The 57,671-nt window shown below is 41.0% G+C and carries 47 protein-coding genes and 1 tRNA gene (2 of these 48 cut by a window edge); 28 read left to right on the forward strand and 20 right to left on the reverse strand.

All coding sequences use genetic code 11. From position 1 onward, the window contains the following. Positions 1 to 953 carry the 5' portion of an NAD(P)H-dependent flavin oxidoreductase gene (locus G6Q48_RS09010; protein ID WP_102138872.1) on the reverse strand. Its footprint begins 115 nt before the window's first position, so the window shows 953 of its 1,068 coding nt (coding positions 1-953); its start codon is at positions 951 to 953; its stop codon lies off the left edge, out of view. Positions 954 to 1,163: 210 nt separating this feature from the next. Between G6Q48_RS09010 and G6Q48_RS09015 the strand changes: the two genes are divergently transcribed. Continuing rightward, entirely contained in the window at positions 1,164 to 2,180 is a 1,017-nt protein-coding gene (locus tag G6Q48_RS09015) for a serine hydrolase domain-containing protein (RefSeq protein ID WP_207393025.1), read from the forward strand. A 48-nt stretch (positions 2,181 to 2,228) separates the two neighbouring features. On the opposite strand, the gene G6Q48_RS09020 is transcribed toward G6Q48_RS09015, so the two are convergent. The 11 genes from G6Q48_RS09020 to glyQ form a co-directional block, all read right to left on the reverse strand. After that, complete coding sequence (locus tag G6Q48_RS09020; RefSeq protein ID WP_102138870.1) at positions 2,229 to 3,725, reverse strand: insulinase family protein; 1,497 nt, start codon at positions 3,723 to 3,725, stop codon at positions 2,229 to 2,231. A gap of 169 nt (positions 3,726 to 3,894) precedes the next feature. Next, on the reverse strand, positions 3,895 to 4,593 hold the full coding sequence (locus G6Q48_RS09025; RefSeq protein WP_102138869.1) for a HAMP domain-containing protein: 699 nt from the start codon (positions 4,591 to 4,593) through the stop codon (positions 3,895 to 3,897). A gap of 195 nt (positions 4,594 to 4,788) precedes the next feature. Next, positions 4,789 to 5,793 (reverse strand): dipeptide ABC transporter ATP-binding subunit DppF, encoded by a 1,005-nt coding sequence (dppF, locus tag G6Q48_RS09030; protein ID WP_166265931.1) that lies wholly within the window; start codon positions 5,791 to 5,793, stop codon positions 4,789 to 4,791. Next, complete coding sequence (dppD, locus tag G6Q48_RS09035) at positions 5,790 to 6,770, reverse strand: dipeptide ABC transporter ATP-binding protein (protein ID WP_102138867.1); 981 nt, start codon at positions 6,768 to 6,770, stop codon at positions 5,790 to 5,792. Before dppD ends, dppF begins: the two co-directional genes overlap by 4 nt. A gap of 12 nt (positions 6,771 to 6,782) precedes the next feature. After that, positions 6,783 to 7,685 (reverse strand): dipeptide ABC transporter permease DppC, encoded by a 903-nt coding sequence (gene dppC / locus G6Q48_RS09040; RefSeq protein WP_102138866.1) that lies wholly within the window; start codon positions 7,683 to 7,685, stop codon positions 6,783 to 6,785. Positions 7,686 to 7,695: 10 nt separating this feature from the next. Continuing rightward, a complete protein-coding gene (gene dppB / locus G6Q48_RS09045) occupies positions 7,696 to 8,715 on the reverse strand; it encodes a dipeptide ABC transporter permease DppB (protein WP_102138865.1) in 1,020 nt (339 codons plus the stop codon). Between the two features lie 168 nt (positions 8,716 to 8,883). After that, positions 8,884 to 10,491 carry a dipeptide ABC transporter periplasmic-binding protein DppA gene (dppA, locus tag G6Q48_RS09050; protein ID WP_102138864.1) on the reverse strand — a complete coding sequence of 536 codons (1,608 nt, stop codon included), beginning with the start codon at positions 10,489 to 10,491 and terminating at the stop codon, positions 8,884 to 8,886. 618 nt (positions 10,492 to 11,109) lie between these two features. Beyond that, positions 11,110 to 12,702 (reverse strand): ShlB/FhaC/HecB family hemolysin secretion/activation protein, encoded by a 1,593-nt coding sequence (locus tag G6Q48_RS09055; RefSeq protein WP_166265934.1) that lies wholly within the window; start codon positions 12,700 to 12,702, stop codon positions 11,110 to 11,112. A gap of 177 nt (positions 12,703 to 12,879) precedes the next feature. Further along, a tRNA-Pro gene (locus G6Q48_RS09060) sits at positions 12,880 to 12,956 on the reverse strand. Between the two features lie 220 nt (positions 12,957 to 13,176). After that, positions 13,177 to 15,246 carry a glycine--tRNA ligase subunit beta gene (gene glyS / locus G6Q48_RS09065; RefSeq protein WP_102138862.1) on the reverse strand — a complete coding sequence of 690 codons (2,070 nt, stop codon included), beginning with the start codon at positions 15,244 to 15,246 and terminating at the stop codon, positions 13,177 to 13,179. Between the two features lie 9 nt (positions 15,247 to 15,255). Then, positions 15,256 to 16,164 carry a glycine--tRNA ligase subunit alpha gene (gene glyQ / locus G6Q48_RS09070; RefSeq protein ID WP_166265937.1) on the reverse strand — a complete coding sequence of 303 codons (909 nt, stop codon included), beginning with the start codon at positions 16,162 to 16,164 and terminating at the stop codon, positions 15,256 to 15,258. A 202-nt stretch (positions 16,165 to 16,366) separates the two neighbouring features. On the opposite strand from glyQ, the gene G6Q48_RS09075 reads away from it, so the two are divergent. Beyond that, positions 16,367 to 16,930 carry a DNA-3-methyladenine glycosylase I gene (locus G6Q48_RS09075; protein WP_102138860.1) on the forward strand — a complete coding sequence of 188 codons (564 nt, stop codon included), beginning with the start codon at positions 16,367 to 16,369 and terminating at the stop codon, positions 16,928 to 16,930. A 205-nt stretch (positions 16,931 to 17,135) separates the two neighbouring features. Further along, positions 17,136 to 18,392 (forward strand): valine--pyruvate transaminase, encoded by a 1,257-nt coding sequence (locus G6Q48_RS09080; RefSeq protein ID WP_102138859.1) that lies wholly within the window; start codon positions 17,136 to 17,138, stop codon positions 18,390 to 18,392. A gap of 320 nt (positions 18,393 to 18,712) precedes the next feature. On the opposite strand, the gene G6Q48_RS09085 is transcribed toward G6Q48_RS09080, so the two are convergent. Beyond that, positions 18,713 to 20,371 carry a putative transporter gene (locus tag G6Q48_RS09085; RefSeq protein WP_166265940.1) on the reverse strand — a complete coding sequence of 553 codons (1,659 nt, stop codon included), beginning with the start codon at positions 20,369 to 20,371 and terminating at the stop codon, positions 18,713 to 18,715. A 390-nt stretch (positions 20,372 to 20,761) separates the two neighbouring features. On the opposite strand from G6Q48_RS09085, the gene G6Q48_RS09090 reads away from it, so the two are divergent. Continuing rightward, the gene (locus G6Q48_RS09090; protein WP_102138857.1) at positions 20,762 to 21,076 is read left to right on the forward strand and encodes a YceK/YidQ family lipoprotein; all 315 of its coding nucleotides are present in this window, start codon (positions 20,762 to 20,764) and stop codon (positions 21,074 to 21,076) included. A gap of 307 nt (positions 21,077 to 21,383) precedes the next feature. Here the strand turns inward: G6Q48_RS09090 and G6Q48_RS09095 are convergent, their stop codons facing one another. Continuing rightward, entirely contained in the window at positions 21,384 to 22,712 is a 1,329-nt protein-coding gene (locus G6Q48_RS09095; protein WP_207393026.1) for a DUF3748 domain-containing protein, read from the reverse strand. 122 nt (positions 22,713 to 22,834) lie between these two features. Here G6Q48_RS09095 and G6Q48_RS09100 point away from each other — a divergent pair, with 122 nt between their 5' ends. Further along, positions 22,835 to 23,449: a trimeric intracellular cation channel family protein gene (locus G6Q48_RS09100; protein ID WP_102138856.1), complete on the forward strand. Its 615-nt coding sequence runs from the start codon at positions 22,835 to 22,837 to the stop codon at positions 23,447 to 23,449. 27 nt (positions 23,450 to 23,476) lie between these two features. Here the strand turns inward: G6Q48_RS09100 and ligB are convergent, their stop codons facing one another. Further along, positions 23,477 to 25,201 (reverse strand): NAD-dependent DNA ligase LigB, encoded by a 1,725-nt coding sequence (gene ligB / locus G6Q48_RS09105; RefSeq protein WP_166265943.1) that lies wholly within the window; start codon positions 25,199 to 25,201, stop codon positions 23,477 to 23,479. Positions 25,202 to 25,517: 316 nt separating this feature from the next. On the opposite strand from ligB, the gene gmk reads away from it, so the two are divergent. From gmk to recG, 5 genes are read left to right on the forward strand one after another with little or no spacing between them, the layout of a single operon-like run. After that, a complete protein-coding gene (gene gmk, locus G6Q48_RS09110; RefSeq protein ID WP_166265946.1) occupies positions 25,518 to 26,141 on the forward strand; it encodes a guanylate kinase in 624 nt (207 codons plus the stop codon). 56 nt (positions 26,142 to 26,197) lie between these two features. Next, positions 26,198 to 26,473 carry a DNA-directed RNA polymerase subunit omega gene (gene rpoZ / locus G6Q48_RS09115; RefSeq protein ID WP_102138853.1) on the forward strand — a complete coding sequence of 92 codons (276 nt, stop codon included), beginning with the start codon at positions 26,198 to 26,200 and terminating at the stop codon, positions 26,471 to 26,473. A 19-nt stretch (positions 26,474 to 26,492) separates the two neighbouring features. Further along, on the forward strand, positions 26,493 to 28,610 hold the full coding sequence (gene spoT, locus G6Q48_RS09120; RefSeq protein WP_166265949.1) for a bifunctional GTP diphosphokinase/guanosine-3',5'-bis pyrophosphate 3'-pyrophosphohydrolase: 2,118 nt from the start codon (positions 26,493 to 26,495) through the stop codon (positions 28,608 to 28,610). Positions 28,611 to 28,632: 22 nt separating this feature from the next. Next, the gene (trmH, locus tag G6Q48_RS09125; RefSeq protein WP_166265951.1) at positions 28,633 to 29,346 is read left to right on the forward strand and encodes a tRNA (guanosine(18)-2'-O)-methyltransferase TrmH; all 714 of its coding nucleotides are present in this window, start codon (positions 28,633 to 28,635) and stop codon (positions 29,344 to 29,346) included. Between the two features lie 15 nt (positions 29,347 to 29,361). Then, positions 29,362 to 31,443 (forward strand): ATP-dependent DNA helicase RecG, encoded by a 2,082-nt coding sequence (gene recG / locus G6Q48_RS09130; RefSeq protein ID WP_166265954.1) that lies wholly within the window; start codon positions 29,362 to 29,364, stop codon positions 31,441 to 31,443. Positions 31,444 to 31,540: 97 nt separating this feature from the next. On the opposite strand, the gene gltS is transcribed toward recG, so the two are convergent. Then, on the reverse strand, positions 31,541 to 32,755 hold the full coding sequence (gene gltS / locus G6Q48_RS09135) for a sodium/glutamate symporter (RefSeq protein WP_102138849.1): 1,215 nt from the start codon (positions 32,753 to 32,755) through the stop codon (positions 31,541 to 31,543). Between the two features lie 235 nt (positions 32,756 to 32,990). On the opposite strand from gltS, the gene G6Q48_RS09140 reads away from it, so the two are divergent. After that, positions 32,991 to 34,379 carry a uracil-xanthine permease family protein gene (locus G6Q48_RS09140; RefSeq protein ID WP_096863580.1) on the forward strand — a complete coding sequence of 463 codons (1,389 nt, stop codon included), beginning with the start codon at positions 32,991 to 32,993 and terminating at the stop codon, positions 34,377 to 34,379. Between the two features lie 125 nt (positions 34,380 to 34,504). After that, complete coding sequence (locus G6Q48_RS09145; protein WP_166265957.1) at positions 34,505 to 36,262, forward strand: AsmA family protein; 1,758 nt, start codon at positions 34,505 to 34,507, stop codon at positions 36,260 to 36,262. A 110-nt stretch (positions 36,263 to 36,372) separates the two neighbouring features. On the opposite strand, the gene fabY is transcribed toward G6Q48_RS09145, so the two are convergent. The 3 genes from fabY to yihX all read right to left on the reverse strand — a co-directional run bounded on the left by fabY (position 36,373) and on the right by yihX (position 38,424). Beyond that, positions 36,373 to 37,287: a fatty acid biosynthesis protein FabY gene (gene fabY / locus G6Q48_RS09150; RefSeq protein ID WP_166265960.1), complete on the reverse strand. Its 915-nt coding sequence runs from the start codon at positions 37,285 to 37,287 to the stop codon at positions 36,373 to 36,375. 23 nt (positions 37,288 to 37,310) lie between these two features. Continuing rightward, complete coding sequence (dtd, locus tag G6Q48_RS09155; protein ID WP_166265963.1) at positions 37,311 to 37,748, reverse strand: D-aminoacyl-tRNA deacylase; 438 nt, start codon at positions 37,746 to 37,748, stop codon at positions 37,311 to 37,313. A 61-nt stretch (positions 37,749 to 37,809) separates the two neighbouring features. Further along, positions 37,810 to 38,424: a glucose-1-phosphatase gene (gene yihX, locus G6Q48_RS09160; protein ID WP_004266093.1), complete on the reverse strand. Its 615-nt coding sequence runs from the start codon at positions 38,422 to 38,424 to the stop codon at positions 37,810 to 37,812. 351 nt (positions 38,425 to 38,775) lie between these two features. Between yihX and G6Q48_RS09165 the strand changes: the two genes are divergently transcribed. Then, entirely contained in the window at positions 38,776 to 39,378 is a 603-nt protein-coding gene (locus G6Q48_RS09165) for a hypothetical protein (protein WP_166265966.1), read from the forward strand. Between the two features lie 85 nt (positions 39,379 to 39,463). On the opposite strand, the gene typA is transcribed toward G6Q48_RS09165, so the two are convergent. Beyond that, on the reverse strand, positions 39,464 to 41,287 hold the full coding sequence (typA, locus tag G6Q48_RS09170) for a ribosome-dependent GTPase TypA (protein WP_102138844.1): 1,824 nt from the start codon (positions 41,285 to 41,287) through the stop codon (positions 39,464 to 39,466). A gap of 432 nt (positions 41,288 to 41,719) precedes the next feature. On the opposite strand from typA, the gene G6Q48_RS22205 reads away from it, so the two are divergent. The 15 genes from G6Q48_RS22205 to G6Q48_RS09245 all read left to right on the forward strand — a co-directional run. Next, on the forward strand, positions 41,720 to 42,544 hold the full coding sequence (locus G6Q48_RS22205; protein WP_231068102.1) for a PadR family transcriptional regulator: 825 nt from the start codon (positions 41,720 to 41,722) through the stop codon (positions 42,542 to 42,544). 381 nt (positions 42,545 to 42,925) lie between these two features. Beyond that, entirely contained in the window at positions 42,926 to 44,335 is a 1,410-nt protein-coding gene (gene glnA, locus G6Q48_RS09180) for a glutamate--ammonia ligase (protein ID WP_004262716.1), read from the forward strand. A 156-nt stretch (positions 44,336 to 44,491) separates the two neighbouring features. Continuing rightward, entirely contained in the window at positions 44,492 to 45,541 is a 1,050-nt protein-coding gene (gene glnL / locus G6Q48_RS09185; protein ID WP_102138843.1) for a nitrogen regulation protein NR(II), read from the forward strand. 9 nt (positions 45,542 to 45,550) lie between these two features. Further along, entirely contained in the window at positions 45,551 to 47,023 is a 1,473-nt protein-coding gene (glnG, locus tag G6Q48_RS09190) for a nitrogen regulation protein NR(I) (protein ID WP_166265969.1), read from the forward strand. 551 nt (positions 47,024 to 47,574) lie between these two features. Continuing rightward, positions 47,575 to 48,105, forward strand: a complete 531-nt coding sequence (locus G6Q48_RS09195; protein WP_102138841.1) for a fimbrial protein — start codon at positions 47,575 to 47,577, stop codon at positions 48,103 to 48,105. Positions 48,106 to 48,162: 57 nt separating this feature from the next. Then, the gene (locus tag G6Q48_RS09200; RefSeq protein WP_102138840.1) at positions 48,163 to 48,831 is read left to right on the forward strand and encodes a fimbrial biogenesis chaperone; all 669 of its coding nucleotides are present in this window, start codon (positions 48,163 to 48,165) and stop codon (positions 48,829 to 48,831) included. 25 nt (positions 48,832 to 48,856) lie between these two features. Further along, the gene (locus G6Q48_RS09205) at positions 48,857 to 51,379 is read left to right on the forward strand and encodes a fimbria/pilus outer membrane usher protein (protein ID WP_166265972.1); all 2,523 of its coding nucleotides are present in this window, start codon (positions 48,857 to 48,859) and stop codon (positions 51,377 to 51,379) included. 14 nt (positions 51,380 to 51,393) lie between these two features. Continuing rightward, positions 51,394 to 52,434, forward strand: a complete 1,041-nt coding sequence (locus tag G6Q48_RS09210) for a fimbrial protein (RefSeq protein ID WP_229597507.1) — start codon at positions 51,394 to 51,396, stop codon at positions 52,432 to 52,434. An 8-nt stretch (positions 52,435 to 52,442) separates the two neighbouring features. Continuing rightward, positions 52,443 to 52,958, forward strand: coding sequence for a fimbrial protein (locus G6Q48_RS09215; RefSeq protein WP_166265975.1), 516 nt, complete (start codon positions 52,443 to 52,445; stop codon positions 52,956 to 52,958). Between the two features lie 15 nt (positions 52,959 to 52,973). Next, a complete protein-coding gene (locus G6Q48_RS09220; protein WP_166265978.1) occupies positions 52,974 to 53,471 on the forward strand; it encodes a fimbrial protein in 498 nt (165 codons plus the stop codon). Positions 53,472 to 53,633: 162 nt separating this feature from the next. After that, the gene (locus tag G6Q48_RS09225) at positions 53,634 to 53,912 is read left to right on the forward strand and encodes a helix-turn-helix domain-containing protein (RefSeq protein WP_102138836.1); all 279 of its coding nucleotides are present in this window, start codon (positions 53,634 to 53,636) and stop codon (positions 53,910 to 53,912) included. Positions 53,913 to 53,943: 31 nt separating this feature from the next. Then, positions 53,944 to 54,264, forward strand: coding sequence for a helix-turn-helix domain-containing protein (locus G6Q48_RS09230; RefSeq protein WP_166265981.1), 321 nt, complete (start codon positions 53,944 to 53,946; stop codon positions 54,262 to 54,264). Between the two features lie 574 nt (positions 54,265 to 54,838). After that, positions 54,839 to 55,363 carry a fimbrial protein gene (locus G6Q48_RS09235; RefSeq protein WP_166265984.1) on the forward strand — a complete coding sequence of 175 codons (525 nt, stop codon included), beginning with the start codon at positions 54,839 to 54,841 and terminating at the stop codon, positions 55,361 to 55,363. Between the two features lie 59 nt (positions 55,364 to 55,422). Beyond that, entirely contained in the window at positions 55,423 to 56,091 is a 669-nt protein-coding gene (locus G6Q48_RS09240) for a fimbrial biogenesis chaperone (RefSeq protein ID WP_166265987.1), read from the forward strand. A gap of 26 nt (positions 56,092 to 56,117) precedes the next feature. Further along, positions 56,118 to 57,671 carry the 5' portion of a fimbria/pilus outer membrane usher protein gene (locus G6Q48_RS09245; RefSeq protein ID WP_166265992.1) on the forward strand. Its footprint extends 957 nt past the window's final position, so only the first 1,554 of its 2,511 coding nucleotides appear in the window; it begins with the start codon at positions 56,118 to 56,120; its stop codon lies off the right edge, out of view.

The raw sequence follows: 57,671 nt of genomic DNA on the forward strand, positions 1-57,671 counted from the left end.
GATTTTATTGCCGCTGCATTGAGCTGCTTACCAATATCATAAACCAATGGATAATCAGGTAATTGACTTGTCTCATAGCCGTTACCTGCTCGAATAAATTGATTAATAATCCCTCTCGCTGGGCGCCCTGAAATTGCAGACGTTAGTTGAGTGTGATCCGCTGTTTGCTGCTTGACCTTAGCCCGATAGCCTGTATTCGCGGCAGATTCAGGGCAAAGCAAAAATGCAGTGCCCAATTGAGCGGCAGCTGCACCGCAGTCTAAAGCCATATTAATACCTTGCCCATCCATCATGCCACCAGCTGCAATCACTGGTAAATCAATATGTTGAGATATTAATGTCACTAATTCATAAGTGGTCAGTTCTTCATCTAAAGCCTGCAAATCAAATATGCCTCGATGCCCTCCCGCTTCAATACCTTGTGCGACAACAGCATCAATTCCAGCCAATTCAACTTGTTGTGCTTCTTGTAAATTCGTTGCCGTCGCCATGGTATAAATACCATGCTGTTTCAATTGCTGGACTACCTTGATGGATGGAATATTAAAATGAAAACTCACTACTGCAGGTTTTGTTTCAAGTAACATAGATAACATTTCTGAGTTATCTAAAAAAGTGTCATAAATTTCATTGAGATAGGAAGGTGGAGTCTCATTAAATTGAGCAAAATAAGGCGCCAAATACTGGCTCCATGCCAGTTCATTATCAGGATGACGTTTCGCAGGTAAATGGCAGAATAAATTGACATTGAATGCTTTACTTGTCAGTGCTTGCGTTTGAGTAATCAATTGGCGAGCTTGTTCCACTGAATTTGCACCTAGGCCTAGTGAGCCAAGCCCGCCCGCCTCTGAAACTGCAGCGGCTAGCGCTGGGGTGGAAACTCCTGCCATCGGAGCTTGTATAATGGGATAACGCAAGCCTAACCGTTGTAGAAATGTATTCGAGTTGTTCATGCTATTTCCTTTACATCAATATCTGGGTACATTTTATGTTCTTATATTGAGAACAAACATAGCACCAAATTTATATAAAAAGAAAAAACACTTACCATAGTATGGATGCCATATTACTACTTTCAGCGCATGTAAAGCGTACATTGGTTCGTATGAATATGATTAAGATGGCATGTATCCTCATCTTAATCATTTAATAATGAGATTATTATGACCACCTCTATTCAACAACTCGAAAATTTAACTTGTGGTGTCGTCCTTTACTACCATAATCAACCCCAAAATAGCGTGGGAACCTTCTGCGCTAGAGGAGCAGATCTTGAAGGTATACCCCTCTCTGTTGATACACCGCTGCGAATTGCCAGTAATACAAAGACATTTACTGCGGCTGCAATTTTACGTCTTGCTGAAATGGGGAAACTTAGTATTTATGATGCAATATCTGAATATATTGACCCACAATATAATGCGCTACTCAGTACCCAATATAACACTCACACTATCACCATTCGCCATTTACTGGAGCACAGCAGCGGCCTACTAGACCATGCTGATGGTGACTACCTCAAAGCCGTTCTTAAGCAGCCTAATTATGTTTGGAGCCGAACAGAGCAAGTCGAAATGTACATGCGTAAACAATTTCCAACGTTTTCGCCTTCTAAATCCTTTATTTATTCAGATACGGGTTATATTTTGCTCGGTAATATTATTGAACGAATTACGGGACAATCTCTTGGCCTAGCTGTTAGGGAGCTTTTGCATTTCGACTCTATTGGTCTTGAAAGCGCATATTGGGAGTCATTAGAACAACCACCGGAAATCGCGACACCACGGGCTCGTCAATATTTAGGTAAATGGGATGGCACACATATTCATGCCTCCATGGATGCCTATGGCGGTGGTGGTTTAGTTATGTCCTCGAAACAAATGGCGATATTTCTAGAAGCGCTGTTTGAGGGAAATATTTTTTCATCACCAAATACGCTAGAGACTATGCTAAGTATGGGTTCTCACGATGGCGCAGAAAATTATAGATTGGGCATCATGGTAAATGTTGTCAATGGCATCACCCTGTATTCCCATTTAGGTTTTTGGGGCTCTGTAGCCTATTACGCACCAAAAGCAAAAATCAGTGCGGCGGGGTTTGTTGATGACAGAGAGTCACGAGAGACGCTGATCCACGTTATTGAATCGCTATTAAGCCAACAACATGAAATGAAAAGATAACCACTGGATATTCAATGGCTATCTTTTCATATAACTATCTTTTCATATTTATTGTGCAGTAGATTTTTCTTCTACAGGTGAAGCAGGTGCGGCTTCTGTTGATACTGGCGCTGCAATCTGAGGCCATAGCACTTTGGTAAATTTCTGGCGAATTTGTTCCGCATCCATCAATTGCTTATCTTTTGGCTGCGCTAATACAAAAGCAGCTTCTTGAGATAATAACCTGCGGGCTTCCATATTAACGTGTTCAAGGCTCTGTGACGCCAAGAAGGCTTGCCTTAACCGCTGATACTGTTCAGGAGCGATATCAACGACCCCATTTTGTTGGGAAATCAAACGTTGGCTAATCAGAACGTCGGTACTCGTACGCGCATAAGCGGCAAACAACTGCGATAACTGCACCTGTTTCTCTTTGAGCATGTCGTCAAATAACTCAGCCGCAATACCATTTTGGTTAATTGATGCAAGCTCACTCGCGACAATGTCTGTCACCGCTGCCATTTTTTCAGGCGCTGCCGTGACCGTTAATGTACAACTGGCTTTTTGATATTGCACACGACAATCTAACCCCGGAACGACTTCCCCTTGATTAAATTTTTGATTGAACGCTTTTTGCAAGGAGCGATAAACTGCTTCACGCGCTAAGTCACTGGACCAATAACGCAGTAAGACATTTGAGTCTTTAATGGGTAGCCAATCAATATCCCAAATTAATGAAAGCGTGTCCTGTGCAGGTTGTTCCTGCAAGATATCAATAGATTGTGGTTTTACTGACGATAACACGGCAACAGAAACCGGTTCAGAGCGCCGACCTTCTAATGAAGAGAAATTTTGTGAAATTGAATCAGATAACATTCGAGCATCCACATGGCCCGCGACATACAATGTCATGACATCCGGTGTATACCATTTTTGATAAAAAGAATTCACACTTTCAAGCGCCACAGCACCATTCGGTTTTTGGCCTGGGTCGTACCCCATCATTGTTGATCCCTTTAAACGCGCTCGCCAAACGGGATCGTTGGCATTTAAAGGCAGTGTTGCAACTGGGACATTTTGTGCCGTCAAACCATTATGCAATGTCGTTTCTGTATACTCAGCACCTGCAACAGAAGTTGCTAACCAACTTAGCGCTTGCTTGATTAGGTCTGGGCGATTATTGGGTAAACTTAAGCTATAAATAGTGTAGTCATAGGAAACAACAGCGGGTGGAATTGGCATGTCAGGGTCTGCTGCCTGACGCCAGAATTCTTGTAATGTTGCAGTTGGAAACGCTTCTGTTTGATGAAACAACGCCATTTTAGGAATGAGGTAACTGTATCCTTTCTCGCTCGCTTTTTCTGTTAATGAGCCTGTTTTAATTGCTAACCTGAGCTGGATACGGTCATTTGGACGTTGTGGTGTTTGTAATAATTGCCAGCTAAAGCCATTTTCTAGCTTCCCTTGCTGCCATGCTGGATCGGGTTGTAAGGACTCAGCCCCCGCTAAATGCGCGACGGAGAATAATACAACACCAATGATATACCGAACTTTCAAGCCCTGCATGTAAACCCCTATGTGTTTTATATCTTTATATTTAACCGCGAATAACGACAGATAAATTAACGAAAAACGCGAACTTATCGGGTTAAACGATATAGTTTGGCTTTATTCCATTTTTCATTGTCACCACTATAACGATATTAGACCATAAAGCTGAGTTCATGTTCATGGCTTAGTCTGATTTTTGCTGTTTTCTTTGACGATTATACCCTTTTGCAAGTAAACCGAGCTCATCGTCACGATGATATTCAGACACAGTAATTTGATTAACTTCAGAATTTGTCTGTAATTCAATTGCGATTTTACGCAGTGGCCTTATTATCATTCGGCTGACACACCACGTCATTCCAATAGCAATAATGAGCACCAACAGCAAATAAGTGGTTGTCATCAATGCGAGTGTGTTTAGCGCGAACCGATAAACACGGTTAGGGTCAACCTGTAATGTTAAATACCCTTGAGGCTTCGCTTGCAACACAACATTGCCGTATGCATACAGCGGCACGGTCATTTCGACAGGTATCCCCACAAAATGCGTTACCCAATCAGGTATCGGCTTAGGCGTTGCAAAGCTTAGATTCATTACCGTTGTGCCATCAACCGTAATAATCGCATTTCCCATAATGCCTGATGTTTTTAAGCTTATCAGTAGCCGTTTGACTTCGTTAAGGTCAGAACTTAACAATGAATCTGTTAATGGTTCTTGAATTTGCACTACAGCGTTACTAAGTTGGTCTAAATAATCTTGCTTACGTTGGTCAACTAAATAGCTGAATTGAATAGCTAAAAAAAGCGCAAGTGATAGCAACGTAATCATAAAGAATACGACCATACTTTTTAATGTTAGTGAGCGTTGGACTCGGGTATTCATTTGGCCACAACCTTTCTAATCAAGCAGCTTTTTTAAAGAAAACGGAAACGTCAGCCAGTATACTTGATTTTATCTGCAAAAGAGTAGCTTAAAAAGAAAGATTGGGTATTTAGGACAAACAACACGTTAAAATAGCTTAAAGGCACACTTGAATAAAAAACGGTAGAAAATCAGCCTTTTCTACCGTTTCACACATTAACTCATAACAATCGTCTGTTTTTTATCTTCATCAACCGCAAAGCACGCAACCAACTGTTGGTTATATTCCTTCAGTGTTGGCTGGAATTGCGTACACTGACCGAATGCTCTACGACAACGCGCTGCAAATGCGCACCCCGGCGGCGGGTTCAAAGGGCTTGGCAACTCTCCCGTTAACTTAATACGTTCGCGCCGAGCATCTGGGTTCAATCTCGGTGTAGCGGATAATAACGCTTGGGTATAAGGGTGAAGAGGGTTATTAAAAATCTGCTCTTTTGTCCCTTTCTCCACACAGCGGCCTAAATACATCACCATGACTTCATCAGCAATATGCTCTACCACCGATAAATCGTGTGAAATAAAGACATAAGACAAACCTAAATCTTGCTGTAAATCCATCATCAGATTTAATACTTGAGCACGAACAGACACATCCAGTGCGGAAACGGGTTCATCTGCAACCACGATATCAGGGTCAAGCATTAAACCACGAGCTATCGCGATACGTTGACGTTGGCCACCAGAAAACATATGGGGGTATCGGCTATAGTGCTCTGTTTTCAAACCCACTTTAGCCATCATGGATAATACTTTTTCTTTGCGTTGCTCTTTCGATAACGAAGTATTAATCAATAGCGGCTCTTCCAAAATTTGCCCCACCTTTTTACGTGGGTTCAGCGAGCCATAAGGGTTTTGAAACACAATTTGGATTTTTTGGCGACGCAATTTCTCTGCAGACTTATCTTTTACTAACAAGTCTTGGTCTTGATAATACAACTCACCTTCAGAAGGTTGCTCAATCATGGTTAATAAACGACCCAATGTCGATTTACCACAACCGGACTCCCCAACCACTGCTAGTGTTTTACCTCTTTCTAGTTCAAAAGAGACTCCATCCAATGCTTTTAAGGTTTTCTCAGCAGCAAAAACCCCTCTTTTGACAGAATAATATTTTTTCAAATCCACCGCTTTGAGCAATGGAGTGTGTTGTTTGTCACTCATAGTGTTGGCCTCCCCATATCATCCAGCGGCATATGGCATTTGACTTGGCGATCACCAACGGTTTGTAACATTGGCTCTTCTTGACGGCATATCTCCGTTGCATACGGACAACGTGGGTTTAATAAACAGCCCACTGGCCTATCGTATTTTCCCGGTACCACACCAGGAAGCGAGGCTAAACGGGACTTATTCGTCGCAAATTCCGGCAAGGCACGTAATAGTGCTTGTGTATAAGGATGGCGTGGATGTTTAAAAATATCACTTGCTTTGGCGGACTCAACCACCTGCCCCGCATACATCACAATAATATGATGTGCAGCTTCTGCCACTAAAGCGAGGTCATGAGTGATAAGCACTAATGCCATATTTTCTTGTTGCTGCAATTCCAACAACAATTCAATGATTTGGGCCTGAATAGTGACATCTAGCGCTGTTGTCGGCTCATCTGCAATCAATAATTTAGGTCGACATGCGATCGCCATAGCAATCATCACACGCTGGCTCATTCCTCCTGACAACTGGTGAGGATACACATCTAAACGTGATTGTGGGTCAGGGATCCCCACCATATCTAACAGGTCGATAGCCCGCTGTTTGCGTGTACTTTTGCTCCCGCCTTGATGCACTTTCAATGCTTCAATGATCTGATACCCCACGGTAAAACAAGGGTTTAAACTGGTCATCGGATCTTGGAAAATCATCGCAACATCGGCACCAACAATCTGCCTGCGTTCTTTTTCAGGGATCGACAGCAAATCACGTCCATCAAATTTTAATGAATCTGCCATTACTTTCCCGGGGTAATCGATCAACCCCATAATCGCGAGTGAACTCACCGATTTACCTGAACCCGACTCACCAACAATACCAACGACCTGGCCTTTATCAACGCTATAGCTGATGCGGTCAACGGCGCGAAACGGTGCTTTTTCGTCTCCGAAATGTACCGAAAGTTGTTCTACATTTAACAATGCCATTTGGTTACCTCATCACTGCTTGAGTTTTGGATCAAATGCATCACGTAACCCATCACCCATCAGGTTGAACGCAAGCACCGTCAATAAAATTGCTAATCCAGGAAAAGTCACTACCCACCATGCGCTTTGTGCAAATTGCAACACATCAGACAGCATCGTTCCCCATTCAGGAGTCGGTGGCTGTGCGCCCATTCCGAGGAAACCCAAAGCAGCCATATCTAAAATGGCATTCGAAAAACCTAAAGAGGCCTGTACAATCAAAGGTGCCAAACAGTTAGGCAAAATATTGACAAACATTTGACGAGCCGCTCCTGCACCCGCAACTCGGGAGGCAGTGACATAATCACGGTTGACTTCCACCAGTACTGCCGCACGCGTCAGCCTGATATAATGTGGCAAGGCAACAAACGTCAAAGCAATAGAAGCGTTAACAATGGACGGGCCGAAAATGGCCACCAGCACCAATGCTAATAATAGGCTCGGTAATGCCAGCATGATGTCAACAACTCGCATAATTAATGCGTCAACGACACCGCCAAAATAACCAGCGATTACTCCGATGGTAACACCCGCAATTAGTGATAATACGACCACCAAGCAGCCAACTAACAGCGATAAACGAGCGCCATACATTAAGCGAGAGAGTAAATCACGCCCAATATCATCAGTTCCTAAAATAAATTGCCAACTTCCCCCGTCCTGCCAAACAGGTGGAACAAGTAAAAAATCACGAAATTGTTCATCTGGGGCATGCGGAGCTAATACTCCCGCAAAAATCGCAATCAGCACCATCAGGATAATGTAGAACATCCCGACAACGGCCCCTTTGTTACGTTTAAAATAGTGCCAAAACTCTTGTAATGGTGTCATCGGCTGCGGGGCGCTGACAACAGTTGGCTCAGTAGATTGAGACATTTAGCGCTCCTTATTTCTTATGGCGAATACGTGGGTTTACAATGCCATACAGCACGTCGACCACTAAGTTTACGAGGATGATCAGTGTAGCAACCAGCAGGACGCCCCCTTGTACTACAGGGTAGTCACGGCGCTGTAGTCCTTCGATTAACCAGCGTCCTAACCCAGGCCATGAGAAAATAGTTTCTGTTAAAATAGCCCCTGCTAGCATCACCCCAACCTGTAAGCCAATTACCGTGACCACTGGTAATAATGCGTTGCGTAATGCGTGAATTAAAATGACGCGCGCGCGGCCAAGACCTTTGGCACGAGCAGTCCGAATATAGTCTTCTCCCAATACTTCCAACATTGACGAGCGAGTCATGCGCACAATAACGGCTAATGGGATCGTACCTAAAACAATAGAAGGCAATATTAAGTGCTCTACTGCATCAATAAAGTCACCATCCTCCCCCCAAATTAGGGTATCAATTAGCATAAAACCGGTCAGAGGCTGGGAGTCATCAAGAAAAACGGTGTCACTGACTCGGCCGGCTACTGGAGTGAGGTCTAACTGCACCGACACTAGCATGATGAGCATGATCCCCCACCAGAAGATAGGCATTGAGTAACCCGTTAAAGAAAGGCCGATTGCAGTATGGTCAAAAATTGACCCACGTTTTACTGCCGCTAAAACCCCAACAGGGATCCCAACAGAAACCGCAAAAATCATGGCGCAAGTGGCCAGTTCGACGGTCGCTAAAAAACGAGGTAAAAACTCTTCCCACACACCAATACGGCTTTTTAGGGAAATCCCTAAATCACCATGAAATATCCCATTGATGTAATGGAGATATTGCTTCCAAAGTGGCTGATCAAGCCCTAGTTCAGCCATTAAATAAGCATGCCTTTCAGGGGATAATCCCCTTTCACCTGCCATGATCATCACCGGGTCACCCGGGATCATGTGGACAAAAGCAAAGGTTAATAATGTAATACCGATAAACGTGGGGATCACAAGCCCCAATCGTCGGAGGATAAATTGCAACATATCCTGAATCTCTTTAATAATGCCGTTGACGGCTCTTAGTCCGTTTGGCTACTCAGAAAATCGCTTTTCCGGGTGCTCACAAACAACTTAACTTTTCCGCTTCTTCTAGAGAAGAAAACGCCCTCCGCTCTAAACCAGCAACGAAGGGCATAGACAGATTAGATACGATTACTTCTCAATATCGACGTTTTCGAAGTGGTGTTTGCCTAGTGGGTCAACCACATAGCCTTTGACTTCTTTACGTACCGGCTCAAACACCGTGGAGTGTGCAATGATGAGGGCTGGTGCCTGTTCATTCATCACAACTTGCGCTTGCTTGTACAGTTCAACTCGTTTGTCGTGATCTGCTGTTTGGCGTGCTGGTTGGATCAAGTTCTCAAAGCTTTCATTACACCATTTTGAGTAGTTAGAACCTTGCTCTTTTGCTGCACAGCTAAATAAGGTTGCAAAGAAGTTATCAGGGTCCCCATTGTCACCCGTCCAACCCATCATTACCGTTTGTGGCTCGCCATCTTTCGCACGTTTGAGGTATTCGCCCCACTCATAGCTGACAACCTTTGATTTAACGCCAACTTTAGCCCAGTCTGCTTGGATCATTTCAGCCATACGGCGTGCATTTGGGTTATATGGTCGTTGAACAGGCATCGCCCACAAGTCAATTTCAAAGCCATTCGGGAAGCCTGCTTCTGCTAATAGGGCTTTTGCTTTTTCAGGGTTATATTCGTAGTCGTTTACAGCGTCGTTATAGCCCCACATTGTCGGCGGGATCAGGTTTTTCGCTTTTTGGCCTGCACCTTGATAAACCGCTTCAATAATTGCATCTTTGTTCACCGCCATAGACAGCGCTTGGCGAACTTTTTGATTATCTAACGGTTTTTTCTCGACATTATAAGAGAGGTAACCGACGTTTAGGCCTGGTTGCTCCATTAACGTAATGTCTTTATCTTGCTTCATACGCTCTAAATCAGCCGGATTTGGATATGGCATGACTTGGCATTCATTTTTCTGCAGTTTTGCATAACGAACGGAAGCATCTGGCGTGATAGAGAAGACTAAACGGTCAAGTTTAGGTTTTGTGCCCCAATATTGGTCGTTGGCTTTATAAAGAATACGGGAGTCTTTCTGATACTGTTGCAGAACAAATGGGCCTGTTCCAATTGGGTTTAAGTCTACTTTTTCTGGCGTACCCGCTTTCAACATCTGGTCTGCATATTCAGCAGAAAGAATGGATGCGAAATCCATTGCCATATCCGCTAAGAATGGAGATTCAGGACGAGTTAACGTAATTTTTACTGTGTTATCATCGACTTTTTCAACTTTATCGATAATTTTATCCATATCCATTCCCATAAAGTATTCATAGCTGCCACCTGAAACTTTATGGTATGGGTGATTTGCATCTTTTTGACGCATAAATGTATAGATTACATCGTCCGCATTCAAATCACGGCTTGGCTTAAATTCTTTATTCGAGTGCCATTTGACACCTTTACGTAGATGGAAAGTATATTCTTTACCATCATCACTCACTTCCCAGCTTTCCGCTAGGCCCGGTTCGATTTCCGTCGTTCCTAATTTGAATTCCACTAAGCGGTTATACAGTGGAATTGAACTTGCATCATAGGTTGTTCCTGACGTGAACAACTGTGGGTTAAAGCCCTCAGGGGAGCCTTCTGAACAATAAACTAACGTTTTTGCCTGTACTGATGCTGATACTGCTAATGCTGCCAATGTAAGCCCTACAGTCAGTAGACCTGTCTTTTTAATAGAGCGCATCTGTATGCTCCTATGGTGTTCATGTTGTTTTGCTTGATGCCTAAATCCGTCATAAAAGCGACAGATGTAGTATCTGTATTTTTTGTTATTCATTGTGCAATTAATCAACTGTTACTCACTTCGTCAATAGCCACATTTATGACTCACCCACAATCTATGTAACATATTAGAAACAATTAGCACTGCAATTTAGCTTAAAATTTCACAGTAGAGGACAAGATGTAGGCGTTATAACCATATAATCAATAGTGAATAGGGTTTTATGTTGAGGTTATTTATTTTTATATTTGTGATTAAGTGCTGAATTACTGAACGAATATAGTGCTTTTATTGGTGTAGTGCGAAATAAAACACTAAAGAGAATTGATATGGAAATTATTTTAGTATGTAATAATTTAGTTTGTTTTATAAGCAAATAAAAAACATTCAGCTGACTATGCTAAACAAAATTTTAACCAACTGATAACTTAAAGAATAAAATAACACTGATAAGGGTTTGTATTCTATTTGCCCAAATACAGAATATGCTTTAATACCAACGATAAAAGCTACAATTACCTAGTATTAATTCGGTCATTCCTCAATGATGCAATTGTCTATCTTAACCCTATGATTTAACTAATAATGAAACCTTACCTGAAGACCCGTACTCATTGAATTCACCAACAGCTGATCAGTTTGCCAAATTGGAGTCTCCGTAAATAAATGATATGACAAACGCCCTATTTGGCCTTTAGCTCCGACTCTACCACCCAGCAATAGATTTTCTTTCCAAAAGGTCCCCCTATCATTTGATGTTGTTCCTAAACCTAACGAGGTATATAAAGCCATATATGGCCATGGGCTCTGCCAGAGGACCTCACTTTGTAGCTTTAAACTATTATCTCCCATATCAAAGGACTCGGCTCCTCCAATAAAACCGCTAACGCCTCCAAAACCAATAAATGACTCTTGCTCTAATAAAACATCTAACTTATCACGACTTAGTTGCACATCAAGTTGGCTTTCATATTGAAAAGGAGAGGCCACCCTCATTGCAGAAGCCGAAACTTGTAAAACCTGTGGCTTATTTAAACCTGTAACTTGCTGTGCATTTGCACCAAACCAGCTAGTTCCTTGTTTATACTTTAATGCAATTAAAGCGCTACCCTGTAAGAAGTTAACCTGATGAGTCAGCTCACCAATAATGTAATGAGCCAAACGTTGTTGTGTTTGTAAGTGTAGGTTGGACAAAAACGTGTCGCTCCTTTGGCTTTCAGACCCTAGGCTTAATGAAGTCATCGCGTTTTCTGTTCGCTTTAATAAATACTCGGCTTGTAATAATAAGAAACTGTTATGCTGCTTCAGTGGTAGAACAACATCATTGCTGGCAATGACCGTTTTATTTTTCTGGTATCCACTCAATATTGAAAACAACCAGTATTGATAAGGAAGAGAATAAAACAGCATGGCTGATTTGACTTCGGTTTCTTCGGTGTTACTAAATTGACGGCTAATATTTGAATATAAAAAATCATTTAATAACAAAGGATTAGCAACCATAAAAGTATGGCCAACTGTATTTGTATTGCCTACCTGATGGGCCATTGAGTGTGACTCAAAGGAGAGAGTACCTTGAAATTCGCGCCGATGCTGGCCTAGCACTATAATTTGAGTGGCGTTTTCATGCTTATCATCTGCAATTAATTTGACTTGAAAAGGGATTAAAGATGCATTTTGTAAGTTGTACAAACCTTGCTCAACTTGTCGCAGATTAAGCGCATCCCCTAGCTGAAAAGGAAATATATGTTGAAGTGATTTATCTTCTGCCTGCTCATGTTGATAAACCACTGAAGAAACTGTTCCTGCTATTATTTTTGCTTGCAGGATACCAAATAGAAAAGTTTGCTCTGGGTAATACAAGTAAGAGGTTAAATAGCCTGCATGAACTAGCTCTGCCGTAATGTCATCCGCATATTTAAGCAAGCCTTGTTCATCAATGCACTGGCCTTCTATCTTTTGCCGCCATCTATTCACTTGGCTACGAGCGATTTCCTTTACTTGCTCAAGCCCAATGAAATGTACTTGATTCATCATGATACAAGTAGAGGGGACTTGGGTAATACCATTTGGAGGCGCTATAGGCGTGCTATAAGCTTTAAAGCCAATAATGGTACAAAAACTGAATAAGAAGCAGCAAAGATGTATCGATAAAACGTTATCAACTTTCATTAACGAGTCCTTGTAATGAAAAAGCGTTTTTACCTAAAACAACATGAGTGAGTCAGCTTATATATCAACAGAGATAGGTTATTGAGTGCAAGCCAAGTTAGTCTGAAATAGTTGGGGTGAAAAATAGGAAGGAGTAAAAACGAAAAAACCCACCTCAATGAGGTGGGTTTTAGAATTTGGTCGGCGAGAGAGGATTCGAACCTCCGACCCACTGGTCCCAAACCAGTTGCGCTACCAAGCTGCGCTACTCGCCGAAAGCGGTGTGAATAATACTGCCAAGAACGGAGGTCGTCAACCCATTTTTCGCCAATTCTGTTCGTTTGCCGATAAAACCACCAAAATGGTAAGGTTTATATGCAAGTCGCTTTATTTAAAGCAAAAAATAAGCACTAAAATATTTTAGTGCTTATTTATCAAACAGGTTAGAGTTTATAAAAATAGCATTAACAACACGCTAATAACTCAATTTTAAGCCTATTGCAGTAAAGAAATATCCGCTACTCTTAAGAATAACTCACGTAACTGGCTTAATAGTGTCAAACGATTAATACGAACCGCTTGGTCTTCATCCATTACCATCACATTTGCAAAGAATTCATCCACGATATCGCGTAAAGAAGCTAATTCAACTAAAGCCTCTTGATAATTCCTTTCTGCAAACATTGGCGCAAGCTTATCTTGTAATACCACAACGTGAGTCGCCAGTTTGACTTCTTCAGGCATTTTTAGAACAGAGGCTAAAACGTTGTCCGCAAGTTTTTCTTCTGATTTGCTCAGAATATTGGAAACACGTTTATTTGCCGCTGCAAGTGCCTGTGCTTCGTCTAATGAACGGAAGTGAGTAACTGCTTTCACTCGCGCATCAAAGTCAGCAGGTTGTGTTGGGTGACGAGCTAATACCGCTTGAATGGTATCGATACTATAGCCTAATTCTTGATACCAAGAACGGAAACGACCAAGCATGAACTCAACAACGTCACTAACCACATTTTCATTGGTTAATTTATCACCGTATAAGCGAGCCGCTTCTTCTGTCATCTCAACGAGATCAAGCTGATAGCCTTTCTCAACAATAATGCGTAAGACACCTAACGCAGCACGGCGCAGAGCAAATGGGTCTTTATCGCCTTTAGGATGTTGGCCGATACCAAAAATCCCCGCAAGCGTGTCCATTTTTTCAGCCAGTGCTAATGCAGCTGAAACGTCAGTCGATGGAAGTGCATCCCCTGAAAAACGCGGTTGGTACTGCTCTTTTAAAGCTAATGCAACATCTTCTGACTCACCATCATGGCGTGCGTAGTGCATTCCCATAACACCTTGAGTGTCTGTGAACTCAAACACCATGTTAGTCATTAAGTCACATTTTGCTAATAGACCAGCTCGTGTTGCATGATTTACATCCGCACCAATTTTGCTCGCAACCCAGCCAGCTAATGCTTCTAAACGGTCTGTTTTATCACGCAATGTACCTAATTGTTTCTGGAACAATACGGTTTCTAAGCGTGGTAAGTTATCTTCCAAACGTTGTTTACGGTCAGTCTTAAAGAAAAATTCGGCATCCGCTAAACGTGGACGTACGACTTTTTCGTTACCTGAAATGATTTGCTGAGGATCAGAAGACTCAATATTGGCCACAAAGATAAAGTTAGGCATTAGCTTGCCAGCCTTATCATAAACTGGGAAATATTTTTGGTCCCCTTTCATGGTGTAAACGAGCGCTTCTGAAGGAACCTCTAAGAATTTCTCTTCAAATTTAGCTGTTAAAACGACTGGCCATTCAACCAATGACGTCACTTCTTCAAGCAAGCTATCCGTTAAGTCAGCTTGGCCACCAAGAGCCTGAGCTGCTTTTTCTGCATCCGCTTTAATCACCGCTTTACGTTCTTCGTAATCCGCCATGACTTTACCGCGTTCACGTAAAATGGCTGGATATTGTTCAGCGTTATCAATAGTAAATTCAGCTTCACCCATAAAGCGGTGGCCACGAATTGTGCGCCCGCTCTTGATACCTAAGATTTCACCATCAATCACATCACTACCTAGCAGTAATGTGACTGTATGAACAGGGCGAACGAATTGGGTATCTTTATCAGCCCAGCGCATTAATTTAGGAATTGGTAGTTTTGCTAGCGCACGGCTAGTCATATCAACCAATAACTCACTAACGGCCTGCCCTTTCACTTGAGCACGATATAGTAGCCATTCGCCTTTATCTGTGGTCAAACGCTCAGCTTGATCAACAGTAATACCACAACCACGAGCCCAGCCTTCAGCGGCTTTAGTCGGTTGGCCATCTGGACCGAATGCCTGGGAGATAGCAGGGCCTCGTTTTTCAACTTCACGGTCTGGCTGTGAAGCCGCTAAATCAGCGACTTTAAATGCTAACCGACGGGGAGCAGCAAACCACGTTACTGCACCATGAGCGATATCAGCACCATCAAGTTCAGCCGTAAAATTTGCAGCAAATGATTCAGCTAATGAACGAAGAGCCTTCGGCGGTAACTCTTCGGTGCCGATTTCCACAAGGAAAGTCTGTTGAGTCATGACAGCCTCTTAGTTCTTATGACACATAGGGAATCCAAGCGCTTCACGAGAAGCATAGTACGCTTCTGCAACCCCTTTAGTTAGGGTACGAATACGTAAAATATAGCGTTGGCGTTCAGTAACAGAAATGGCTTTACGTGCATCTAGTAGGTTGAAAGTGTGAGCCGCTTTCAAGATACGTTCGTATGCAGGTAGTGGAAGTGGCGTTTCCAAAGCCAGCAAGTGTTGAGCTTCTTTTTCATACTCGTCAAAACATTTGAACAGAAAATCAACATTTGCGTATTCGAAGTTATAGGTTGATTGCTCAACTTCGTTTTGATGATAAATATCACCATAGGTGGTTTTACCCAGTGGGCCATCACACCAGACAAGGTCATACACGCTGTCCACGCCTTGAATATACATGGCTAAGCGTTCTAGGCCGTATGTAATTTCACCCGTTACCGGTTTACACTCAAGACCACCGACCTGCTGGAAGTAAGTAAACTGAGTCACTTCCATCCCGTTAAGCCATACTTCCCAACCTAGTCCCCAAGCACCAAGTGTTGGGTTTTCCCAGTTATCTTCAACAAAACGAATGTCGTGAACGGTTGGGTCAACACCTAATTCTTTTAAAGAACCAAGGTATAATTCTTGGATGTTATCGGGTGATGGTTTGATGATCACCTGAAACTGATAATAGTGTTGTAGACGGTTTGGGTTTTCACCATAGCGACCATCAGTAGGTCGACGAGATGGTTGAACATAAGCCGCAGCAATAGGCTCAGGGCCTAATGCACGCAAACACGTCATTGGGTGAGAAGTTCCGGCGCCGACTTCCATGTCCAATGGTTGAACAATGGTACAGCCTTGACGCGCCCAGTAGCCCTGTAATGTCAGGATTAGACCTTGGAAGGTCTTGGTATCAAACTTTTGCATGTTAGATCCGCACGCGATACGTAAAATTTAATGAAAGTACGCCAGTATACCCTTTGACCGCAAGATATACAGCATTGAATATGTCTGTATTTATTCTAAAAATAAAAAAAAATACTTTCACCCCTTTTAAACTGGTTATTTATACAGTATAAATAATTTGTTTTTTGAAACAAGGTTATTGAAACTGTAAAAAGGATGAAAAATGGATACTTCCCTGACACGCTGCCATTGGGTTAATCAAGATCCTGAATATATCGCTTATCACGACCATGAATGGGGTAAACCCACTTATGGCAACTTAGCATTATTTGAAATGCTTTGCCTTGAAGGCCAACAAGCCGGGCTCTCTTGGTACACTATTTTAAAAAAACGCCAAGGATATCGTGACTTATTTCATCATTTCGATCCTACAAAAATCGCATTAATGAGTGAGAATGATGTTGAACGACTTATGCAAGATACTCGAATTATCCGTAACCGACTAAAAATTAATGCGATTATCGCGAATGCAAAAGCCTATTTAGCGATGAAAGACAATGGTGAAGATTTTTCCACTTTTATTTGGCAATTTGTAAATGGTCAACCCATTGTCAATGGTTGGGAAAAACCATCACAAGTCCCTGCGGAAACTGAAATTTCTAAGCTTCTTTCCAAGGCGCTCAAAAAACGTGGGTTTAAATTTGTCGGTTCGATCACTTGTTATGCCTTTATGCAGGCAACTGGCATGATTAATGACCATTTAGTGAATTGTTGCCAATTTAAATAAATTAGTTTTTATCGGTGTAACTTACCAAGGAAAAAGAAAAATAAACCACCAAGGCATTAACATTGCAATATTTTAACTCGATAAATTAGAAACTTTCGATATTTTACATTAAAAAAAGATGTGAATGGGTGGTTGAACTCTGAGAAGTAGCAGAGTATGTTTTAAATTCCATTAACAATCTAATAAATATATGTGAATAAATGCGATGATATTTTCTAAATTTGGTAATAAATTTGCTCAAAATTCAGGTATTTCATTATTAATGAAAGACTTGAATGAAGGCATAAGAACCCCTGGCTCCATTATGTTAGGGGGTGGAAATCCAGCTCATATCCCTGAAATGGATAAATATTTCCAAGATCTATTAGCTGAAATGTGTGCTAATGGCCAATTGACGGACACTTTATGTAATTATGATGGTCCTCAAGGTAAAGATGCCATGTTGAAAGCGCTTGCAGCAACGCTAAAAGCAAAACTAGGTTGGAACATTAGCGCGAAAAATATTGCCCTATCTAACGGCAGCCAGAGCGCTTTTTTCTATCTATTTAACTTGTTAGCCGGTCGCTTTGAAGATGGTATCACCCGTAAAGTCCTCTTCCCTCTTGCCCCTGAATATGTCGGTTACGCGGACTCAGGGCTTGACGATGACTTATTCGTCGCGAACAAACCACAAATTGAATTTTTACCTAATGGCCAATTTAAGTACCGGGTGGACTTCAACACATTAGAAGTTACTGATGACATTGGTGTTATTTGTGTGTCTCGTCCAACAAACCCAACCGGTAATGTCATTACAGATGAAGAAGTTGAGCATTTAGATCAATTAGCTAAACAACATAATATCCCATTATTAATAGATAATGCTTATGGTGTTCCTTTTCCTGGCATTATCTTCAGCGAAGCTACGCCATTTTGGAACGAAAATGTCATTCTTTGTATGAGTTTATCTAAACTTGGTTTACCTGGAACTCGATGCGGCATTATCATCGCTAATGAAGAAATCATTGAAGCCGTTAGTAATATGAATGGTATCATTAGCCTTGCGCCTGGTGGCATAGGCCCCGCCCTTGCTTTAGAAATGCTCAAAAAAGATGATCTTATCTCATTATCTAAGAATATAATTGGCCCTTTTTATAAGCAACGTGTGGAAGAAGCCATCGAAATTATTCGCCGCTATATTCCAGAAGATAAATGTTTGATTCATAAGCCTGAAGGTGCCATTTTCCTTTGGTTATGGTTTAAAGACTTACCAATTAATTGCTTAGAATTATACCAACGCTTAAAGAAACGCGGTGTATTGATGGTTCCTGGCCACTACTTCTTTCCCGGTATCGAACAAGATTGGCCACATGCACATCAATGTATGCGCATGAACTATGTCCCTGAACCAGAAAAAATTGAACAGGGGATCAAGATATTAGCTGAAGAACTAGAAAAAGCTTATCAAGAAGTAACCTGTTAGGTTGCAAAATAACAAAGGGCTTTTAAGCCCTTTAATTGCAATTTTTAGGTAAAAAAAAGCCCTTTCATGTAGAAAGGGCTAAAAATTAGCGAGAACTCCGTAATTGAAATCAAATTAATTTTTCAATACGAATATCATTCAGAACCATTAGAACATCTTTTCTATTTGGTTATTGCTTGAACAAAAGCACTTTTTGCCCCTATATATCGTGATACTTTTTAATGGCCTTCTTCTATATCCATCATGAATACTCACCTATCCAATTGAAAAACAAGCCTTAAACAGTGTTAGTTCTTCATCAAATGGATTATCACATTTAACTAAACGGCCCAAAATAAAATGGCGAGTAATTGAGGAGAAATAATCCTTAAAAACATCGCTAATGGATAAACTGTTGCATAAGATAATGCGGGAGCACCGCTGGTCGCATGAATATTATTTGCAAATGCTAATGCAGGAGGGTCCGTCATGGAACCTGCTAGCACCCCGCAAAGGCTCAGATAGTTCATTTTGCCAAAAATTCGAGCTACAACACCTGTAATAAATAGCGGCACAAACGTGATCAATAACCCATAGCCAATCCACGTCAGCCCATCGCCTTTAATTAAAGTATCAATGAAGCCACCACCTGAATTGAGCCCAACCACAGCGAGGAACATGACAATCCCCAACTCTCTCAACGCCAAATTTGCACTCGGAGGCATGAACCAATATAAACGCCCGATAGTCCCTATACGACCTAGAATTAATGCAACAACTAGTGGGCCTCCCGCTAATCCAAGTTTTAGCGCTGCAGGAAAACCTGGAATAAAAACAGGTATTGACCCCAGTACAACCCCAAGCCCTATTCCAAGGAACACAGGTAACATTTGAACTTGCTGTAGTTTTTGTTTCGCATTGCCTAACAAAGCGGTGACAGCTTCAATTGACTCAGGACGCCCAACAATATTTAAAATATCGCCAAATTGTAAAACTGAATTGTTATTAGCCACTAAATCAATACCCGTACGGTTTAATCGTGTAACAACAACGTCATATTTTTGTTTTAAATTTAAGTCTTTAAGCCTTTTACTTAATACGGCATCATTCGTTACTACTACACGAACGGAATGCAAAATAGAGCTTGATGTCGAAAGGGATGCATCAACTTCCTCACCTAATATTAAGCGAACTTTATTTAAATCGTCTTTCAAACCAACAACGTGCAATAGATCCCCTAAATGGATCTCTGTTGTGGGCTGAGGGACAACAAGCATATCTCCACGTTTTAATCTTGAACAAACAATCGCTTCACTACCAAGTAGTGGGATGTCTTGCATCATTAAGCCATCAAGATTAGCGTTACGAATGGCAATATTCATGGTCTGCAGAGAATCGCGCTGTTGAAAATTAGAACTATTAAATGCGGAAGCTTCTTTATCTACTGAGATCCTAAAAATAATGCGTACTAACCACATTACTAATAATATGCCACAAATCCCCATAGGATATGCCATGGCATAACCCATTCCCATCTGGTCAACAAGGTTAGGATCAGAGCCTAAATCAGATAAAATTTGCTGACCAGCACCTAAAGATGGGGTATTCGTGACTGCACCTGAAAAAATACCTAAAATAATAGGTAATGGGATATTCGCAACTTTATATATAATTGCCGTTACCACCGCACCTAAGACAACCACCATCAGCGCAAAACCATTTAGTTTCAGGCCAGAAACACGTAAAGAAGAGAAAAAACCAGGCCCGACCTGAATACCAATCGTGTATACAAACAGTATCAAGCCAAACTCTTGAATAAAATGCAGCATGTCTTTATTCAGTTGTAAGCCGTAACTTTGGGCAAAATGCCCAACGATGATCCCCCCAAATAGGACACCACCAATACCCAGCCCAACACTACGGATCTTCCAATTACCAATCCATAATCCTAAAGCAGCAGCTAACGCCAACAAACTTACAGTAAGAGCTAATTCACTCATAGACCGCATCCTTTTGACGACAAGTTACCCATTAAACACACCCAAATAGGCGATAAAACAGACTACTGAATCGATTATGCCAAATAGCCTGAGGGTAATATGTGCCATAGAGCACAGTTCAGAATGAATAAATGACCTGTTTTTTTAGAATTTTCAAACTGATAACAAATATAAAATAGTATGTCTTTATTTCTTAACGTTATTTACCATTCATCGAATAGATACTGAAGGTAAACATTTTTAGTTAATAGCTACAAGGAAACTATTAACTAAAAAAATACATACGGTTAAATAAAATAATAATATGACGCCATTATTGTGAATTTCTTGTTTTTCGTTATTATAAGTCAATATTAGGAATAACAAGCTAAATACAGGTTAACAACGTCTATGCCGAGTTTAATTTCAATACGATTCTGTTTCCTTATCGCACCTCTTATTTTGAGTGGTTGCTCGAGTATTATGACCCATGCGGGCCCATCAGAAGGTTATTACCCTGGTTCTAAAAATAGTATTAAAATGATAAAAGATGATGAAACTGGTTGGGTCGTTAAACCTTTACTTGCTATTGATTTACCTTTTTCTGTTGTTATGGATACTCTTTTAATTCCTTTAGATTACGCTAAATCGGGTAATGATGATAAAGCTGATTCACCCAAAAAACGTATAGAAGAACTTGAAAAGAAAGATAAAACGAAAAAGTAATTTAGGATCAATCAAACGTTTATAATTAAAATGTCCTTGTGTACTAAATGTATTTATTAATACATTATTTTTAACCTAACTAAGATCTGGCAAATCATTTATGTAATATTACTTTAATTATTAATTTTTTATGACAATAGCCTTTCTTAACTTAAATATTCTATTTGTAAACATCTCCATACTCGACATGCGAATAATTAACAATTAAATGATTAGAATTTTAATTAGAGTGTAATAAAAATAATTACGAATAAAAAAGTTAATCCGAACTTTTTTATCCATAATTATAGAAACCTAATTATTTTATTTACCGCTTTAAACCCGTTTCTACTGTATAAATCTGCCTAAATCCATCAATATCACGCATGAATGCGATCAATTCATCATTAGGTGAAAATACAATGGCATCAGCAACAGGAGCAGGCTCAGTCCATTCTGTTAATTTTTGCATAACCCCAGTCACAACATGACAATACATAACGCTATTGTCACGAATAAAGCAGATGTGCTCACCTTTACTATCCCAGTTAAAGGCAGACTGAAGCGGTGAAGAGCCATGCGTTATTTGCCTTTGCATTCCAGTTAGCGTATCAACTAACCATAACTGAGCGTTGCCGTCATCATCATTCATCAAACAAGCGATCGATTTACCATCTGGCGAAGTTCTAAGCCAATGTCGTGGTTGTTTTGCTAAACCAGGAAATTTTTTATCCTGTGTGTAAGTTAAACGCCTTTGCTGTATCCCCCTCGGAGGAGAAGGCATGCTCGATTCTGTTCCTTGGATGGGAAATTCCCCTGCAATCATGTAATCTTCAAGCTGTGAAGGCAAATCAACAATGTAGATCTCAGGGATAATTTCTCCATTTGTAGAATGAGTATCGCCAATAAATACCAGTGCTCTTTCCTGCCACTCCCCACTCTGTTTTTGATAGCCTTTTTGACCTACCCAGCCCTCTTCGTATGCACGGCTAATTTCATCGCTGCAAGGTTTAGGCTGCGGTGTAGTCTGGGTCACAACACAACAAAAATAGTCGCCATTGTATTCTCGGTTATGTTTTTTGGGATTTACATTGACAGGCCCGATAGGTACAGCAATCGCAACATTCCGTTGGTCTAATTGCACATCTAATTCATGCATTACATGGTCGTTATATGTAAAACTCAGCCACTTTCCGTCTGGACTAAAAACATGAACATGAGTGCCCCCACGTAACGCCCCCACTAAATAAGGCGGAGTAATACACATAGCATCAATGGGGTGAACGACGTTTAATTGTTCGTCTTTAACATACACCCCTCTTCGGTGGTGAAAATCATATTGCCACTGATCATCTGGGTACTCAGGGCCATGTATAAACGCATATTGAATTGGCGGTTGAGGACTTACAGTTACCACCCCAACGTGAGCCCCATGACTTGCACGGTAAACCTCAACGACCTGTTGTGTTTTTACATGAATTTTTTCTATAGATAAACCTGTAAAAGAACTACCATTTGGCCTCATATCGTACGCTAGCCACTGGCTATCTGGTGTCCAGACATTAATGTTCGTTAGTTGATGGCTTCGCTCATCGTACGTTAAACGTGTTTCTTTATAGGGCAATTTATTATTCAATCTGTTATCCTTTGACATCATTTAATATCGCTATCGGATTACTTTAACTAATCTAGTTTAATCAACACTAGAAAATCTCAGTCGAGAAGTTTCACAAGTAATATTACCCTTTAGCAACAACCTTAGTCCTGAACAAAACTACCATGTTATTAAGTGTACTTTATATTATTGGTATCACCGCAGAAGCCATGACGGGTGCGCTTGCCGCTGGCAGGCGAAAAATGGATGTCTTTGGTGTCATCATTATTGCGTCTGCGACAGCGATTGGCGGTGGTTCCGTACGTGATATGTTACTTGGCCATTACCCCTTAGGCTGGGTGGAACACCCTGAGTATATCCTGACAGTTGCGGGCGCTGCTATTGTGACAATTTGGATAGCTCCGATGATGAAACATTTACGTCGATTGTTCCTCATATTAGATGCTATCGGGCTAATTGTGTTTTCTATACTTGGTGCCCAAATTGCCCTCGATATGCACTACAGCCCAATCATCGCTGCCATTGCAGCAGTAATTACTGGCGTTTTTGGCGGTGTGTTAAGAGACATGCTATGTAATACAATCCCTTTAGTTTTCCAAAAAGAGGTCTATGCTGGCGTCTCTTTCGCTGCCGCTTGGATCTATATTGGCCTATTACAAACTCCTCTGCCTAAAGATATCGTGGTAATTATCACACTCGTTGTTGGTTTAAGCGCAAGGCTAATAGCCATTCGTTATCGTCTTGGTCTACCTATTTTCAATTACGAAAACCAAGATTAACCTAATTCAGCAACAGCTCGTCAGCCATTAATAATTTACTATTGATGGCTGAGTGGCTTTCATACCAGACAAAATACCTAAAATAGATTGGATTTCCGGTTCCGCCAACCAATTAGCCAATTTTTTCCTTTGTAATTCTGTCAAATTTATACTGTTAACCCATGAGGGGTCATACAGCATACCTATGTCAGTCACTTTTCCTACTTGTACCTTAGGCAGTGGAATTGCCAAACCTTTTAACCAAAACCAAATAGGTTGAGCCTTTGCCATTCTCAGTTGCTTTACTAACAGTTGGTGCTTTTTCCCCTTAGGTAAATCGTTTTGCCATTGCTCTGACAACCAAGTTGTTAGTTGAGTAAGGTTATTGTTCTCTACCCATTGGTGCCATGTGGCTTCATTTATCCCTCGAATACCGAGTTGTTTGCCTAACCATGTTAACCTCGCTACAAATTGCTGTGAGCAAGACTTCGTATAAGCCAGGCAGCTGAGCGCGTGAAACTGCTTTAAGCTTGATGTATCTGGATATTCACGTTTCTCTCGCCGCCAAACAATGTCTTCAATTTTTGGACTTCCGAGACCTGAAAGAGAGACAAGTATTTTATCTCCAACAAGTAAATCTCGCTTTTCCCATGATGATAGTGAGCCAGCATTTACCTTTGAAATAGTTTTCGAGTCAATATTGACGGGAGTGATTTCGGCAACGACACTGACTCTTCCTGTTCTGCCTATATTGAATTTGAATTTAGTTACCTCTGATAACACACTGCGCAATGGGTATTTCCATGCAATCGCCCAGCTATTTTGTTTTGATTGCCAAGCTGATGCCGCTGGTGCTGGAAAATTTTTAAGTACTATGCCATCGGTAGCAAACGGTAATTGACCTTGGTAATAGTATTCCCTTAATTCCTTAGCCTGGGTTTTATTTTCAATTTTATGGCTATATTGCTCAGCAAGCGGAAAACCTATCTCAGAAAGTAATGTTAATTGTGTTTTTGGATTAGCATCTCCCGCAGGCCACGCCCAGATAAAAACACCAATATTTTCTTCAGGGGCCGTTGGTGCACTTTTTCGCATTAACCACCCAGCAATCTTATTACGCGCATTTACTCCCCCCCTTTTAGCTTGAATGTGCCCATTCATACGCCAAAATAATTCCCCTTGAAGCACTAACGTACCTGAATATTTGATTCGTTTGGGTATTGCAGGAATGAAATCTGCTTTTGCTCGCCACTCTATTCCTTCAACACTATTTCCTCGGCTGATCATGGAAACAAGCTTGCCATTCTTGTAAACCAGAGTTACCGCAACACCGTCGACTTTAGGTTGCAACCAAATATTTTTACGTGTTTCTATCCAACTATGAACTTCTAATTCATTAAGTTTCTTCAACCCTGTGTGAGGAATTGGATGCGTAGTTAGCGGTGATTTTTCAGGTAATAGCACTTCCGGCAATTCTTCGGGGAGTTGCTGGCATCGTTGCAAAAAACGCCATAAATTAAATAGCTGGTCATAAGCTTCATCACTAATCGAACTGCTACCCGCCAAACGGTAAGCTTGGTTCCACTGTTGTAATTGTTTCCCTAACCGGTAACTCTCCTGCCTAATTATTTTACTATTTTGTTCTTCACACTGTTCATTAATAGCGCTTTGCTGCGCGGCTTGGGCAATATTAATACATACCATTACTCCCAAAATTAACCCGCTCAACCTATAAGCGAACGCTAACCAATAACCATACAAAATATGAATCATAACTATTCCTTGTTATTACTAATCCATTGTAATGCTATCTTTAAAGCATTTTCCTCATTCGCTAAGCATGAAACACCTTTTCTCTGCCTTCATCCCCAAAAGAAATTATTTGCAAAAAGCTTCGCAAAACGAATGTTGCTTTCATGAGTAATAAGTTAATTTCTCGAGCCCGTTCACAATTTAGTTATGAATCAAATTCATTTAATTAAAATTCATGATTTATTGATATCGCTGCATGTTGATGCAAGTACGTGTATACTATGTCGGGTTTATCACCATCTTTTATGTTTAATCCTCGACTATTCAAGAAATCATCATGATACAAGGCACGTTATATATTGTTTCTGCCCCTAGTGGTGCAGGGAAATCAAGTCTGATTCAGGCTTTATTAAAAACACAACCATTGTATGACACACAGGTTTCCGTTTCTCATACAACTCGAGCTGCACGTCCAGGAGAAGCCCATGGCGAGCACTATTTCTTTGTATCTGAAACTGATTTTTTACAAATGGTCGACAAAGGCGAGTTCTTAGAACATGCCTGTGTTTTTGGGAATTATTATGGGACGTCCAAACCCATCATTGAAGATGTATTAAATAGTGGTGTAGATGTTTTTCTTGATATCGATTGGCAGGGAGCCCAGCAAATTAGGGATAAAATGCCTGAAGCACGCAGTATTTTTATTCTCCCACCATCAAAAGATGAACTTTATCGTAGGCTACGTGGACGTGGGCAAGACAGCGATGAAGTTATAGAAAAGCGTATGTCACAAGCAGTAGGTGAAATTGAACATTTCAACGAGTATGATTACCTTATTGTTAATGATGATTTCAATACCGCGCTAAGCGATTTACAATCTATTATCCGTACTGAGCGTTTAAAGTTAGCGCGTCAGATTCAGCGACATGATGCTTTAATCAGCAAATTACTAGCAGACTGAGAATAGTTTCAGTATCATATCAGGTCATTTTTTTATTTCTTTGGAGTAGCACACTTATGGCACGCGTAACTGTTCAAGACGCAGTAGAAAAAATTGGTAACCGTTTTGACCTCGTATTGGTTGCGGCACGTAGAGCTCGTCAGTTACAAACGGGTGGAAAAGACCCTTTAGTTCCTGAAGAAAATGATAAATATACTGTTATCGCATTGCGTGAAGTAGAAGAAGGTTTAATCAACGGTCACATTTTAGATGTGCGTGAGCGCCAAGAACAGCAAGAGCAAGATGCGGCTGAAATGCAAGCGGTTTCTGCAATCGCTGAAGGTCGTCGCTAATCACTAAGGTGGGTCTGCCTTGTATCTGTTTGAAAGTCTTAATTTAGTCATTCAAAAGTATCTTCCGAAAGAACAAATTGAATTACTAAGAAAAGCCTATGTTGTTGCACGGGATGCCCACGAAGGACAGACCCGTTCGAGTGGTGAGCCTTATATTACTCATCCAGTTGCTGTTGCTTGTATTCTTGCTGAAATGCGTTTGGACCATGAAACACTAATGGCAGCGCTACTTCATGATGTGATTGAAGATACTCCAGCGACATTTCAAGACATAGAAGAATTGTTTGGCACCACCGTCGCCGGTCTAGTTGAAGGTGTATCCAAACTAGACAAGCTCAATTTTCGCGACAAAAAAGAAGCTCAAGCAGAAAACTTCCGCAAAATGATCATGGCGATGGTAAAAGACATCCGTGTCATTTTGATAAAACTGGCAGACCGCACTCACAATATGCGCACGCTAGGGTCACTTAGGCCCGATAAACGTCGGCGTATTGCACGTGAAACCCTTGAAATATATAGCCCGTTAGCCCACAGGCTAGGTATACACCACATCAAAACAGAGCTTGAAGAGCTTGGTTTTGAAGCGTTATATCCCAACCGTTATCGTGTTATTAAAGAAGTCGTCAAAGCGGCTCGCGGTAACCGAAAAGAGATGATCCAAAAAATTCTCTCGGAAATTGACGGTAGGCTTACCGAGGCGGGTGTTCCTTGTCGCGTCAGCGGCAGAGAAAAACATCTTTATTCCATCTATCGCAAAATGCACCAAAAAGAGCAACGTTTCCACTCCATCATGGATATCTATGCTTTTAGGGTAATTGTGAAAGATGTGGATACTTGCTACCGCGTTTTAGGCCAGATGCACAGTTTATACAAACCACGTCCGGGGCGTATTAAAGACTATATTGCTATCCCTAAAGCCAACGGCTATCAATCGCTACATACCTCACTTATTGGGCCACATGGCGTTCCTGTAGAAGTGCAAATTCGCACAGAAGACATGGACCAAATGGCTGAAATGGGGGTTGCTGCACATTGGGCCTATAAAGAGCAAGGTGAACAAGGTACAACGGCACAGGTTAGAGCTCAACGTTGGATGCAAAGCCTACTTGAGTTACAACAAAGTGCAGGTAGCTCGTTTGAATTTATTGAAAGCGTTAAGTCGGATCTATTTCCAGATGAAATCTACGTTTTCACCCCAGAAGGCCGTATTGTTGAATTACCTACGGGTGCAACACCTGTTGATTTTGCATATGCGGTACACACAGATATTGGCCATGCTTGCGTGGGGGCTCGTGTTGACCGTCAGCCTTATCCACTTTCGCAATCCCTGACGAGTGGCCAAACTGTTGAAATTATTACTGCGCCAGGTGCTCGTCCAAATGCAGCATGGCTCAATTTTGTTGTCAGCTCGAAAGCGCGAGCCAAGATCCGCCAATTATTGAAAAACTTGAAACGCGAAGATTCTATTAACTTAGGTCGCCGTTTGCTCAACCATGCACTAGGGGCAGGAAATAAACTCACTGATATCCCTCAAGCCAATATTGATGCAGAATTAGCACGCATGAAGCTGCACTCTATAGACGACTTGCTTGCTGAAATTGGGTTGGGTAACGCAATGAGTGTGGTTGTCGCACGAAACCTACAAAACAATCCACAAAATGCACCTGAAGAACAAGTGTTAGTTGAAAGCCGAAATAAACTGTCTATCAAAGGTGCAGATGGCGTTTTAATCACCTTTGCAAAATGTTGTCGCCCTATTCCCGGTGACCCAATTGTTGCACATATTAGTCCTGGAAAAGGTCTGGTTATCCACCATGAATCCTGCCGAAATATCCGTGGTTATCAAAAAGAACCCGATAAATTTATGGCGGTTGAATGGGACAATGACACCGACACCGACTTTATCGCTGAAATTAAAGTGGATATGATTAACCATCAAGGCGCTTTAGCGAATTTAACCGCTGCTATTAATGACGCTAACTCAAGTATTCAAAGTATGAATACAGAAGAAAAAGATGGCCGTGTATATTGTGCCTTTATTCGCCTTACGACTAAAAACCGTGTTCAATTGGCAAATGTGATGCGGAAAATCCGTATTATGCCTGACGTTCTACGTGTTAGCCGAAACCGTAATTAACGACCATATTTAATTAATCACTATGAATGAACGCCGCTACCGCCGCATTTGCCAAATGATGGCGATGCGGCAGCCTGACCTAACTCTCTGCCTCGAAGAAATTCATAAACCGCACAATGTTTCTGCTATTGTACGCAGTGCAGATGCCGTAGGGATCCACCAAATTCATGCTATTTGGCCTGACCAACAAGTCAAACTGTCCGTATCTTCTGCAGCGGGGAGTAATAGCTGGGTTAAAATTATTTCACATGCATCGACCAAAGAAGCAATTTCCCAAATAAAATCACAAAACATGCAGGTTTTGGCAACTAACTTGTCAGAACATGCCGTTGATTTTCGTGAAATTGATTATACTTTGCCAACTTGTATTATGATGGGGCAAGAGAAAACAGGGATTTCACAACAAGCCCTCGCACTGGCTGATAAGCACATTATTATTCCAATGGCTGGTATGGTGCAATCTTTGAACGTTTCCGTCGCTTCTGCACTAATTTTATATGAAGCCCAAAGGCAGCGGCAACAAGCGGGGATGTACGACCGTGAACACTGCTTACTTTCACCAGATGAACAACAAGCTTGGTTATTCGAAGGTGGTTACCCTGTACTCGCTGAAGTTGCTAAACGTAAGGGGCTTCCTCGCCCATTTATCAATAGCCAAGGGCAAATTGAAGCTGATGACTCGTGGTGGGCACAAATGCAATTAACCGAAAAAATGAAAAGACGGCAGTTGGGTTAAATAGAAGGAAATAACATGAATAATGGGCTACTTGATACCATTTCACTGACCTCATTGCATGGTGTTGGTGCAAGTCAGTCAGAAAAAATGCGTAAAATCGGTTTGAACACCGTTCAAGACCTTCTTCTTCATTTCCCTTTGCGCTATGAAGACCATACTCGTTTATATCAAATAAAAGATCTCCTTCCCGGTACGACAGCAACAATCACAGGCGAAGTCCTGCAAACTAAAGTCGTCTTCGGCCGAAAAAGAATGATGACCTGCTTAATTTCCGATGGAACAGGCAACCTCACCTTACGTTTTTTCAATTTTTCAGCGGCAATGAAAAATAATTTAGCGGAAGGAAGACAGGTTACCGCCTATGGGGAAGTTCGCAGAGGAAATACAGGGCCGGAAATCATTCACCCTGAATATAAAGTATCTAAAGAAACCAGCAATATCAGCTTACAAGAGAATTTAACACCAGTATACCCAACCACTGAAGGTGTTCGCCAAGCGACTTTACGCAAAGTCATGGAGCAAGCACTCAGGTTACTTGATAGCGGGGAAATAAAAGAATTACTTCCTGAAGAACTTAGCCGTGGAATGATAAGTTTGCCAGATGCCATTCGCTTATTACACAACCCACCACCGAATGTAGCACTAAGCGAGCTAGAAAAAGGCCATCATCCCGCACAAAAGCGGCTAGTCCTCGAAGAATTACTCGCTCACCATCTAAGCATGTTAGCTATCCGCGCAGGTAATGAACGCCTATATGCCCAGCCGTTAGTCGCAAGTGGTCAATTAAAATCTCAGTTACTTGCACAATTACCATTTTCACCAACAAACGCACAAAACCGTGTTGTTAGCGAAGTTGAAGCAGACCTCGCTAAAAACGCCCCTATGATGCGTTTGATTCAAGGGGATGTCGGGTCAGGGAAAACTCTCGTTGCAGCCTTAGCGGCCGTTTGTGCCATCGAGAATGGCAAACAAGTGGCACTGATGGCTCCCACTGAAATTCTTGCAGAGCAACATGCCAATACTTTCAAACAGTGGTTAGAACCTTTAGGCGTCAAAGTAGGTTGGCTCGCGGGTAAACAAAAGGGTAAGGCACGTCAGGCTCAGCAAGATGCCATCGCAAGTGGAGAAGTCGCGATGGTTGTTGGAACACACGCTATTTTTCAAGAGCAAGTGAGCTTTAAAGCACTAGGGCTTGTTATCATTGATGAACAACATCGCTTTGGCGTTCATCAGCGGCTCGCTCTGCGTGAAAAAGGTGAGCAGCAAGGTTACCACCCTCATCAATTAATCATGACCGCTACGCCAATCCCACGGACGCTGGCGATGACAGCGTATGCAGACTTAGATACCTCTGTCATCGATGAACTACCTCCAGGACGAACACCCGTCACCACTGTCGCCATACCGGACACTCGCCGTAACGATATTATTGAACGCGTTCGCCAAGCCTGTATTGAAGAAGGCCGCCAAGCCTATTGGGTCTGTACACTCATTGAAGACTCTGAATTATTAGAAGCGCAAGCGGCTCAAGTGACCAGCGAAGAGCTTGCACTGGCACTACCTGAATTAAAAGTAGGCTTAGTCCATGGCCGAATGAAACCTGCTGAAAAACAAAGCATTATGGCGGCTTTCAAACGAAATGAAATTCAACTGCTTGTTGCTACAACGGTCATTGAAGTCGGTGTGGATGTGCCTAATGCAAGTTTAATGATTATTGATAACCCTGAGCGCCTTGGTCTAGCTCAGTTGCACCAACTAAGAGGGCGAGTCGGCCGCGGGGCTATCGCATCTCACTGTGTATTATTGTACAAGACACCGTTAACCCATACCGCTAAACAAAGACTACAAGTATTACGGGATAGTAATGATGGCTTCGTTATCGCACAAAAAGATCTCGAAATTCGCGGGCCAGGGGAATTATTAGGCACTAGACAAACAGGAAATGCAGAATTTAAAGTCGCAGACTTGTTGCGTGACCAATATATGTTGCCAGAAGTGCAACGCCTTGCTCGCCATATTCAACAAAATTACCCTGAAAATGCACAACAACTTATTGAGCGTTGGTTACCTGAGCGAGAGCAGTACAGCCACGCTTAAGTCTTATATCTTCTTTTTATTCGTTCCCTAAAATGAAAATTGCCGTGAATATTTTCACGGCAATACCTGCTTTACTTGATTTATTATTAAATGAAGGTTAACCAGCAATCGTTGGGAATAATGGCAGCATCAGATACAGTTTAATAACTATCGCATTAACAATATCAATGAAGAATGCCCCAACCATTGGTACAACCAAGAATGCTAAGTGAGATGGACCTAATCTATCCGTAACAGCTTGCATATTCGCAATAGCTGTTGGTGTCGCACCAAGACCGAACCCACAGTGACCTGCAGCTAAGATTGCAGCGTCATAGTTTTTGCCCATCACGCGGAAAGTCACAAAAATAGCATATCCTGCCATCACACAAGCCTGTACAGCAAGAATGATAATCATTGGGATTGCAAGTGATGCTAATTCCCACAGTTTCAAGCTCATGAGTGCCATTGCTAAGAATAATGAGAGGCTCACGTTACCCATGACAGAAACAGCGCGGTCGAATACTCGGTAAAAACCAAGCAGTGATAAGCTGTTACTTAAAATTACACCAACAAAAAGTACGCAGACAAACTTAGGCAATGCGAAAGGAGTATCGGCTAATTGGCCTGCAATAAAACTTCCCACCAATAGACAAATAGCGATCAGTGCAATAGTTTCAATTAAAACCATTGAAGTGATCATGCGCCCAGATTGTGGTTTCTCAAATGCTGTTGGAACGTCTTTATCATCTTCAGCCGTTCCTGGCGTTGGAATATTACGCGTTAGAAAACGTGCAACAGGTCCACCGATTAAACCACCGAGAACAAGTCCAAATGTAGCACAAGCCATTGCAACTTCTGTTGCACTTTGGAAACCATAGTTTTCAGTGAAAATTTTCCCCCATGCCGCACCAGTTCCATGACCACCAGATAAGGTAATTGAACCAGCTAATAGCCCCATGAGAGGGTCTAATCCCAATAATTCAGCAAGAGCAATCCCTACTGTATTTTGGACAAGCAATAAACCAACAACCACAAAAATGAAGATAAACAATGCTTTACCACCAGCCTTCAAACTAGCAAGGTTGGCATTAAGACCAATTGTGGCAAAGAATGCCAGCATCATAGGTTCTTGCAGTGATAAGTCAAAAGAAAGGCTCCAGTCAAATAATTGTTTAAGCAATAAAAGACTAAAAGCAACTAACAACCCACCTGCAACAGGTTCAGGGATTGTATATTTTTCAAGGAAAGGGACTGATTTGACCAGTTTACGCCCAAGCAATAGTACTAAAGTAGCAGCTACCAGTGTACCGTAGACATCGAGATGATACATTCACGTACCTCGTCTGTTGTTAAAATTATCAAAAACTAGTAAGACGTTAATTTCTTCCTTAAAACGCCAAAAGCAGGTTATAGGATTAGAAAAAAAAACTGTTATAAATACAAGTTAAAAGATATAAAAATGTGACAGCCTTATTTAACATTGATCAATGTTTTTTACGCGCAAACGATTGCTTTTTAATTTCGACACATTACAATGCGTTTTTTGTTGGCGAGAAATGAAGGCAATGAATACTGCGACGTCTGAAAAACAAACTACTGAAGCGACCATACAAACGCAAAGCGAACTCATCTATAAATTAGAAGACCGCCCACCGCTGCCGCAAGCCTTGTTTGCCGCTGGGCAACATCTTCTGGCGATGTTTGTTGCGGTGATTACCCCTGCGATGCTGATTTGCCAGGCATTAGGACTACCAGCTCACGACACCCAGCGCATCATTAGTATGTCTTTATTTGCCTCCGGTATTGCTTCTTTAATTCAAATTCGTGCGTGGGGCCCTATTGGGTCAGGCTTGCTTTCGATTCAAGGAACCAGTTTTAACTTTGTTGCACCTTTAATCATGGGTGGTGTTGCACTTAAGCAAGGTGGCGCTGATATTCCGTCGATGATGGCAGCCTTATTCGGCACATTGCTAGTTGCGGCACTCACCGAAGTGATTCTTTCTCGCTTCTTACATCTAGCCCGTCGAGTCATTACACCACTAGTTTCAGGTGTTGTTGTCATGATTATCGGCCTATCCTTGATTCAAGTCGGGTTAACATCCATTGGCGGTGGCTATGGTGCAATTAGTGACAACACTTTTGGTTCCCCTGATTATTTGATTTTAGCTGGGGTTGTTTTAGCGGTTATTATTTTACTTAATCGGCAGAAAAACCCTTACTTACGTGTCGCATCTTTAGTCATTGCTATGGCTGTTGGCTATATTGCTGCTTGGTGGATGGACATGTTGCCAAATGCGCAACCAATGGAAGCCAACCAGCCAATTATTACTGTCCCTGAGCCTTTCTATTATGGCTTATCCTTCGACTGGAACCTGTTGATACCATTAATTCTCATTTTTATGGTGACTTCCTTAGAAACGATAGGTGATATTACCGCCACTTCTGATGTATCTGAGCAACCTGTTCGTGGCCCTTTATACATGAAACGTATAAAAGGTGGCGTACTTGCTAATGGGTTGAACTCAATGGTTTCTGCGGTATTTAATACTTTCCCTAACTCTTGCTTTGGGCAAAACAACGGTGTTATCCAATTAACAGGGGTGGCAAGTCGCTATGTCGGCTACATTGTCGCTTTAATGTTAGTGTTATTAGGGTTGTTCCCTGCGGTTGCAGGCTTTGTGCAACAAATTCCAGAGCCCGTATTAGGCGGAGCAACAATTGTAATGTTTGGTACCATTGCCGCTTCAGGTGTGCGCATTGTATCTCGTGAACCACTCAATCGCCGCGCCATCATGATTATTGCGCTTTCCCTCGCAGTGGGTATGGGCGTTTCACAGCAACCCTTGATTTTGCAATTCGCCCCTGATTGGCTAAAAACCTTGTTTTCTTCCGGTATTGCTGCAGGTGGTTTAACTGCAATTGTTCTGAATTTAGTCTTCCCTCTCGAAAAATAACCTTCATTCTAGCCGCCAGTGTTGAACACTCTGGCGGTTTTTCTGTATGCTATCCTTAAATTGTCGCTATATTAGGCAGTCTCTTCCTGCGTCTATTCGTCAACAAACCAAAGGAGCAGTAAACTGTGAAATGGTTAATCAAATTTACTACCTATGCACTTTTGTTACTGCTGCTATTGTTTATTTTTACTTATATCGGGCTGCAAACCCGTTGGGGTGCATCCTACTCCAGTCAATTTTTAAGTAAATTCACCAATTACGATATTGATGTGGGAATTATGGGGCATGAATTTTCTAACCCCGGTGAATTCATCTTCCAAGATGTCAAATTAGCTGCTAAAAACAGTGATCTATCTTTAGACTCACGGCAAGTCGTGCTTGATGTTAACTGGCAAAATATATTTAGCGGCACCGCTATCAAACGTTTGGTTATCACTCAAGGAACATTATCTACAACAGTCACACCCGATACGATACTGCTACCTATTTCCGCTAATATTTTGCAATTTGAAAATAGCCAAATCACGCTTAAAAAAGGTGATGATACCGTGCAAGTCACTGGCTTCACGGGGGGAATTACCCCTTGGAAACCCACCGAGAACACGCCTTTTGGTTACGGTGATTTTCGATTTACCTCTAACCAATTAAAATTCAATGACCTTTCATTCAAGAATGTTGCCATTACGGGTAAATTACAGCAGCAAGGAACAGAAATAAGCCAAGCAAGTGCCTACTTAAACAACGGCTATATTGCGGGTGCTGGAAAGGTACTTGACGATGGCTCTATCATGGTTGACTCCCTCACCATGAATAAAGTCGGCTGGGAAAATAAAGTTGATTTCGATTCACTATTTGATGCAATAGCGAGTGAAAAATCATTGCAGGTCAAAAAGGTAGAACTAACCAATGTTGATATTCAAGGTAAAGATTGGGCACTTTCTGGCCTGAGCACCGAAATTGACCAACTCAGCTTCACGAGAGGGAGCTGGACGAGTTCCGAAAGCAACATTAGCTTTAATGTTGACCAATTTGTCGTGAAAGACCAGCAACTGAGTACCTTAATTGGTGACCTGAAAATTAACGGTGACAACCTGAGTATCAACAAGTTATCAGGTTACTATAATAAAGGCGTCTTTAACCTCAGTGGGTCTTGGCAGCGCAATGATCGAGTACTGACTATCGACGAAGGCAAACTAGCGGGTATCTTATACACACTGCCTGAAACTTGGCTATCATTCTTTGCAGAGCCTACACCAGCTTGGTTATCCGGTTTAAGTATCAAAAAATTCACCCTTTCCCAATCACTTTTGATGAATATCCAACCGCAGTTTCCTTTCGAACTGACCGCGCTCAGTGGCAATATTGAAAATATCGATTTGATTAAACAAAAGCAGTGGGGAATTTGGAGCGGTAAAGCGACATTCACTGCAGATAGCGGCACAATCAACCAAGTTCTAGTACGCCGCCCGTTTATTGAAGTGCGTCAAAGTGGTAAATCTTCAGCTGCAACGAGCTTAACAGTCAGTACCGATAAAGGCATCAGTAAGATTGGCCTGCTGGTAAAACAAGAACCGAAAAAAGTCCCCTTCTTACTGAGAGCATCGGGTTCGAATATTGATCTCGTTGATTTAAACCAATGGGGTTGGGCAGGCTTTCCAGCTCAAGTCATCGGTGATTTTGATGCGACATTACAAGGGGATTTACTCGCCCCATCTCTGGCAAAAAGTCTGAATGGGGAATTGATGGCAGTCCCATTGCAAGGCAAACGCCTATTCCGTACCGTTGTAAACGGGGTTGTCACCTCATCGGTGGAGTCCGATGCTGACTTGCAACCAATTGAGCCTTCGTTAGTAGAACCGCTTCCCGCACTTAGTAATCAATAAAAACCAGCGTTCAATAAAAGCTAACAATCAATAAAAACACAAAAGGCAGGTCAATCAAACCTGCCTTTCTTTTTAATATTCAATGGATAATTAATATTCAATGGATAACTTTATTTTTTTGCTTCTACAGGTAACACCATATAGACACCACTGAATACTGCGCCCACTTTGCCATCAGGGTTACTAACCTCGACTTTCAGCTTTACTCGCGCCTTGCTACCTCGCGCTAAACGGTCAAGGTCACCGCTCATATTTGCTAAGTCCGCTGTCGCTGTCGGCCTACCGCTTACAGGCTTACCATAACGAATATTGGCATCGACCAACACAATATCGCCACCAAGCTGGTGTTCTTGCATTAACAGCCAAATCAGCCCCCATCCTGTCAAGGTAGCTAATGAAAATTGGCTTCCTGCAAATATTGTTTCATGAGGGTTTTGGTTGCCCGCTTCCGGCATGGTGGTAATAAAACGAGTACCCGTGTATTGGTCGACTCGGACCCCCATTTTCTCACTCAATGGAATGTACTTATACCAGGCTTGCTGTAGCTCACCACACCAATCTGGACGATGTAATATTTGGTCTAGCGTCTCTATGGGTTTAATCATCAAATAGTGGCGTACTGGCGTTTTTAACTGCCCAGCAACTTGGCCACGGTTCTCAAAACCCATTTTGTCGAAAAATGGTACGGCTTCTTCACGAACGCTCGACACAATGCGTTTTACGCCTTCTTGCCGCGCAACAGACTCCAGGGCCATGATAATTAATTTGCCAAGTCCTTTACCTTGCATGACAGGGTTAACGGCTAAAAAACGGATAGCCCCTTCGTTATCGGCATTGATATATAAGCGGCCAATAGCAAGAATACGGTTTTTATCATCCACGACCATTTGATGGTGTGCGGTTAAATCATAACCATCTTTTTCTGAACCAAGGGGCTGATTAAACGGTTTTCGTAACATTTCCCAGCGAAAATGGTAATAAGTTGCGAATTCAATATCATCTTTCGGTGTACGTAAATGGTACATCGCTTCCCCCTTTAAAAATGGACTCACACTTGTAGCCAGAAGGTAACAGGGCCATCATTGGTTAGATTCACTTGCATATCAGCAGCAAATTCACCAGTTTGTGTTTCAATCCCTTTTAGCCGGCTTTGTTCAACGAAGTATTGATACAAGGTATCTGCTTTCTCAGGTTCTGCTCCCCCTGAAAAACTCGGCCGCATACCTTTTTTAGTGTCAGCCGCTAAAGTAAATTGAGAAACCACCAATAGGCTGCCTCCCGCTTGTTGAACATTGAGATTCATTTTCCCTTGTTCATCGCTAAAAATACGGTAGCCTAATACTTTTTCACACAAACGCTTAGCTTTCTGCTCATCATCATCTTTTTCAACGCCAAGCAAAACCAACAACCCGGTATTTATTTGCCCTACTATTTTCTGATCAACAACCACACTCGCTTGAGTGACTCTCTGGATTAATGCAATCATGATGGCTCTTTACAAAACGATAGAGCAACGTTAAACGTTGCTCCACGATAAAATCAGGATGTTATTCAACTTCAGCACTGAAATCGTAAGTGCGGAAATATTCAGGAATGGTGTCTTTATTCACGACATGAATACTGCGAATACCAAGAGCTTCTGCGGCTTTTATATTTTCTTCGACGTCATCAAAGAAAATAGCATCCGCAGCATCAAACTCTTCTGATTGCAGCACATATTTGTAAATTTCTGGATCAGGCTTACGCATGCCTAAATCCTGGGAGAGATATAGGAAATCAGAGGAAGCTGCAATTTCTGGGTAGTGTGCTGGCCAGTAGTCTAGATGTAGACGGTTGGTATTCGATAAAACGACCACTCGGTGCCCTTGTTCACGAAGGCGCTCCATAATATCAATGACTTCAGGTCGTAACGAAATAAAAATAGCGTGCCAGCCTTCAGCAAAGTCTTCAAAGCTTAGTGTAATGTCCATTTCTTCACAAAGCAGCTCAGCAAACTCGATGTCTGAAATTTTTCCACACTCATGTAATTGAAAGATATTACCAAAAGTAAAACGTGATTTGATTTCTTCACTTGGTGTACCACTGAGTTCAGACCATTTATCAAATACACGATTAAAGTCGATATCAATAATCACATTACCCATATCGAAGATATACAGCATAAATTTTCCTCATTGTTATTCACTAAATTTACTTTAATCATTATTCGGGCAACTGAACAGCCCTAATTAGTGATAATTCACGTTATTTTGTCAATTTATCGATTAAGCAATCCACACTTAGCGCAATTAATGAGCAACAAACTGAACGGTTTGCTCCGTTAATGAGAAAACGCTTTTTATCCCAAAGGTGCTATTTCACTTAGCACTATCGGTTTTTGATACTAAATGTTAAGTCCCTCCACAAGCTTTTTGCATAATAGTTTTTACGTAGCAAGTCATACCACAAGCAATGTGAGCTGATATCTATGCGATATCAGTAATAAATAAATCTTAAAATATAAAAGTCATACTATGAAAATAGATAAAACAATCTCTTGGCCGATTGTTATTCTCTGGGGAAGCTTATTTTTAATTCCATTATTTAACAATTTCCCCCTGAATTTCAATATCGACCTCACAACAAAAATTATTGAACATTTTCAATCAATTACTCTAATTTTCTGTGCCTTTTTTACTTGGTTTTATATGAAACCATTACAACAAAAAAACCAAGGAATGAAACTATTTTGGTTATGGGCAACTATCTGGTGGGTAACATTATTTGGCAGAGGAACAAATTGGGGGCGCGAATTTTTTCCTAATCTGGATCACACCTATTTTAGGATAATTTCTATCGTCTTGATTGGCGGCTTAGTTTTGATGCTATGTGCTTCTTCATTAAGAAAAAGTATTGTTTTTCACCTAAAAAATACAGCGATTCCAATTTGGAGCTTACTACTGACTCTTTGTGCTTTTTTGATTTCAGATAGTGTTGAACACCATCGATTTCTGAGTTCCATTTTTCTACATCATTCTGAGCTACAAAGCCTTATTGAAGAATTGTACGAAATCCCTTTAATTATCGGACTGTTTATTTCATCACTGTATTTTATGAAGAAAGACAAGTCATTATAAACCTCATAAATAAGTAAGGCGCCTTTCGGCGCCTTACTACACACATCACTACAATAACGTAATAAACAATATCACGTAATGGTAATTAGTCTTCTTTAGAACGGCTTGCACGACGGCGGTCGTTCTCAGTCAAGTGACGTTTACGCAGACGAATAGACTGCGGAGTCACTTCAACTAACTCGTCATCATCAATGAACTCAAGAGCTTGTTCCAGAGTCATTTTGATTGGTGGTGACAGCGTTGTTGCTTCGTCAGTACCTGATGCACGCATGTTAGTCAGTTTTTTACCGGTTAAGCAGTTAACGGTTAAGTCGTTAGAACGTGAGTGAATACCAATGATTTGGCCTTCATACACTTCAGCACCGTGACCTAAGAACAATTTACCGCGATCTTGCAGGCTGTACAGAGCATAAGCAACCGCTTTACCTTGACCGTTGGAGATCAGAACACCGTTTTGGCGGCCACCGATTTCACCTGGGCGAACATCATCGTAATGGCTGAATGTTGAGTACAGTAAACCCGTACCTGATGTCATTGTCATGAATTCAGTACGGAAGCCAATCAAGCCACGGCTTGGGATAATGTAGTCAAGACGCACACGGCCTTTACCGTCTGGCATCATGTCACGCAGGTCACCTTTACGCTCACCTAAAGCTTTCATGATGTCGCCTTGGTGCTGTTCTTCAACGTCTAAAGTCACTTGTTCGAACGGCTCTTGTTTACGACCATCGATTTCACGAATGATAACTTTTGGACGAGATACGGCTAATTCGAAGCCTTCACGACGCATGTTTTCGATAAGAACAGATAAGTGCAGTTCACCACGACCAGATACACGGAATGCGTCTGGGTCTTGAGTTTCTTCAACACGCAGTGCAACGTTGTGAACCAGTTCTTTATTCAGGCGGTCAAGGATCTGACGTGAAGTCACGAATTTACCTTCTTTACCGCAGAATGGTGAGGTGTTAACACAGTAGAACATGCTAACTGTTGGCTCATCAACCGCTAACGCAGGCAGTGCTTCAACGCTACCCACTTGGCAAATAGTGTCAGAAATGTTTAGTTCGCCTAAACCAGTCAGCGCAACGATATCACCCGCTTCCGCTTGCTGTGAATCGATACGCTCTAAACCTAAGTGAGTTAACACTTTACCGATTTTACCGTTGCGAGTTTTACCTTCGCTATCGATAACAGTTATTTGTTGGTTAGGCTTAACAACGCCGCGCTTAATACGACCGATACCGATAACACCTAAATAGCTGTTGTAATCCAATTGCGAAACTTGCATTTGGAATGGACCATCAACGTCAACTGCTGGAGGTGCAACGTGTTCCACGATAGCTTCGTACAGTGGGGTCATGTCTTCAGCCATGTTTTCGTGCTCAAGACCTGCGATACCGTTTAATGCAGAGGCATAAACGATAGGGAAATCGAGTTGCTCATCCGTTGCACCTAAGTTCACGAATAAGTCGAATACTTGGTCAACGACCCAATCAGGACGTGCGCCAGGGCGGTCAACTTTATTGATAACAACAATTGGACGTAAGCCGTGATCGAACGCTTTTTGCGTTACGAAACGAGTTTGTGGCATTGGGCCGTCCATCGCATCAACAACCAGCAGAACGCAGTCAACCATAGACATTACGCGCTCAACCTCACCACCGAAATCGGCGTGGCCTGGGGTGTCTACGATATTGATGTGATAACCATTCCATTGGATTGCAGTATTTTTAGCAAGAATGGTAATACCACGCTCTTTCTCCAAGTCGTTGGAGTCCATAACACGCTCATCGACAGTTTCACGTTCGCCGAACGTACCTGACTGTTGCAATAATTTACCAACCAGTGTGGTCTTGCCATGGTCAACGTGAGCGATGATGGCGATGTTTCTTAAGTTTTGAATTGACAAGGATTTTTACCGTTTAATTGACAGGAAAGGAATATGTTTTTTGCGGCATTCTAATTACCCAAACATACTTTCTACGTTAATTTGCTGTTATTTTACACGTTTTTCCGCACAAGTGGAATAAATGTGAAACCCATCACTGTATAAAAAGTTTTTAACGAAAAAACATTCAGTTGCGAGACTGAGCCAAAATACCTAATAAAAATAGGCCTATCAGCACTGTGAAATCACAAAGTGACAGAATAATACGCTAAAAACTTAATATTAGCAGCCCAAAAAAAGAACAAAAAATAGACTTTCTTTCTTAACTGCCAGTTTAAATATCTTTTTGTGTTATTTAGATATATCTAAATTGACTAATTAGATATATCTAAATATAGTAAACCCATAAAATAAATTCGATATATCTAAAGTTACAAGCTAAGGAGTAACTATATGCTAATTAAATCTTGTCGTCATGTATATTATGCACACCACGATGAAAATCAACGTGGCCACCACGGTGGATGTTGCCACAATGATGACCGTCATGGTCATGGACACAGTGAGCGCTGCCACGGTGAAGGCCGTCATGGCCACGGACATGGTGAACGCTGCCACGGCGAAGGCCGTCATGGCCACGGGCACGGTGAGCGCTGCCACGGTGAAGGCCGTCATGGCCACGGACATGGTGAACGCTGCCACGGTGAAGGCCGTCATGGCCACGGGCACGGTGAGCGCTGCCACGGCGATGACCGCCAAAGAGGCCGTGGAAGAGGCAAAGGGCTGCGCCGTTTATTCGACCATGGTGATCTTCATATTATGGTACTTTCGTTAGTCGCTAAAAAACCAAGCTATGGCTACGAAATTATCAAAGATATTCAAGAAGCCTCAAATGGCTTATATGTGCCTAGTCCCGGTGTTATTTACCCAACTCTAACACTGTTAGAAGAACAAGGCTTCCTAGAGTCTCAGATTGTTGAGCGTAATCGCAAAAGTTTTACCATTACTCCTGAGGGAGCAGCCCATCTAGCCCAAAATAAAGAAATTGAAGCTGTTATTGCTCGCAAACTAGCAAAAGCGCGTGATATGCAACAAGGCAGTAATTTGGCGGAAGACATTGAAATGGCTGTTAGTCGCTTTAAAGCATTATTACGTCACAAAATGGTTTTAAAACAGCTAAATGAAGAACAAACTCGCCAAATTGCCTCAATTATCAATGATGCAGTAAAACAAATTGAAGAAGTGAATACGTTATTAACAAATAGCGATGAAGATTAATGTTGCTGTTTCACCTTGAGCAACCTTATTTCTTTTTTATCTCGTCAGCATTGTGCTCTAGCAGAGCACAATGCTAATTTTTTATTTGAATTCTCATCTATAAACGCCATTCGCACCAATTTAGTGCAAAAACAGAACCATTAGCACCAAACTAGTGCATTACATATAAAGAAAGCTAGATGGCTCCCTTCGTCCACACGTAACAATCAGTATTTACTATAATTAAAAAGTTGGCACGCTTTTCGCTTATCTATTTATAGAGCGCGTGCTAACTATTTTTATATAACTCATTTTATATAACTAACACGCCAGACAAACAACAGACATACTGTCAAATGATAGCTTGTGATTTGTTGATTAGACCCGACCAGGAGAGCCGAGATGTCCGCTGAACATGTTTTATCGTTAATTAAAGAGCACAATGTTAGATTTATTGATCTGCGTTTTACCGACACTAAAGGTAAAGAGCAACACATCACTATCCCTGCTCATCAAGTTGACGAAGACTTCTTTGAAGAAGGCCAGATGTTTGATGGTTCATCTATTGGTGGCTGGAAAGGCATCAATGAGTCAGACATGGTATTAATGCCTGACCCATCAACTGCAATGTTAGACCCGTTCTTTGCAGATATTACGTTAATTATACGCTGTGATATTTTAGAACCGGGCACTATGCAAGGTTATGACAGAGACCCGCGTTCAATTTCAAAACGTGCAGAAGATTTCCTGCGCTCAAGTGGGATCGCCGATATCGTTCTCTTTGGGCCAGAACCTGAATTTTTCGTTTTTGATGACATTCGTTTTGGCAACAACATGCACGGTAGCTACTACCATATCGATGATATCGAAGCGGCATGGAATACGGGAACCAAATACGAAGGTGGTAATAAAGGCCATCGCCCTGCAGTAAAAGGCGGTTATTTCCCAGTTCCACCGGTTGATTCATCACAAGACTTGCGTTCAGCTATGTGTACCACTATGGAAGAGATGGGCTTGGTTGTTGAAGCTCACCACCATGAAGTGGCAACCGCTGGGCAAAACGAAGTCGCAACCCGCTTTAATACCATGACTAAAAAAGCGGATGAAACCCAGATTTATAAATATGTTGTTCACAATGTTGCCCATGCCTACGGCAAAACAGCGACCTTTATGCCAAAACCTTTAGTGGGTGATAACGGCTCTGGTATGCACTGCCATATGTCTTTATCTAAAGGCGGTGTTAACCTGTTCGCAGGTGACAAATACGGTGGTTTATCCGAAATGGCGCTGTATTACATTGGCGGTATTATTAAGCATGCACGTGCGCTGAACGCATTTACAAACCCAACAACTAACTCATACAAACGCTTAGTTCCGGGCTTTGAAGCACCTGTAATGTTGGCATATTCTGCACGTAACCGCTCTGCTTCGATTCGTATTCCAGTCGTTGCGAGCACGAAAGCACGTCGTATTGAAGTTCGCTTCCCAGACCCAGCTGCTAACCCATATTTAGCGTTTGCTGCTCAGTTAATGGCAGGCCTTGATGGCATCATTAACAAGATCCACCCTGGTGATGCGATGGACAAAAATTTATATGACTTACCACCAGAAGAAGCCAAAGAAATTCCAACTGTTTCAGGCTCTTTAGACGAAGCGTTAGCGGAATTAGATAAAGACCGTGAATTCTTAACCCGTGGTGGTGTATTCACTAATGACGCTATCGATGCGTATATTGAATTAACCCGTGCCGACATCCAGCGTGTTCGTATGGCACCACACCCTCTCGAATTTGAAATGTACTACAGTGTGTAACACGCCGTTCCACTGTTAGTCTTTGTTGCCGTGAAGCACTTGCCCCATCTTTTGATGGGGCCTTTTATCTCTAACGTATTTACGCAACAAAAATCAAATATCGGTTGTTTGGTCTATCAGGTATAATGCACCAAAATAGTGCAGGAGCAACATTACATGAAAACCGAACATTTGCCAGCACCGGAACACATTCTCGACTCCCTCATTAATAGCGTGCTAATTTTGGATTACGATTTGGTTATCCATTACGCCAACCATGCTGCACTCCAGATCTTAACCCAAAGCCAGCGCAAGCTATACGGTACGCCTCTACCACTGTTATTCAGTTATTGTTCACTCAATGATGAACTCATGCTCAATAGCTTAAAAGAAGGCCACAGTTTTACCGAAAATGAAGTCACCTTAGTGTTTAACAACCATTCCCATGTGATGTCATTCAGCGCACAGCCTTTTTCAGAGCAATTTATTTTAGTTGAGCTTTCGCAGTTAGATAGCCAACGGCGCTTGAGCCAAGAACTCGCACAGAATGCCCAGCAATTGGCCGCCCGCGAACTGATCCGTGGGCTTGCTCACGAAATCAAAAACCCTCTCGGAGGTTTGCGAGGCGCTGCGCAATTGCTATCTAAAGCGCTGCCTGACCCACAATTAAATGAATATACTCAAGTGATTATCGAACAGGCTGACCGCCTGCGAGCACTGGTTGATCGGCTGCTTGGCCCACAATATCCAGGGCCGAAAACACAGCAAAGTATCCATCATATTATGGAAAATGTAACGCGGTTGGTGTCATTAGAAAAACCCGATAACGTGACATTAATTCGTGACTATGACCCAAGCCTGCCCGAATTAGAGTATTACCCAGACCAAATCGAGCAGGTGCTCCTTAATATCACCCGAAACGCATTACAAGCTCTCGCTGAAACGGGGGGTTATATCACCTTGCGTACACGAACTGCTTTTCAAGTCACACTGCAAGGCGAGCGTTATCGATTAGCTGCACGTATTGATATTGAAGATAACGGTCCCGGTATTCCATTGGCAATTCAGGATACGTTGTTTTATCCCATGGTGAGTGGACGGCCTGATGGGACCGGACTTGGCCTATCAATTGCTCGCAGTTTAGTTGACCAACACGCAGGAAAAATCGAATTTACCAGTTGGCCGGGCCACACTGAGTTTTCCATTTATCTACCAATTAAGAAATAGGAGATAACCATGACGCAGGGAAAAATTTGGGTGGTTGATGACGATAGCTCCATCCGTTGGGTACTTGAGCGTGCATTAGATAATGCAAAGTTCGCTTGCACCTGCTTTGACAGTGCGGACGCTGTACTCACCGCATTAGAAAATTCACTCCCTGATGTGTTGTTATCTGATATCCGTATGCCAGGCACAAATGGTATTGAACTGCTGAATACCATCAAACAATCATATCCCCTCCTGCCGATTATTATCATGACAGCACACTCTGACCTTGATGCTGCCGTAAATGCCTACCAGTCAGGTGCCTTTGATTACTTACCAAAACCTTTCGATATTGATGAAACCGTCGCATTAGTCGAACGCGCTCTGAATCATAGCCGTGAACAAAACCATACTGGCCGTGAAGCTAAACAGCCCGCTCCTGTTGTCTCTTCGACCATGATCGGAGAAGCACCGGCTATGCAAGAGGTTTATCGCATTATTGGTCGTTTATCGCGCTCATCAATTAGTGTGCTTATTAATGGTGAATCAGGAACAGGGAAAGAGTTAGTTGCCCACGCACTACATCAGCACAGCCCCCGTGCTGATGCCCCTTTTATTGCATTAAATATGGCCGCCATTCCCAAAGATTTAATTGAATCTGAGCTATTCGGCCACGAAAAAGGCGCATTTACGGGTGCGAATCAAGTACGTCAAGGGCGATTTGAGCAAGCTAACCATGGATCTCTGTTTTTAGATGAAATCGGTGATATGCCACTTGATGTACAAACTCGCTTATTACGCGTTCTGGCGGAAGGCCAATTCTATCGTATTGGCGGTTATACCCCAGTTAATGTGGATGTGCGGATTATTGCCGCCACCCACCAAGACCTTGAAAAACGTGTTAAAGAAGGCTTATTTCGTGAAGACTTATTTCACCGGTTAAATGTCATTCGAGTGCAATTACCGCCATTACGTGAACGCACTGAAGATATCCCACGTCTCGCCAATTATTTTCTACAAAATACGGCGAAAGAACTCGGTGTCGAGGCTAAAGTTCTCCACCCTGACAGCGAAAAAATTCTTCAACGCTATTACTGGTCGGGTAACGTTCGCCAATTGGAGAATGTCTGCCGTTGGTTAACCGTGATGGCAGCAAGCCAAGAAATCTTACCGCAAGATTTGCCCGATGATTTGCTTGAAGAGCATCCACAACAAAATACAGTGGTAAAATCATCGCAAACCGACGCCATACCAACACAATCGTTATCATCACACAATCCTAGTTCTGCTGCTCAGTGGTTTGAACTACTTGAAGAGTGGACTGATAACGCATTAATGGAGGGTAAAGAAGATCTCTTTGCACAAACCATCCCCTTACTTGAGCGTACAATGCTAAATTGCGCGTTAAAATACACCAATGGCCATAAACAAGAAGCCGCCCGTTTATTAGGCTGGGGAAGAAATACACTAACTCGTAAATTAAAAGAGCTAGGAATTGAATAACCCCCCAATTGACTATCCTATTAAGATAAGCGTGACTTAATTTATTATTTCATGCTTATCTTAATATTCAATAATTCCAAACTAACTCGCATCAGAAAAAGATATTTAAACGTTAAATAAATTACTATTAATGATGATAGTTTTAAGATTATACTTTTATTACAGTACATTTTAGACTATTTTTACTTTAAAATAAAAAAATTAAAATAATGTAATGATATTAAACACCACAAAAACACATCATGCGTTAAGTAATAACAAAAAAACACCAACTTAAAACTAATTTAATTATTTAATTTTTATTTTTATCTTCAGAAAAAATCCCAATATTGAAAAACCAACATTTATTAAAATATCCACAAAAAACCCACAACCTATAATGTGAATATCAAATACAAGATATAAAAATGACACCTCAAAAGGGCATTAAACCTAAATTACTCTCATATTGTTTATTTTTAAAATAAAAGCCAAAATACTCACCAGTTGAGTAATTGAATATATTCACTGACTCAATCTCATCATATAAATATCCTCTTGGAGAGTAATAAATGAAAAAAAATGTCTTTGCCTATTTAATTGCGGCATCGTCTGTTTTTGCCATTAATAATGTATTAGCGGCTGATGGAACTATCGATTTTACGGGTGAAATTACCGACCAGGCTTGTCAGTTTGCAACTGGTTCTGATGCATTTACCGTGAACTTAGGAAAAATCGCTAAAACGGCATTACCGAGTACAGGTAGCACGGCAGCAGCAACTAAATTTACTATCAAATTAGAAAACTGCCCGCAAACCGTGACTAGCGCAACGGTTAAATTTGATGCCACCAGTTACGCAGGTGATAATAGTGTACTCCAGTTAACCGACCCTACTGCTGCGACAACAGCACAAAACGTTGGTATTCAAATTCAGGACGTCACCGGAACAACCGTTCCGTTATTTACTGAATCTAGTGCGTATGCATTAAAAGAAAAGACAGTAAATAATTTAGATTTTACTGCTCGTTATATTGCAATGTCTGATAGCGTTGGCGTTGGTCAAGCAAACTCAACCGCAACCTTCACTATCAATTATAACTAATTGGCTTTTAGGGTTTAAAGGGATTTAAACCTTATTCCTCTATTCAATGGTACTAATATGAAACGCTTAGTTTATTTTTTTATTTCTTCATTTTTATTGATTAATTTAGCCCATGCAGGCGTTATTATTGGCGGCACCCGTGTTATTTATAATGAGGGAAATAAAGATGTCAGTATTAGTGTCGAAAACCCTGATAAAATTCCTTATTTAATTCAATCATGGATTGATGGTATTGATGAAAATAAGCAATCCGCATTTACCATTACACCACCATTATTTAGATTAAATGCAGATAAAACCAATGCGTTAAGAATATTTTTAACCGAGAATACCTTACCGACAGATAAAGAATCATTATTTTGGTTAAATATAAAAACGATCCCAGCAACAGAGCGCACGGAAAATTCATTACAAATTGCCTTTAAAACACAAATGAAATTAATTTATCGTCCTTCTGCAATTAAAAACGTTGATTTTGTTGAAGAACAAAAAAAATTAACTTGGTCAAAAACAGGCAATATGATTACGGTAAAAAACCCGACGCCGTATTTTATGAATTTCCAAAGCATAACCTTTAACGGTAAAAAGGCGAATGACGTCTCTTATGCTGCACCGTTTTCTAGCACTTCTTTTGAGATTAACGATGCTGCCACTCATGGCACGGTGAAATGGGAAGTCATTAATGACTACGGCTCTGCATCTGAACTGGCTGAAGCGAAAATATAGCCCAAAATTGATTTAGGTTGTTAAAATGAGAATAAATAAAATATGCTTTAGCCTACTTATTTATTTAGGCTATACGGTACCTTTATACGCTGAAAATGCCATCGGCAATAATACAACAGAGGGAAATATCTATTTTGATCCTGATTTCTTAGAGTTACCCAATAAAGATGCGGTCGATTTAAGCCAATTTGAAAATAACCAACAATTGGCTGGTAATTATTACGTTGATATTTATGTCAATACCAACTTAATCGGAGCAAAAAGTTTAAAGTTTGATAAAAATACCGAGAATAAACTTGTTCCCTGTTTAACACTGGATGATTTAAAAAGCTTCGACATTAAAATTGCAGATTATCCTGAGCTACAAAATAGCCAAACAGGCTGCGTCAATTTAGCAATCATTCCTGACGCAACAAGCCAATTTGAATTTGATTCACAGCGGTTATACCTCAGTATTCCGCAAATCGCGCTGGCGAAAAACCCGAGGGGTTATGTTGACCTTGCAGATATCGATAACGGTATTACCGCTCTATTACTGAATTACAGCTATAGCGGTTCTAAAAATACCGATCGTAAAGGTGGAGAAGACACCACCTCAAACTACGTCAATTTACGCCCCGGCTTAAATATTGGGGCATGGCGTCTGCGCAACTATACCACGTGGTCCAACAGCACAGGGCAGTCCAATAAGTGGGATACTATTTATACTTACGCCTCCCGTGGGATCAACCGCATAAAAAGCCAGCTAACCTTGGGGGATAGCGTTTCTCCGTCAGAGGTGTTTGACAGTGTGCCATTTCGTGGGGCGCAGCTCGCTACCGATGACGATATGTACCCTGAAAGTTTGCGCGGCTATGCGCCAGTTGTACGTGGGATAGCCCGCAGCAACGCACAGGTCACCATTCGCCAAAACGGTTACACCATCTACCAAACCGATGTGGCAGCAGGCCCCTTTGAAATCAATGATCTCTACCCAACGGGCAGCAGCGGTGACTTACATGTGACGATAAAAGAGTCGAACGGCAGCGAACAGGTGCAAATTGTACCCTTTGCCTCACTCCCCGTGCTGCAACGTGAGGGTTATTTATCTTATAGCACCACCGCAGGTGAATACCGTTCATATGATAGCCATGTAGATAAAACCAAATTTGGTCAGTTCACTTTGGTTTACGGTTTACCCTATGGCATCACTATGTTCGGAGGGAGTCAGTTTAGTGAAAAATACCAATCTTATTCGATAGGTGCTGGGCAAAACTTGGGGCGTTTCGGGGCACTGTCTATTGATATTACCCAATCTCACGCCAAAATGCGTGATGACAGCAAAGAACGTGGGCAGTCTTACCGCTTTAGATATAACAAAAACCTCAATGATATCGGCACCAATATTGCTTTGGCAGGCTACCGCTATTCGACCCAAGGGTATTACAGTTTATCCGAGGTGTTTGATACCTTCCGTGATACCACTTACACCCCTGAAATCGAACGCCGCCGTAATCGCGGTGAAATCACCCTCAGCCAAAACCTAGGAGATGCTTACGGTTCTATTTCAATGGGTTATGTTAATGAGGATTATTGGAATAGTGACCGCAAAACACAGTCAGCAACCCTTGGCTATAACAATAGCTGGCAAGGGATCAGTTACGGGCTGAATTACACCTATAACAAGAATACCAGCAGCTATTCGCAGAGTGCTGGGGCAAAAAAATACAGTGATGAAGACCATTTATTTACTTTTTCGGTCAATATTCCGTTCAGTTTGTTTGAAGATACCGCCTACATTAACTTTGCCAGTAACCACAGTAGCCGAGACTCCAGTTCGAGTAGCATCGGTGTATCAGCATCTCACCTGAACAACCGTTTAAATTGGAGCATGCAACAAAGTTTAGCCGATCAGGGGCAAGGCAGTTCTGGTAATGCGAACTCCACCTATAAAGGCAGGTATGGTGAAATTTCTGGTGGTGCTAGCTATAGCAAAGATAACTATAACCTGTACTACGGAACTAACGGCAGCCTTGTCGCTCACCCGGGCGGGTTAGTGTTAGGGCAACAACTGGGTGAGACTGCTGCGCTGGTAGAAGTGCCTGATGCAGGGAATGTTCCCATATTAAACCAAGCGGGTGTAGTAACCAATAACCAAGGTTATGCGTTAGTGCCGTACGTCACCGCTTACCGCAAAAATACCATCGATATTGATACCTCGGCGTTACCTGACAACACAGAAATGGAACTCACTAGCCAGTCTGTCTCCCCAAGCCGTGGAGCGCTAGTGAAATCCAGTTTCACTGCCAATGTCGGTTATCGCGCCATTATGGTATTGAATTTTGCAGATGGGAAGCCCGTACCATTCGGCGCACAAGCCATATTTAAAGATAACCCACAATTAAATAATCTAGTGGGTAATAATGGCGAAGTTTATTTATCCGGTTTAACTGAGAGTGGGAACTTTATTATTCAATATAACGAGAAACAACAGTGTCAGGTTAATTATAACTTAGCCGGTGTTTCGGATTATATGGGGTTATATAAAACTACTGCGGTATGCCGATAAGAGGGAAATACGTAATGAAATTTATAGTGTTATTCACCACAACTATTATTTTAATAGCAGGTAAAGCTAATGCAGCTTACAACTGTTTTATCGGTCAACCTGTTAGAGAAGCGTTTATAGATGGCAAGCATATTATTAACATTCCATTTGACAATACATTTACAGGGGACTTAAAAACAATTATTGCAAATTCTAGTGCTCCATTAGATATGTATGTTAATAATATAGGCAAAGACTTCAATCCTCAGTGTAACGGTTTAGATTCTTACAACTCAAATATTGGTCCGGTCTACTACCAATATGCTTATGCTAATAGGCAAACATCTCAAACCCCTCTCGTTACAAATGTGCATGGAATATCTCAATATGTAAGATTTGTGGCTGATAGTTGCCCTTCATGTCCTGCCAGTATACAGTTTCCACGGACAGCCTATAACTATATTAGCAAAAATGCTAAATTTGGTGCGTTTAACGCTGGATTAGCTGGTCACTTTACCCTCACACTAGTCAAAACAGGGCCGGTAACTAAATCTGGATATATAGATAGTGGAATAATAGCGACAAAATCCAATCGCAATGAAGCCGCGGGATCTACTTTTTATAAAACGGCAACCTTGGCAATTAGACCAAACTCTATCTATATCAATGTGCTTAACTGTTCTTTAAAACAGGGTACCTACAATATTAATCTAGGTGATTGGTATGATACCCAGTTTAAAAAAGTCGGTGATACCAGCAGCAATATAGATATTCCAATTAAATTATCTTGTGCTGCAGGCACTAATATTAAAGTCAATGTCACATCTGACGCGATAGATAATGCACCAACAGGTAAATTAAGTTTACGTGGTTCGAATAAAGCTACAGGCGTTGCAGTACAATTATTAGATAACGCAAGTAACCCCATCCCTCTAAATACTCAGTGGACACAACAAAATAATGTGCCTGAAAGCGACTATATTTTTGGCTGGAAAGCTCGCTATATTAAAACAGCAGACAAAATTACTCCCGGAAGTGCGAATGCAACAGCCACCGTTAATATTCGCTACGAATAGAGGCTTTCATGAAAAAAATAATATTCACACTATTAACTATAAATATTTTTTATCAACCCTTATTGGTTAATGCAGCTGATACTGTAACACTAAATTTCACAGGCAATATCAAAGCCGCTACCTGTAATATCTCTGGCGGCAACAATATTGATATTGACTTAAAACGTTTACCGATTGATATATTTAATGGCGCGCAGACAGGATCCGACTGGAGAAATTTTGATATTCATTTAAATAACTGTTCGTCATTTATCAACCAAATCAAACTGACATTTGCAGGTACTGCGGACACGGCTGATACGACTAGCTTATATAAAAACCTAGGTACTGCTCAAAATATAGCTGTGCAATTACAAAGTGGTGATGGTGCCACACCGTTAGGCAATCAAAAAATATTACAAGTGCCCTTAAATGGGCAATCTGATATCGCTATTCCACTGCGTGCGCGGGCTTTTAGCATGGCAGGTAATGTCGTGGCTGGATCTATTTCAGCCAATGTCACCGCTACCATCACCTATTTATAAACTGGAGCTTATAATATGAAAAAAATGGTGCTTTTATTCTGTCTTGCTTCCAGCCCCGCATTGGCAGCAGACCAACAAATTAATATCAATGTACATGGTTATGTCGCAGTTATGCCCTGCGAATTAGAAGCCATCAATCATGTCATTGACCTGAAAAAAGTCAATGCTTGGAATATTCGGGATACACAAACTTCACCGTGGGTTGATTTCTCAATTAAATTGAAAAATTGCCCTATGGGTACCAAGGAAGCCATTATGGAGATTAAAGGCACACCAGATTCAACCACAACGGATTATTTTGTTAATACCGGTAGTGCTAAAAACGTCGCATTAAACTTAGCCCACCATGCAAATAAAGCCACGATAAAAAACGGTGAAAAAATTATGGTGCCCGTTAATGAACAAACCCGCAAAGTTGATATTCCGCTATCAGCGAGAATGGCAGGCTATGGCTCAGGCATGACAAGTGGTTCATTTAATAGCCATCTTGATTTTACATTTGTTTATCATTAACAAAGTCTGGCTATTATCTTGACTAATACCCAAATAAAAACTGTATAGTTCGAATGCGTGTGATTTAAATCAAGATAGAAACCATAATACCTGATAGATATATCTTGAAGGTACAAGGCATTCTTTTACTTATTAAGAATAAAAAATCAATGAGGTTGAATAATGAGCAATTATTACCCTGTCTCTGCGGTTATTGGTAATAAAATAAAGTCATTGCGTAAAAATAAAGGACTCTCTCTTGTTACTCTCGCTAAGACTGTTGGAATTAGTGAGCAACAGCAATTACGTTATGAACGAGGAAATAACCGAATATCGGTAGATAGACTAAAACAATATTCCAACTATTTTGATATTAACATTAGTTACTTTTTTTCGTTTAGTGAAGATGAAAAAATAAAAATTAAAAATGGTAATGAAATTAAAAAATCATTCTCTCCATAGTATTTTTACTTAATCATTATTGGTTATTAGTATGAAAAAAAACACATCTAAAATTATCGGAGCACGGATCCGTACACTAAGAAAAGATCAAAACATGAGTATTCAGCAACTCAGTACATTGCTCGGGATCAGCCAACAGCATCAATCCCGCCATGAACTTGGAGAAATACGAATTCATGTTGATACTCTTTATTCTATTTCTCAAATATTAGAACTTGATATTCAGGAATTAATTATTGATTTTGCCATCCCAATACCAGTTAGCAAAATGGATAGTAAACAGAATAGAAGAAAAATATTGCAAGCTGAAAGCCTATTATCGCCAGAACATAATTTCAATTTATACAAATAGTGTTAACAATAAAATAATATAGCATATCGTTAGGCTATTGCTCTTTTTTACCAATTAAAAATAATCTTCGCTCATGTAGTCTTAATTCAATCATATCAAATTAAGACTACACATCTAGTCTTATCTAACCAATAAAAACAAAATATAGCACATTTAGACCTACCAAATCCGATAACTATACTATTATTTCATTTTTCGATAGTAAAAATACAACATCCACTGTATGTGGTCTAATATGTCAAAACCGTATAACCCCAAATAATCACCATATGAGAGATAAATTAAACTTATATCCCTCCTTATAATTATTCTTGGTTTTATATCGTTATTTAACTTTAGTCAAAAAACCATTGAAAATTATATTTGACTTAGTTCAATATAGTATATCAATCCCTCTCTTATAGCGTGTTAACTCAATTAAAAAACTTAAATTCATTAATATTTGATTATATATTTCCAATTTTAACAAAACTTGTTTATTTTAAAAAATAGTCCCAAAATACTCTTCAATTGAGTAACTATTGCTTTTATATACTCAATGAAAAATAAATAATTATCTTTTGGAGAAAAACAAATGAAAAAGAACTTACTTGCATCATTAATTGCTGCAACCTCAATCGTTGCTGTTAATAATGCATTAGCAGCAGATGGTACTATCGACTTTACAGGTGAAATCATTGACCAAGCATGCGAATTAGCAGCTGGCTCTGATGCACTAAAAGTAAACTTAGGACAAGTATCTAAAAAAGCATTGCCAAACGCAGGAAGTACAGCGGCAGCAACTAAATTTACAATTAAATTAATTAATTGCCCTGCTACAGTAACAACAGCTTCAGTGAAATTTGATACTGATTCTTATATTGGTGATGATGAAGTTATTAAATTAAAAGAAGAAACGGGTGTTGCAACTGGCGTTGGTATTCAAATTACTGATGATACGAATAAAATTGTTCCATTATTTACTGCCTCTAAAGCATATCCATTACAACAAAATGTGGAAAATAATTTAGATTTCAGAGCGCGTTATATTGCTAAGTCTGACACAGTGACTCCTGGTCCTGCAAATGCGACAGCAACTTTCACAATCAATTATAACTAAGTAATAAATAAGGTTTAAAAGGACTTAAGCCTTATCTAATAATAATCAATGGTGGTATTATGAAATCTATTATCTATATTTTCATTTCCTTATTAGCACTAATAAACACTGCGAATGCTGGTGTTATTATTGGTGGAACCCGTGTTATTTATAACGAGGGAAACAAAGATGTCAGCATCAGTGTAGAAAATCCAGATAAAATCCCTTATTTGATTCAATCTTGGATAGATAATATAGATGAAAAAAAGCAGTCTGATTTCTCTATTACACCACCATTATTTAGACTAAATGCAGATAGAACTAATGCACTTAGAATATTTTTAACAGAAAATAAATTACCTAATGATAGAGAATCATTGTTCTGGTTAAATATAAAAACGATCCCAGCAACAGAAAGAACAGAAAACTCACTACAAATTGCCTTTAAAACGCAAATGAAATTAATTTATCGCCCTAAAGCATTAAAAGAGGTTAATTTTATTGAAGAGCAAAAAAAATTAGTGTGGTCTAAATCTGGAAATAAAATTACGGTTAAAAACCCAACACCTTATTTTATGAATTTCCAGAGCATCAGCTTTAACGGAACAAAGGCTAATGATGTTTCTTATGCGGCACCTTTCTCAAGTGCGACTTTCGAGGTTAATAACTCAACTACTAATGGAACAATTAAATGGGAAGTTATTAATGATTATGGTGCAGCACCAGAAGCACTCGAAAAGAAAATATAAAATTATAAAATAAGTTGGGCTTTATCATGAAAATAAATAAAATATCTCTAGGCCTACTATTATATTTAGGCTATACCGCATCGCTATATGCTGAAGAAAAAACAGAAAATAATGTCTACTTTGACCCTGACTTTTTAGAGTTACCAAATAAAGATTCGGTTGATTTGTCGCAGTTTGAGAATAATGAACAACTAGCTGGTGCCTACTATGTTGATATTTATGTCAACACTAACTTAATTGGTGCTAAAAATCTTAAATTTGAAAAAAATAACCATAACCAATTAGTTCCGTGTTTATCACTGGCTGATATTAAAGAATTTGGTATCAAAACAGCGGAATACCCTGAATTGCAAACCTCAGGTAGTCACTGTGTAAACCTTGCAGCTATTCCTGATGCCACAAGTAATTTTGAATTCGATTCTCAACGTTTATATTTAAGCATCCCCCAAATCGCATTGGATAGAAACCCAAGGGGTTACGTTGACTTAGCCAATATCGATAATGGGATCAACGCACTGCTATTAAATTACAGCTATAACGGCTCTAAAAATTACGATCGCAAAAGTAGTGGTTCGGATAATACATCTCATTATGTAAATTTAAGACCCGGCTTAAATATTGGAGCGTGGCGGTTACGCAATTACACAACATGGTCAAGTAGCACTGACCAATCCGGTAAATGGGATACTATCTATACCTACGCATCACGTGGCATTAATAGCATCAAAAGTCAGTTAACCTTGGGGGATAGTGTTTCACCTTCGATGGTTTTTGACAGCGTGCCATTCCGTGGTGCCCAGCTTGCGACAGATGATGATATGTCCCCTGAGAGTTTACGCGGCTACGCCCCCGTCGTTCGTGGGATTGCCCGCAGTAACGCACAGGTGACGATCCGCCAAAATGGTTACATTATATACCAAACCGAGGTTGCTGCAGGCCCTTTCGAAATCAATGACTTATACCCAACAGGGGGAAGTGGTGATTTACATGTCACAATAAAAGAATCCAATGGTAGCGAGCAATATCAGATCGTTCCTTTTGCCTCATTACCCGTATTGCAGCGTGAAGGATATTTTTCTTATAGCGTAACGGGCGGTGAATACCGCGCTTATGACAGTAGCATTGATAAAACAAAATTTGGTCAGTTCACCTTAATCTATGGTTTACCGTATGGTATTACCGCTTATGGTGGTAGCCAAGTGAGTGAGCATTACCAATCTTACTCCATCGGTACAGGCCAAAACCTTGGACGGTTTGGTGCATTATCCATTGACGTTACTCATGCAAATTCAACGCTGAGTAATGACGTTAAGGAAAAAGGCCAGTCATATCGTTTCCGCTATAACAAAAATATCAACGATATTGGTACTAATATCGCATTAGCTGGTTACCGTTACTCTACTAAAGGCTTTTACAGTTTAGCAGAAGTCTTTGATGGTTATAGAAATACAAACTATGCTCCAGAAATTGAACGCCGCCGTAATCGTGGTGAAATTACGCTCAGCCAAAACTTAGGGGATAACTTTGGTTCAATTTCCGTGGGCTATATCAATGAAGACTACTGGAATAGTGACCGTAAA

It is taken from the genome of Providencia sp. M-27, from assembly GCF_011077905.1.
Classification (GTDB): domain Bacteria; phylum Pseudomonadota; class Gammaproteobacteria; order Enterobacterales; family Enterobacteriaceae; genus Providencia; species Providencia huaxiensis.

What these genes read in the sequence shown, in the direction of transcription:
- G6Q48_RS09095 (WP_207393026.1), bottom strand. Translation starts at nt 22,712, where the DNA reads ATGATGTCAAAGGATAACAGATTGAATAATAAATTGCCCTATAAAGAA.
- G6Q48_RS09015 (WP_207393025.1), top strand. Translation starts at nt 1,164, where the DNA reads ATGACCACCTCTATTCAACAACTCGAAAATTTAACTTGTGGTGTCGTC.
- gmk (WP_166265946.1), top strand. Translation starts at nt 25,518, where the DNA reads ATGATACAAGGCACGTTATATATTGTTTCTGCCCCTAGTGGTGCAGGG.
- G6Q48_RS09090 (WP_102138857.1), top strand. Translation starts at nt 20,762, where the DNA reads ATGCCGAGTTTAATTTCAATACGATTCTGTTTCCTTATCGCACCTCTT.
- G6Q48_RS09230 (WP_166265981.1), top strand. Translation starts at nt 53,944, where the DNA reads ATGAAAAAAAACACATCTAAAATTATCGGAGCACGGATCCGTACACTA.
- G6Q48_RS09220 (WP_166265978.1), top strand. Translation starts at nt 52,974, where the DNA reads ATGAAAAAAATGGTGCTTTTATTCTGTCTTGCTTCCAGCCCCGCATTG.
- G6Q48_RS22205 (WP_231068102.1), top strand. Translation starts at nt 41,720, where the DNA reads ATGCTAATTAAATCTTGTCGTCATGTATATTATGCACACCACGATGAA.
- G6Q48_RS09025 (WP_102138869.1), bottom strand. Translation starts at nt 4,593, where the DNA reads ATGAATACCCGAGTCCAACGCTCACTAACATTAAAAAGTATGGTCGTA.
- dppA (WP_102138864.1), bottom strand. Translation starts at nt 10,491, where the DNA reads ATGCGCTCTATTAAAAAGACAGGTCTACTGACTGTAGGGCTTACATTG.
- G6Q48_RS09215 (WP_166265975.1), top strand. Translation starts at nt 52,443, where the DNA reads ATGAAAAAAATAATATTCACACTATTAACTATAAATATTTTTTATCAA.
- dppD (WP_102138867.1), bottom strand. Translation starts at nt 6,770, where the DNA reads ATGGCATTGTTAAATGTAGAACAACTTTCGGTACATTTCGGAGACGAA.
- yihX (WP_004266093.1), bottom strand. Translation starts at nt 38,424, where the DNA reads ATGCTGTATATCTTCGATATGGGTAATGTGATTATTGATATCGACTTT.
- gltS (WP_102138849.1), bottom strand. Translation starts at nt 32,755, where the DNA reads ATGTATCATCTCGATGTCTACGGTACACTGGTAGCTGCTACTTTAGTA.
- rpoZ (WP_102138853.1), top strand. Translation starts at nt 26,198, where the DNA reads ATGGCACGCGTAACTGTTCAAGACGCAGTAGAAAAAATTGGTAACCGT.
- G6Q48_RS09075 (WP_102138860.1), top strand. Translation starts at nt 16,367, where the DNA reads ATGGATACTTCCCTGACACGCTGCCATTGGGTTAATCAAGATCCTGAA.
- G6Q48_RS09055 (WP_166265934.1), bottom strand. Translation starts at nt 12,702, where the DNA reads ATGAAAGTTGATAACGTTTTATCGATACATCTTTGCTGCTTCTTATTC.
- glnG (WP_166265969.1), top strand. Translation starts at nt 45,551, where the DNA reads ATGACGCAGGGAAAAATTTGGGTGGTTGATGACGATAGCTCCATCCGT.
- glyS (WP_102138862.1), bottom strand. Translation starts at nt 15,246, where the DNA reads ATGACTCAACAGACTTTCCTTGTGGAAATCGGCACCGAAGAGTTACCG.
- glyQ (WP_166265937.1), bottom strand. Translation starts at nt 16,164, where the DNA reads ATGCAAAAGTTTGATACCAAGACCTTCCAAGGTCTAATCCTGACATTA.
- dppC (WP_102138866.1), bottom strand. Translation starts at nt 7,685, where the DNA reads ATGTCTCAATCTACTGAGCCAACTGTTGTCAGCGCCCCGCAGCCGATG.
- G6Q48_RS09240 (WP_166265987.1), top strand. Translation starts at nt 55,423, where the DNA reads ATGAAATCTATTATCTATATTTTCATTTCCTTATTAGCACTAATAAAC.
- G6Q48_RS09225 (WP_102138836.1), top strand. Translation starts at nt 53,634, where the DNA reads ATGAGCAATTATTACCCTGTCTCTGCGGTTATTGGTAATAAAATAAAG.
- glnL (WP_102138843.1), top strand. Translation starts at nt 44,492, where the DNA reads ATGAAAACCGAACATTTGCCAGCACCGGAACACATTCTCGACTCCCTC.
- G6Q48_RS09200 (WP_102138840.1), top strand. Translation starts at nt 48,163, where the DNA reads ATGAAACGCTTAGTTTATTTTTTTATTTCTTCATTTTTATTGATTAAT.
- dtd (WP_166265963.1), bottom strand. Translation starts at nt 37,748, where the DNA reads ATGATTGCATTAATCCAGAGAGTCACTCAAGCGAGTGTGGTTGTTGAT.
- G6Q48_RS09080 (WP_102138859.1), top strand. Translation starts at nt 17,136, where the DNA reads ATGATATTTTCTAAATTTGGTAATAAATTTGCTCAAAATTCAGGTATT.
- G6Q48_RS09140 (WP_096863580.1), top strand. Translation starts at nt 32,991, where the DNA reads ATGAATACTGCGACGTCTGAAAAACAAACTACTGAAGCGACCATACAA.
- glnA (WP_004262716.1), top strand. Translation starts at nt 42,926, where the DNA reads ATGTCCGCTGAACATGTTTTATCGTTAATTAAAGAGCACAATGTTAGA.
- dppF (WP_166265931.1), bottom strand. Translation starts at nt 5,793, where the DNA reads ATGAGTGACAAACAACACACTCCATTGCTCAAAGCGGTGGATTTGAAA.
- G6Q48_RS09085 (WP_166265940.1), bottom strand. Translation starts at nt 20,371, where the DNA reads ATGAGTGAATTAGCTCTTACTGTAAGTTTGTTGGCGTTAGCTGCTGCT.
- ligB (WP_166265943.1), bottom strand. Translation starts at nt 25,201, where the DNA reads ATGATTCATATTTTGTATGGTTATTGGTTAGCGTTCGCTTATAGGTTG.
- G6Q48_RS09235 (WP_166265984.1), top strand. Translation starts at nt 54,839, where the DNA reads ATGAAAAAGAACTTACTTGCATCATTAATTGCTGCAACCTCAATCGTT.
- recG (WP_166265954.1), top strand. Translation starts at nt 29,362, where the DNA reads ATGAATAATGGGCTACTTGATACCATTTCACTGACCTCATTGCATGGT.
- G6Q48_RS09210 (WP_229597507.1), top strand. Translation starts at nt 51,394, where the DNA reads ATGAAATTTATAGTGTTATTCACCACAACTATTATTTTAATAGCAGGT.
- dppB (WP_102138865.1), bottom strand. Translation starts at nt 8,715, where the DNA reads ATGTTGCAATTTATCCTCCGACGATTGGGGCTTGTGATCCCCACGTTT.
- G6Q48_RS09165 (WP_166265966.1), top strand. Translation starts at nt 38,776, where the DNA reads ATGAAAATAGATAAAACAATCTCTTGGCCGATTGTTATTCTCTGGGGA.
- trmH (WP_166265951.1), top strand. Translation starts at nt 28,633, where the DNA reads ATGAATGAACGCCGCTACCGCCGCATTTGCCAAATGATGGCGATGCGG.
- G6Q48_RS09205 (WP_166265972.1), top strand. Translation starts at nt 48,857, where the DNA reads ATGAGAATAAATAAAATATGCTTTAGCCTACTTATTTATTTAGGCTAT.
- G6Q48_RS09195 (WP_102138841.1), top strand. Translation starts at nt 47,575, where the DNA reads ATGAAAAAAAATGTCTTTGCCTATTTAATTGCGGCATCGTCTGTTTTT.
- G6Q48_RS09100 (WP_102138856.1), top strand. Translation starts at nt 22,835, where the DNA reads ATGTTATTAAGTGTACTTTATATTATTGGTATCACCGCAGAAGCCATG.
- G6Q48_RS09020 (WP_102138870.1), bottom strand. Translation starts at nt 3,725, where the DNA reads ATGCAGGGCTTGAAAGTTCGGTATATCATTGGTGTTGTATTATTCTCC.
- fabY (WP_166265960.1), bottom strand. Translation starts at nt 37,287, where the DNA reads ATGTACCATTTACGTACACCGAAAGATGATATTGAATTCGCAACTTAT.